Origin of the sequence: Pseudomonas sp. BAV 4579 (assembly GCF_009765395.1) — a bacterium.
Classification (GTDB): domain Bacteria; phylum Pseudomonadota; class Gammaproteobacteria; order Pseudomonadales; family Pseudomonadaceae; genus Chryseomonas; species Chryseomonas aestiva.
The window spans coordinates 1-42,001 of the sequence record NZ_WHOV01000101.1; the positions used below are offsets into that span (position 1 = coordinate 1).

At 66.6% G+C, this 42,001-nt stretch carries 31 protein-coding genes, 1 other RNA gene and 1 pseudogene; 20 read left to right on the forward strand and 13 right to left on the reverse strand.

Annotated elements, in window-relative coordinates:
• Positions 1–187 precede the first annotated feature (187 nt).
• From GSQ95_RS18660 to arfB, 3 genes are read left to right on the forward strand one after another with little or no spacing between them, the layout of a single operon-like run.
• On the forward strand, positions 188–1,141 hold the full coding sequence (locus GSQ95_RS18660) for a rhodanese-related sulfurtransferase (protein ID WP_158894105.1): 954 nt from the start codon (positions 188–190) through the stop codon (positions 1,139–1,141).
• Position 1,142: 1 nt separating this feature from the next.
• A complete protein-coding gene (locus GSQ95_RS18665; RefSeq protein WP_158894107.1) occupies positions 1,143–1,778 on the forward strand; it encodes a DsbA family protein in 636 nt (211 codons plus the stop codon).
• On the forward strand, positions 1,775–2,191 hold the full coding sequence (gene arfB / locus GSQ95_RS18670) for an alternative ribosome rescue aminoacyl-tRNA hydrolase ArfB (RefSeq protein WP_372240072.1): 417 nt from the start codon (positions 1,775–1,777) through the stop codon (positions 2,189–2,191). Before GSQ95_RS18665 ends, arfB begins: the two co-directional genes overlap by 4 nt.
• Before the next feature lie 13 nt (positions 2,192–2,204).
• On the opposite strand, the gene GSQ95_RS18675 is transcribed toward arfB, so the two are convergent.
• Both GSQ95_RS18675 and GSQ95_RS18680 read right to left on the reverse strand, forming a co-directional pair.
• Positions 2,205–3,050, reverse strand: a complete 846-nt coding sequence (locus GSQ95_RS18675; RefSeq protein ID WP_158894109.1) for a universal stress protein — start codon at positions 3,048–3,050, stop codon at positions 2,205–2,207.
• Positions 3,051–3,110: 60 nt separating this feature from the next.
• Positions 3,111–4,571: a SulP family inorganic anion transporter gene (locus GSQ95_RS18680; RefSeq protein ID WP_158894111.1), complete on the reverse strand. Its 1,461-nt coding sequence runs from the start codon at positions 4,569–4,571 to the stop codon at positions 3,111–3,113.
• A 494-nt stretch (positions 4,572–5,065) separates the two neighbouring features.
• On the opposite strand from GSQ95_RS18680, the gene fdnG reads away from it, so the two are divergent.
• The 7 genes from fdnG to GSQ95_RS18715 all read left to right on the forward strand — a co-directional run bounded on the left by fdnG (position 5,066) and on the right by GSQ95_RS18715 (position 18,832).
• Positions 5,066–8,146 (forward strand): formate dehydrogenase-N subunit alpha, encoded by a 3,081-nt coding sequence (gene fdnG / locus GSQ95_RS18685; RefSeq protein ID WP_158894113.1) that lies wholly within the window; start codon positions 5,066–5,068, stop codon positions 8,144–8,146.
• The gene (fdxH, locus tag GSQ95_RS18690) at positions 8,146–9,105 is read left to right on the forward strand and encodes a formate dehydrogenase subunit beta (RefSeq protein WP_133862816.1); all 960 of its coding nucleotides are present in this window, start codon (positions 8,146–8,148) and stop codon (positions 9,103–9,105) included. The genes fdnG and fdxH overlap by 1 nt, the downstream gene beginning before the upstream one ends.
• A gap of 46 nt (positions 9,106–9,151) precedes the next feature.
• On the forward strand, positions 9,152–9,775 hold the full coding sequence (locus GSQ95_RS18695) for a formate dehydrogenase subunit gamma (protein WP_133862815.1): 624 nt from the start codon (positions 9,152–9,154) through the stop codon (positions 9,773–9,775).
• Positions 9,776–9,941: 166 nt separating this feature from the next.
• The gene (gene fdhE / locus GSQ95_RS18700; RefSeq protein ID WP_158894115.1) at positions 9,942–10,859 is read left to right on the forward strand and encodes a formate dehydrogenase accessory protein FdhE; all 918 of its coding nucleotides are present in this window, start codon (positions 9,942–9,944) and stop codon (positions 10,857–10,859) included.
• Between the two features lie 494 nt (positions 10,860–11,353).
• Positions 11,354–13,615: a catalase/peroxidase HPI gene (gene katG, locus GSQ95_RS18705; RefSeq protein ID WP_158894117.1), complete on the forward strand. Its 2,262-nt coding sequence runs from the start codon at positions 11,354–11,356 to the stop codon at positions 13,613–13,615.
• Between the two features lie 230 nt (positions 13,616–13,845).
• Complete coding sequence (locus GSQ95_RS18710; protein ID WP_158894119.1) at positions 13,846–17,841, forward strand: Pls/PosA family non-ribosomal peptide synthetase; 3,996 nt, start codon at positions 13,846–13,848, stop codon at positions 17,839–17,841.
• A 67-nt stretch (positions 17,842–17,908) separates the two neighbouring features.
• The gene (locus tag GSQ95_RS18715; protein WP_158894121.1) at positions 17,909–18,832 is read left to right on the forward strand and encodes an SdiA-regulated domain-containing protein; all 924 of its coding nucleotides are present in this window, start codon (positions 17,909–17,911) and stop codon (positions 18,830–18,832) included.
• Here the strand turns inward: GSQ95_RS18715 and GSQ95_RS18720 are convergent, their stop codons facing one another.
• The 3 genes from GSQ95_RS18720 to GSQ95_RS18730 form a co-directional block, all read right to left on the reverse strand.
• Complete coding sequence (locus tag GSQ95_RS18720; protein ID WP_158894123.1) at positions 18,833–19,357, reverse strand: ankyrin repeat domain-containing protein; 525 nt, start codon at positions 19,355–19,357, stop codon at positions 18,833–18,835.
• Between the two features lie 123 nt (positions 19,358–19,480).
• A non-coding RNA gene (locus GSQ95_RS18725) (sX9 sRNA) lies at positions 19,481–19,555 on the reverse strand.
• A gap of 61 nt (positions 19,556–19,616) precedes the next feature.
• Complete coding sequence (locus GSQ95_RS18730; RefSeq protein ID WP_158894125.1) at positions 19,617–20,708, reverse strand: hypothetical protein; 1,092 nt, start codon at positions 20,706–20,708, stop codon at positions 19,617–19,619.
• 277 nt (positions 20,709–20,985) lie between these two features.
• Between GSQ95_RS18730 and selA the strand changes: the two genes are divergently transcribed.
• Positions 20,986–22,395 (forward strand): L-seryl-tRNA(Sec) selenium transferase, encoded by a 1,410-nt coding sequence (gene selA / locus GSQ95_RS18735; protein WP_158894127.1) that lies wholly within the window; start codon positions 20,986–20,988, stop codon positions 22,393–22,395.
• A gap of 185 nt (positions 22,396–22,580) precedes the next feature.
• Here the strand turns inward: selA and phnE are convergent, their stop codons facing one another.
• The 5 genes and pseudogenes from phnE to GSQ95_RS18755 form a co-directional block, all read right to left on the reverse strand.
• Positions 22,581–23,312 (reverse strand): phosphonate ABC transporter, permease protein PhnE, encoded by a 732-nt coding sequence (gene phnE, locus GSQ95_RS26610; RefSeq protein ID WP_256664646.1) that lies wholly within the window; start codon positions 23,310–23,312, stop codon positions 22,581–22,583.
• 51 nt (positions 23,313–23,363) lie between these two features.
• Positions 23,364–24,176, reverse strand: a pseudogene (locus GSQ95_RS26615) (PhnE/PtxC family ABC transporter permease); the annotation flags it as partial.
• On the reverse strand, positions 24,170–24,979 hold the full coding sequence (locus GSQ95_RS18745) for a phosphonate ABC transporter ATP-binding protein (RefSeq protein ID WP_158894131.1): 810 nt from the start codon (positions 24,977–24,979) through the stop codon (positions 24,170–24,172). The gene GSQ95_RS18745 and the pseudogene GSQ95_RS26615, both read right to left, overlap by 7 nt.
• Entirely contained in the window at positions 24,976–25,824 is an 849-nt protein-coding gene (locus GSQ95_RS18750) for a putative selenate ABC transporter substrate-binding protein (RefSeq protein WP_158894133.1), read from the reverse strand. Before GSQ95_RS18750 ends, GSQ95_RS18745 begins: the two co-directional genes overlap by 4 nt.
• A 198-nt stretch (positions 25,825–26,022) precedes the next feature.
• Positions 26,023–27,951: a transglycosylase SLT domain-containing protein gene (locus GSQ95_RS18755; protein WP_158894135.1), complete on the reverse strand. Its 1,929-nt coding sequence runs from the start codon at positions 27,949–27,951 to the stop codon at positions 26,023–26,025.
• A gap of 220 nt (positions 27,952–28,171) precedes the next feature.
• On the opposite strand from GSQ95_RS18755, the gene GSQ95_RS18760 reads away from it, so the two are divergent.
• Complete coding sequence (locus GSQ95_RS18760) at positions 28,172–30,088, forward strand: ATP-binding cassette domain-containing protein (RefSeq protein ID WP_158894137.1); 1,917 nt, start codon at positions 28,172–28,174, stop codon at positions 30,086–30,088.
• Positions 30,089–30,248: 160 nt separating this feature from the next.
• On the opposite strand, the gene GSQ95_RS18765 is transcribed toward GSQ95_RS18760, so the two are convergent.
• Positions 30,249–30,689, reverse strand: coding sequence for a universal stress protein (locus GSQ95_RS18765; protein WP_007162381.1), 441 nt, complete (start codon positions 30,687–30,689; stop codon positions 30,249–30,251).
• Between the two features lie 415 nt (positions 30,690–31,104).
• Between GSQ95_RS18765 and fadB the strand changes: the two genes are divergently transcribed.
• From fadB to GSQ95_RS18795, 6 genes are all read left to right on the forward strand, one after another.
• Complete coding sequence (fadB, locus tag GSQ95_RS18770) at positions 31,105–33,252, forward strand: fatty acid oxidation complex subunit alpha FadB (RefSeq protein ID WP_158894139.1); 2,148 nt, start codon at positions 31,105–31,107, stop codon at positions 33,250–33,252.
• A gap of 15 nt (positions 33,253–33,267) precedes the next feature.
• A complete protein-coding gene (gene fadA, locus GSQ95_RS18775) occupies positions 33,268–34,446 on the forward strand; it encodes an acetyl-CoA C-acyltransferase FadA (protein WP_158894141.1) in 1,179 nt (392 codons plus the stop codon).
• Between the two features lie 72 nt (positions 34,447–34,518).
• On the forward strand, positions 34,519–34,770 hold the full coding sequence (locus tag GSQ95_RS18780) for a DUF1653 domain-containing protein (protein WP_178083935.1): 252 nt from the start codon (positions 34,519–34,521) through the stop codon (positions 34,768–34,770).
• Positions 34,771–34,919: 149 nt separating this feature from the next.
• Positions 34,920–37,526 carry a type I DNA topoisomerase gene (gene topA / locus GSQ95_RS18785; RefSeq protein ID WP_158894143.1) on the forward strand — a complete coding sequence of 869 codons (2,607 nt, stop codon included), beginning with the start codon at positions 34,920–34,922 and terminating at the stop codon, positions 37,524–37,526.
• A 58-nt stretch (positions 37,527–37,584) separates the two neighbouring features.
• Positions 37,585–38,103 (forward strand): DUF6586 family protein, encoded by a 519-nt coding sequence (locus GSQ95_RS18790; RefSeq protein ID WP_158894155.1) that lies wholly within the window; start codon positions 37,585–37,587, stop codon positions 38,101–38,103.
• 130 nt (positions 38,104–38,233) lie between these two features.
• Entirely contained in the window at positions 38,234–38,470 is a 237-nt protein-coding gene (locus GSQ95_RS18795) for a hypothetical protein (RefSeq protein ID WP_158894145.1), read from the forward strand.
• A gap of 66 nt (positions 38,471–38,536) precedes the next feature.
• Here GSQ95_RS18795 and sulA read toward each other — a convergent pair whose 3' ends face one another.
• Together sulA and lexA are read right to left on the reverse strand one after the other, a co-directional pair.
• A complete protein-coding gene (gene sulA, locus GSQ95_RS18800) occupies positions 38,537–39,037 on the reverse strand; it encodes an SOS-induced cell division inhibitor SulA (protein ID WP_158894147.1) in 501 nt (166 codons plus the stop codon).
• Between the two features lie 181 nt (positions 39,038–39,218).
• Positions 39,219–39,830: a transcriptional repressor LexA gene (gene lexA / locus GSQ95_RS18805; protein WP_158894149.1), complete on the reverse strand. Its 612-nt coding sequence runs from the start codon at positions 39,828–39,830 to the stop codon at positions 39,219–39,221.
• Between the two features lie 234 nt (positions 39,831–40,064).
• Here lexA and GSQ95_RS18810 point away from each other — a divergent pair, with 234 nt between their 5' ends.
• Both GSQ95_RS18810 and nagZ read left to right on the forward strand, forming a co-directional pair.
• Positions 40,065–40,775: a TetR/AcrR family transcriptional regulator gene (locus GSQ95_RS18810; RefSeq protein ID WP_133862796.1), complete on the forward strand. Its 711-nt coding sequence runs from the start codon at positions 40,065–40,067 to the stop codon at positions 40,773–40,775.
• An 80-nt stretch (positions 40,776–40,855) separates the two neighbouring features.
• Entirely contained in the window at positions 40,856–41,848 is a 993-nt protein-coding gene (nagZ, locus tag GSQ95_RS18815; RefSeq protein WP_158894151.1) for a beta-N-acetylhexosaminidase, read from the forward strand.
• Positions 41,849–42,001: the final 153 nt, after the last annotated feature.

A 42,001-nucleotide genomic window follows, 5' to 3' on the forward strand; every position in this document is an offset into this window, starting at 1 on the left:
ACAAACAAGGCGAAAAGGGCTGAGGAAGCGGATCGGACTCGCGCTCGAGTTTACGAGAGGTAAATGAGCATTCCGACGGGGCCGGCCTTCCAGGACCTTTTCAACGCAGTTTGGCCGACGCGCAGCAGGTCGTGAACAGGTTCTAACCGGTCCGCCCTTTGCGAGGGCGACCCCTGGGAACCCGAAGATGACCGACAAGATTGTCGTGGCGGCCTTGTACAAGTTCGTCACCCTGGACGACTATGTCCAATTGCGTGAACCCCTGCTGCAGACCCTGCTGACCCATGACGTCAAGGGCACCCTGCTGCTGGCCGAGGAAGGCATCAACGGCACCGTCTCCGGCAGCCGCGAAGGCATCGATGCGGTACTAGCCTGGCTGCGCGCCGATGCGCGCCTGGTGGACATCGACCACAAGGAATCCTACTGCGCCGAGCAGCCCTTCTATCGCACCAAGGTCAAGCTGAAGAAGGAGATCGTCACCCTGGGCGTGCCCGGCGTCGATCCCAGCCGCCGCGTGGGTACCTATGTCGAGCCGCGGGACTGGAACGCCCTGGTGGACGATCCCGAGGTGCTGGTGATCGACACCCGCAACGACTACGAGGTGGGCATCGGCAGCTTCAAGGGTGCCATCGATCCCCAGACCAAGAGCTTTCGCGATTTCCCGGCCTATATCCGCGAGCACTTCGATCCGGCCCGGCACAGGAAGGTCGCCATGTTCTGCACCGGCGGCATCCGCTGCGAAAAGGCGTCGAGCTTCATGCTGCAGGAAGGCTTTCCCGAGGTCTTCCACCTCAAGGGCGGCATCCTCAAGTACCTCGAAGAGGTGCCGGCAGCGGAGTCGCGCTGGGAGGGCGAGTGCTTTGTCTTCGACAACCGGGTGACCGTGACCCACGACCTCGCCGAAGGGGTCTACGACCAGTGCCATGCCTGCCGCACGCCGGTCTCGCCGGAAGACATGCAGTCAGCGCATTACAGCCCCGGCATCAGTTGCCCGCACTGCTGGGATTCGCTGTCGGAAAAGACCCGCGCCGGTGCCCGCGAGCGGCAGAAGCAGATCGAGCTGGCGCGCCTGCGCAACGAACCCCATCCCATCGGCCGCGATCCGCGGCTGAACGCCATGCCAAACCCCGAGGAGGTCTAGGATGCCCGGTCGCCTGCTCTATGTGATGGACCCCATGTGCTCCTGGTGCTGGGGTTTCGCGCCGGTGGTCGAGCGCCTGGCCGAGCGGGCGGGCGCCCAGGGCATTCCCCTGCACCTGGTGGTGGGCGGCCTGCGTCGCGAGCGGGTGGCCCAGGACACCGCCAGCCGGGTGCGCACCCTGGCCTACTGGCAGGCGGTGCAGGAGACCACCGGCCAGCCCTTCGCCCTGGACCAGGGGCCGCCGGAAGGCCTGGTGTACGACACCGAGCCCGCCTGCCGTGCCCTGGTCGCCGCTCGCCAGCTCGACGAAGAGGCGGTCTGGCCACTGGCCAAGCGTATCCAGCGGGCCTTCTATGTCGAAGCCCGCGACGTCACCCAGCCGGCGCTGCTGGTGGAACTGGCCGAAGCCTGTGGCCTGCCGCGCATCGAATTCGCGCCGCTGTTCGACGACGAGTCGGCACATCAGGCGACCCAGGCCGACTTCGACTGGGCCTTGAATCTGGGTATCGCCGGCTTCCCCACGCTGCTGGCCGAGCGGGATGGTCAGCTGGCGCTGGTCACCAACGGCTACCAGCCGCTGGAGGAACTGGAACCGTTGCTGGACGCCTGGCTCAGCCGCGGCGCGCACCTGGCGTGAGTCTGGTCATCGATGAGCGTCTGACGCTGCCCGAGCAGGAAATCCAGCTCACCGCGGTTCGCGCCCAGGGTGCGGGTGGGCAGAACGTCAACAAGGTCTCCAGCGCCGTCCACCTGAGATTCGACATCCAGGCGTCGTCGCTGCCGGAAGCGCTCAAGGAGCGGCTGCTGACCCTGCGCGACGGGCGCATCAGCCGCGATGGCGTGGTGGTGATCAAGGCGCAGCAGTACCGCACCCAGGAGCAGAATCGCGCCGATGCCCTGGAGCGCCTGGCCACGCTGATCGCCACGGCCAATGTCCAGGAAAAGCCGCGGCGTCCGACCAAGCCCACCTATGGCTCCAAGCAGCGCCGCCTGGAAGGCAAGTCGCGCCGCAGCGGCCTCAAGGCCAGTCGCGGGCGGGTGGATTTCTAGGCGGCAGCCTGGGCTAACGCACCACGATCAGCGCGCTGCCGGCGGCTTCCAGCATGTTGCGGGTGTTGCTGCCCATGAAGAAGTGGCGCAGGCGGGAGTGGCCGAAGGCACCCATCACCACCAGCTCCAGGCCGTGCTGCTTGCGATAGCGCTCCAGGCCCAGTTCCACGTCGCCGTCGGTGATGGCGGTGGTGACCGTGCGGCCCCGGGCCCTGAGTTCCTCGGCGGCGCGGGCGAGGGCGGCGCGGCGTTCTTCGCGGTCGCGGCCGACGGTCACCAGGTGGCAGGCCAGGCCGTCGAACAGCCGGCAGGTGGCCACCCAGGTCACCGCCTTGCGCGCGCTGTTGCTGTCGTCGTAGGCCAGCAGCACGCCGCTGGGCTTGACGAACAGGTGGCCGGCCACCAGCAGCGGGCGATGCAGGAGGCGGATGGCGCTTTCCAGGTGGCGGCCGATCAGCCGCTTGGGTGGACTGTCCTCGCCCTGACGGCCCAGCACGATGAGGTCGAAATCCTCCTGCAGACTTTCCAGCGAACCTATCAGGTCACCGTGCTGCAGCACGGCCCCGGCGCAGCGCGCCTGTTGCTCCTCCACCCGCAGCTGGGCCGCATCGAGCAGCAGCCGACCCTGGTCTTCCGCCAGGGTGCCGCGCTGGGCATCCAGCGCCGCCAGCTCGGTCAGCAGGTGTTCCCGGTTGACCAGCAGGGGCGGCGTGGCCTGGCCCGGCCGCGGATAGCGGCGCTGATCCAGCACGTGCAGCAGGGTGAGCGGGGCATCCAGGGTGGTGCCGGCCCAGGCGGCGAAGTCGCAGACGGCGGCGCTGACGGCCGAGCCGTCGAGGCAGGCGAGGATCTTGGACATGGCCGCGGGTCTCCAGGAGCAGGACATTGCTGGGAGAGACCCGGGCGCGCCGTTGCGGGTTCAATCGCCGAGGGCGAGGTCGTCCGTCATGCCGCCGCGGCGCAGTAGCTGCTTGCAGCGTTGGGACAGGTGCAGCACCCGCACCCGCTTGCCGGCCTTGGCATAGCGTTCGTGCAGGGTGCGCAGCGCGGCCACGGCGGAGTAGTCGACGAAACTCAGGTGGCGGCAGTCCACCACGACCCTGGCGGGGTCGCCGGCCGGATCGAACTGGTTCAAGAAGGTGGCGGTGGAGGCGAAGAACAGGGTGCCGTGGACCTGGTACCTCTTGCTGCCGTCGGCCTCCAGGTGGCTGTCGGCGTAAAGGCGCCGGGCGTGCTGCCAGGCGAAGTTGAGCGCAGCCAGGACGATGCCGCAGAGTACCGCGGTGGCGAGGTCGGCGAAGACGGTGATCACGGTGACGGCAATGATCATCAGCATGTCGCTGCGCGGTACCCGGTGCAGCACCCGCAACGAGGCCCAGGCGAAGGTCTGTTGGGCGACCACGAACATGGTGCCGACCAGCGCCGCCAGCGGAATGCGCTCGATCAGTGGCGAGAGAAACAGCACGAACAGCAGCATCAGCGCGCCGGCGACCACCCCCGACAGTCGGCCACGGCCACCCGAGCTCAGGTTGATCATGGTCTGGCCGATCATGGCGCAACCGCCCATGCCGCCGAACAGCCCCGAGGCCAGGTTGGCCGCGCCGAGGGCCACGCACTCGCGATTGGGCAGGCCGCGACTCTCGGTGATCTCGTCGGTGAGATTCAGGGTCAGCAGGGTTTCCAGCAGGCCGACCAGGGCCATCAGCACTGCATAGGGCAGGATGATCTGCAGCGTTTCCAGGCTCCAGGGGATGTCGGGCAGCGCCAGGCGCGGCAGGCCGCCGGCGATATGGGCCATGTCACCCAGGGTACGGGTGGGCAGGTCGAGGAAATGCACCGCCAGCCCCACGCCGAGGATGGCGGCCAGGGCCGGCGGCACGGCGCGAGTCAGCCGCGGCAGCAGCCAGATGATGGCCATGGTCACGGCGGTCAGGCCGATCATCAGGTACAGCGGGGTACCGCTGAGCCAGGTGTTGCCCTGCTTGAAGTGTTCCAGCTGGGCCAGGGCGATGACGATGGCCAGGCCGTTGACGAACCCCAGCATGACCGGGTGCGGCACCATGCGGATCAGCTTGCCCAGACGCAAGAGGCCGAAGGCGATCATCAGCAGGCCGCCGAGCACCACCGTGGCCAGCAGGTACTGCACGCCGTGCTGCACCACCAGGGCGATGATGACCACCGCCATGGAGCCGGCGGCGCCGGAGACCATGCCGGGGCGGCCACCAAAGAGGGCGGTGAGGGCACAGATGAAGAAGGCGCCATAGAGACCCATCAACGGATTGAGATGGGCGACCAGGGCGAAGGCGATGCACTCGGGCACCAGCGCGAAGGACGTGGTGAGACCGGCCAGGATGTCGGCGCGGGGAGAGACACTTTTCATGGCGTATCCAGAACGGGCGACAGCACGGCGGGGCGCGATCGCGGAGAGACGACAGGTCAGCAAGACACGGGCATACGCCCCAGGGGCGGTTACCGGAGGAGGGGTGGTGCTATGGCGGCGTGGGCAGGCGCTTGGACATGGTCAAGGGGTCCGCAGGCATCGCGAGGAAAGTTAGCGAGCTTAGCATGACTTTCCGGCGCTGCCGAATGGACGGGATTGGCGGGCGGCTCTACGTGACGCCTCTTGCCCTGCTCCGGCCTTGCGCATCCGCTCGGTGAGCAGCGATTGGCCGGCGTCGATCCGCTGGTCACGGAGGGCGCACATCCGTGCTGAGCAGCTGGTCCGTTCGTCAGACCGCGGCGGATCAGGAGACAAAAGGCTGACTTCCATTGATCGGCGACAACAGCCAAACGCTCGATAAGACAGCAGGTTGGGTTACTCTCTGGGCAGGGTTCGGCCATGTACCGGACACAGCCTGAAGGAGGATAAGAATCGTGGATATGAACCGTCGGCAATTCTTCAAGGTCGCTGGAGTCGGCCTTGCGGGATCCAGCCTGGCGGCGTTAGGCATGGCTCCCACAGCCGCCTTTGCCGACCAGGTGCGCCATTTCAAACTGGCGCACACCGTGGAAACCCGCAACACCTGTCCCTATTGCTCGGTCGGCTGCGGCCTGATCATGTACAGCATGGGTGACCGGGCCAAGAACGTGGCCCAGAACATCATTCACATCGAGGGCGACGCCGACCATCCGGTCAACCGTGGCACCCTCTGCCCGAAAGGTGCCGGCCTGCTGGATTTCATCCACAGCCCCAATCGCCTCAAGTACCCGGAAGTCCGCAAGCCCGGCAGCAACGAGTGGACCCGCATCAGCTGGGACGAGGCGCTCGGGCGCATCGCCACCCTGATGAAGGAAGACCGCGACGCCAACTTCATCGCCACCAACGACCAGGGCCAGACGGTCAATCGCTGGTTGACCACGGGCTTCCTGGCCGCCTCGGCGTCCTCCAATGAAACCGGTTATCTGACGCAGAAGATCGCACGGAGTCTGGGCCTGCTGGCCTTCGACAACCAGGCGCGCGTTTGACACGGCCCGACGGTGGCAGGTCTTGCCCCGACGTTTGGCCGTGGTGCGATGACGAATCATTGGAGCGACATCAAGAACGCCAATCTCGTCCTCATCATGGGCGGCAATGCCGCTGAAGCCCATCCGTGCGGCTTCAAATGGGTCACCGAGGCCAAGGCGCACAACAACGCCCAGCTGATCGTGGTCGATCCGCGTTTCACCCGTTCCGCCTCGGTCGCCGACTATTACGCGCCGATCCGCACCGGCAGCGACATCGCCTTCCTCGGCGGGCTGATCAATTACCTGATCACCCACGACAAGATCCAGCAGGAGTACGTCCGCAACTACACCGACGCCGGCTTCCTGGTGAAGGAAGGCTTCACCTTCGAGGACGGCCTGTACAACGGCTATGACGCCGAGAAGCGCACCTACACCGACAAGGTGAACTGGGGCTATCAGATCGGCGACGACGGCTTCGTCAAGATCGATCCGACCCTGCAGGATCCGCGCTGCGTCTTCCAGCTGATGAAGCAGCATTACAGCCGCTACACCCTGGAAGTGGCCAGCCAGACCTGTGGCACGCCGACCGACGCGATCCAGAAGGTCTGGGCCGAAATCGCCGAGACCTCGGCGCCCGGTCGCGTCATGACCATCCTCTATGCCCTGGGCTGGACCCAGCACTCCATCGGGGCGCAGATCATCCGCTGCGGCGCCATGGTGCAGTTGCTGCTGGGCAACATCGGCCTGCCGGGTGGCGGCATGAACGCCCTGCGCGGTCACTCCAACATCCAGGGCCTCACCGACCTGGGCCTGCTGTCGATCCAGCTGCCCGGCTACCTGACCATCGGCGGCGACGGCGAGCAGGACTACAACGCCTTCATCGCCCGGCGCGCCAGCAAGCCGCTGCGTCCGGGGCAGATGAGCTACTGGCAGAACTACGGCAAGTTCCACGTCAGCCTGATGAAGGCCTGGTACGGCGACAAGGCCACCAAGGACAACGACTGGTGCTACCACTGGTTGCCCAAGGTCGACGTCACCGGTGCCGGCTACGACGTCCTGCGCTACTTCGACATGATGGGCAAGGGCCAGGTCAACGGCTATGTCTGCCAGGGCTTCAACCCCATCGCCGCCTTCCCCAACAAGGGCAAGATCCTGCGCGGCCTGTCCAAGCTCAAGTGGCTGGTGATCATGGACCCGCTGGCCACCGAGACCTCCGAGTTCTGGCGCAACCACGGCGATCACAACGATGTGAACACCGCCGAGATCCAGACCGAGGTGTTCCGCCTGCCCACCACCTGCTTCGCCGAGGAAGACGGTTCCCTGGTCAACTCCAGCCGCTGGCTGCAGTGGCACTTCAAGGGCGCCGAGGCACCCGGCGAAGGGCGCAGCGACATCGCCATCATGTCCGAGCTGTTCCTCAAGCTGCGCGAGGCCTATGCCAGGGACGGCGGGGCCTTCCCCGATCCGATCCTGGGGCTGTCCTGGCCCTACGCCAAGCCGGAGGAGCCGGCCCCCGAGGAGCTGGCCAAGGAGTACAACGGCTACGCGGTCACCGATGTGCTGGATGCCAAGGGCGCGGTCTCGGCCAAGGCCGGTCAGCAACTCGCCGGCTTCGGCCAGTTGATGGACGACGGCAGCACGGCGTCGGGTTGCTGGATCTTCTGCGGCGCCTGGACCGAGCAGGGCAACCAGATGGCGCGGCGCGACAACAGCGATCCCTTCCATATGGGGCAGACCCTGGGCTGGGCCTGGTCGTGGCCGAACAACAGACGCATCCTCTACAACCGCGCCTCCTCGGATCTCCAGGGCAAGCCCTGGGACCCGAGCAAGAAGCTGGTGTGGTGGAACGACAAGGCGCAGAAGTGGGGCGGCACCGACGTGCCCGACTTCAAGATCGACGCCAAGCCGGCCGACGGCATGAGTCCCTTCATCATGAACCCGGAAGGGGTGGCGCGTTTCTTCGCCCTGGACAAGATGGCCGAAGGGCCCTTCCCGGAGCACTACGAGCCATTCGAGACGCCCATCGGCGTCAACCCGCTGCATCCCAACAACCGCAAGGCGCTCAACAGCCCGGCGGCGCGGGTGCTCAAGGACGACTGGGCGGACTTCGGCGATCGCAAGGACTTCCCCTATGCGGCCACCACCTACCGTCTGACCGAGCACTTCCACTACTGGAGCAAGCACTGCCGCCTCAACGCCATCATCCAGCCGGAGCAGTTCGTCGAGATCGGCGAGGTGCTGGCCAAGCAGAAGGGCATCGCCGCGGGTGATCTCGTGCGCGTCACCTCCAAGCGCGGCCACATCGTCTGCAAGGCGGTGGTGACCAAGCGGATCCGTCCGCTGCAGGTCAACGGCGAGACGGTGCACCACGTCGGCATCCCCATCCACTGGGGTTTCTCCGGTGTGGCGCGGATGGGTTACCTGGCCAACACCCTGACCCCCTTCGTAGGTGACGGGAATACCCAGACGCCCGAGTTCAAGTCGTTCCTCGTCAACGTGGAGAAAGCGTGATGGCAAGCCAAGATATCTATGCCCGCTCCGCGACCACCACGGCCTATACGTCGGTGCGCACCCAGGCGGAAGTGGCCAAGCTGATCGATGTGTCCAAGTGCATCGGCTGCAAGGCCTGCCAGGTCGCCTGTTCCGAATGGAACGAGTTGCGCGACGAGGTGGGCCACACCCACGGCACCTACGACAACCCGGCGGACCTCACCGCGGACTCCTGGACGCTGATGCGTTTCACCGAGCACGAGGACGAGGCCGGCAAGCTGGAGTGGCTGATCCGCAAGGACGGTTGCATGCACTGCGCCGAGCCGGGTTGCCTGAAGGCCTGCCCAAGTCCGGGGGCCATCGTCAAGTACGCCAACGGCATCGTCGACTTCAACCAGGACCACTGCATCGGTTGCGGCTACTGCATCGCCGGTTGCCCCTTCGATATCCCGCGGATCTCGAAGAAGGACAACAAGGCCTACAAGTGCTCGCTGTGTTCGGACCGGGTCGGGGTCGGCCTGGAGCCGGCCTGCGTGAAGACCTGCCCGACCGGCGCCATCGTCTTCGGTACCAAGGACGCCATGAAGGAGCACGCCGCCGAGCGCATCGTCGATCTCAAGAGCCGCGGCTACGAGAACGCCGGTCTGTACGACCCGGTTGGGGTAGGGGGCACCCACGTCATGTACGTGCTGCACCATGCCGACCAGCCGCAGCTGTACAACCACCTGCCCAAGGACCCGACCATCAGCCCCACCGTGGGTCTGTGGAAGGGCTTCACCAAACCCCTGGCGCTGTTCGCCATGGGCGCGGCGGTGCTGGCCGGTTTCTTCCACTACGTGCGCGTCGGCCCCAACCGGACCGATGACGACGACGAAGTGGTCGAGGCGCCGCCCCGTCCCGAGGGCGATGCGCCCAGGGGCGAGGTCAAGCAGCTGAGTCCGTCCGTGCAGATCTTCGATCCGCACGACAAGCAGCCCTAGCAGGGGTACGCCCCCGGTTTGGCCGGGGGTGTCCTGGGAGATCGAGATGAAACCTGAAATCCAGCGTTACAACGCCAACGAGCGGACCAACCACTGGATCGTGGCGATCCTGTTCTTCATGGCCGGGCTGTCGGGACTGGCGCTGTTCCACCCCGCGCTGTTCCCGCTGTCGAACCTGTTCGGTGGCGGCACCTGGACGCGCATCCTGCATCCCTTCATGGGCGTGGCGATGTTCCTGTTCTTCGCCTTCCTGGTGATCCGCTTCTGGCGGCACAACAAGATCGGTCGCGAAGACGCCCAGTGGCTCAAGCAGATCAACGACGTGCTGAACAACCGCGAGGAAAAGCTGCCGCCGATCGACAAGTACAACCCCGGGCAGAAGATCCTGTTCTGGGTGCTGCTGGCCTGCATGCTGGTCCTGCTGGTCAGCGGCGTGGTCATCTGGCGCCAGTACTTCGCCCACCTGTTCCCCATCCCGGTGATCCGCCTGGGTGCCCTGGCCCACGCCGTCGCCGCCTTCGTGCTGGTGCTGTCGATCATCGTGCACATCTATGCTGGGATCTGGATCAAGGGCTCGGTAACCGCCATGATGACCGGCTGGGTCAGTCGCGCCTGGGCCAAGAAGCACCACTCGCTGTGGTACGAGAAGGTCACCCGCGAGAAGAAGTGAGCGGTCTCTATCGTTGGGCTTCGCTGCGCTCAACCCAGCCTACCGGATGGAGTACGCGGCATTTTGCCCCCCTCTCCCGCCGGGAGAGGGTAGCGGAGCCCGACACCCCAAGCCGCCCGCTATCCTGAATCCTCCATCTTCCACCGTTTTGCTAAGGAGCCCTGCCATGGCGGGCCAGATCCTCGAGCCCGGCGAAATCGAAGCCGCGGCCGTCAATCCCGATTTCATCCTGCTGCCCGGTGGCGAGCTGTTCGGCTATCGCGCCGACCGCCTGCGCCTGCTGGCCGCCGGCAATGCGCTGAATGACTACCTGCTGCTGATGGCCGACCTGTGCGAAGCCCAGCAAGGGGTCTTCGACCGTCTCGCCCCCCTGCCGCTGGACGAGGCGCGCAGCGCCCAGAGTCTGCAGCATGGTCTGCCACCCCTGGGTTACGACACCCTGGTTCGCGAGGGCGACTGGTTGCCCGCGCTGGATGCCCTGCTGGAGACCCTCACGCTCGCGCAGGCGCCAGTGCAGGCCGCCCTGGAAGAACTGCGCCAGGCCGATGCCGGCCAGCGCAAGGCCTGGGCCATCGCCCTGCTGGCCGGCAGCTACGAGCTGGTGCCGGCCGGCGTGGTGCCCTTTCTCGGCGCTGCCCTGCAGGTGGCCTGGACCCATTGGCTGCAGCGCAGTGACTTCAGCGCCCTGCGCGAACAGGGCAGCCAGACGGCCTGCCCCTGCTGCGGTGCGCCGCCCATGGCCGGCATCATCCATCACCTGGGCAAGGCCAATGGCCTGAGATACCTCACCTGCTCGCTGTGCGCCTGCGAGTGGCACTTCGTGCGGGTCAAGTGCAGCCACTGCGAGACCGGCAAGGGCCTGGGCTACTACTCCCTGAGCACCGACGACGCCAACGCCCAGAAGGCCCCGCTGCGCGCCGAGACCTGCGCCCACTGCAAGACCTATCTCAAGCATCTCTATCGCGACCATGACGCCCGCAGCGAACCCCTGTCCGCCGATCTCGCTAGTCTGGCGCTGGACGTGCGCCTGGCGGAAGAGGGCTACGAGCGCCACGCGCCCAACCTGCTGTTCGCCCCGGGCTAGACCGGGCACGGCGACCGCCCGGGGCAGGGTGGTCGCCGCTCCTTCTGTTTCCGCCTATGGCGGACTGCCTTGCCCCGGCCAGCGCCGACGCGCGCCCTCGATTCCGCTTCACTGAGCCAGGCCGCGCGAACCTCTGCAAAGCGGTCGCCAACGTTGCTTATCGCGCCAGGAATCGGCTGGCAGCTCCCTGTCACCCCGGGGTCATCTAGCAGAGTCAGTCTATCGAGGCGCACAAAACCTTCTATCACACCGGGCGGCGAAGCCGTCTAGTATGGAGTTTGCGCCGCTTCGTCGGTGTGCCCATCTGATGAGGGGATAACAATGACCGCAACGTCCGCTTCGCCCATGGTGGGGCTCTACCCGGAGCTGGCTCGACGCCGGCCCTGGCGCCTGTCAGGCCCCTAGGCCGACGCTACCGGAACCACGCCTTCTGCAGGCCGTGCTGCTGTCGCGGCTGACAACCGGATGAACAAGACCCTGAGGTAGCCAAGAAGATGTCGACCGAATCCAAGTGCCCGTTCAATCACGCCGCCGGCGGCGGTACCACCAACAAGGATTGGTGGCCGAACCAGCTCAATCTCAACTTCCTGCACCAGCATTCCTCGCTCTCCGATCCCATGGGCGAAGAGTTCGACTACGCCAGCGAATTCAAGAGCCTCGACCTCGAAGCGGTAAAGGCCGACCTGCGCGCCGTGATGACCGATTCCCAGGACTGGTGGCCGGCCGACTTCGGCCACTATGGCCCGCTGTTCGTGCGCATGGCCTGGCACAGCGCCGGTACCTATCGCGTCGGTGATGGCCGTGGCGGCGCCGGTCAGGGTCAGCAGCGCTTCGCGCCGCTCAACAGCTGGCCGGACAACGTCAGCCTGGACAAGGCGCGCCGGCTGATCTGGCCGGTCAAGCAGAAGTACGGCCGCAAGATCTCCTGGGCCGACCTCATCGTCCTCACCGGCAACGTCGCCCTGGAATCCATGGGCTTCAAGACCTTCGGCTTCTCCGGCGGTCGCCAGGACGTCTGGGAACCGGACGACGCGGTGTTCTGGGGTTCGGAAACCGTCTGGCTGGGTGGCGACGTCCGCTATGGCGCGCACAAGCAGATGGAGCAGCCCGGTGATGGCGTGCTGACCGCCCAGCCCGAGCAGCATCCGGTGGAGCATAGTCGCAACGACAATCCGCAGCGCACCCTGGAAAATCCCCTGGGCGCGGTGCAGATGGGCCTGATCTACGTCAACCCCGAAGGCCCGGACGGCAATCCCGATCCGGTGGCCTCGGCCCATGACATCCGCGAAACCTTTGGCCGCATGGCCATGAACGACGAGGAAACCGTCGCCCTGATCGCCGGCGGCCATGCCTTCGGCAAGACCCACGGCGCAGGCCCGGCGACCAACGTCGGCGCCGAGCCGGAAGCGGCCGACCTGGAACAGCAGGGCTTCGGCTGGCACAATAGCTACGGCACCGGCAAGGGCGCCGACACCATCACCAGCGGCCTCGAAGTGACCTGGACCTCCACGCCCACCCGCTGGAGCAACGAATACTTCGAGAACATGTTCAAGTTCGAGTGGGAGCTGTTCAAGAGTCCGGCCGGTGCCCACCAGTGGCGTCCGAAGGACGGCGCCGGTGCCAATGCCGTGCCCGATGCCCACGATCCCAGCAAGCGTCATCAGCCGACCATGCTGACCTCGGACCTGGCGCTGCGCTTCGATCCGGCCTACGAGAAGATCTCCCGTCGCTTCCTGGAAAACCCGGACCAGCTGGCCGACGCCTTCGCCCGTGCCTGGTTCAAGCTGACCCACAGGGACATGGGTCCCCTGGCTCGCTACCTGGGCCCGGAAACCCCGGCCGAAGAACTGCTGTGGCAGGACCCGCTGCCCAAGGCCGCAGGCGCGCCCCTGGGCGAGGCCGAGGTCAAGGCGCTAAAGGACAAGCTGGCCGCGTCCGGCCTGAGCGTGTCCGAACTGGTCGGCACCGCCTGGGCGGCTGCTTCCACCTTCCGCGGTTCCGACAAGCGCGGCGGGGCCAATGGCGGCCGTCTGCGCCTGGCGCCGCAAAAGGACTGGGAGGTCAACCAGCCGGCGCAACTGGCCAAGGTGCTGGGCGTGCTGGAAGGTATCCAGCGTGACTTTAATAGCCAGGGCAAGCAGGTCTCCATCGCCGACCTGATCGTGCTGGCCGGCAGTGTCGGGGTGGAAAAGGCCGCCCAGGCGGCGGGCCATTCGGTCAGCGTGCCCTTCACCCCGGGTCGCGTGGATGCCTCCCAGGAGCAGACCGATGTCCATTCCTTCGGGCACCTGGAGCCCTGGGCCGATGGCTTCCGCAACTACGTGGGCGGGGAATTCAAGGTCAAGCCGGAATTCCTGCTGGTGGACAAGGCGCACCTGCTGAACCTGACCGCGCCGGAACTGACGGTGTTGCTGGGCGGCCTGCGCGTGCTGGACATCAACGTGGGCGGCGCCAAGCATGGCGTCTTCACCCAGCGGCCGCAGACCCTGACCAACGACTTCTTCGTCAACCTGCTGGACATGGCCACCGAATGGAAGGCCACCGGTCCGGACAAGGCCACCTTCGAAGGTCGCGATCGCCAGACCGGTGCTCTGAAGTGGACCGGTACCCGGGTCGACCTGGTGTTCGGCTCCCACGCCCAGCTGCGGGCGCTGAGCGAGGTCTATGGCAGTGCCGACGCCCAGGAGAAATTCGTCAAGGACTTCGTCAAGGTCTGGACCAAGGTGATGGAGCTGGATCGTTTCGATCTGCGCTGATCACTGAGCGGTAACTGAAAACGCCTCCTTCGGGAGGCGTTTTTTTTGGCCTCGCCAGCGCACCGCCGTCCATCGCCGATCGATGGCGGATCGCTGGAAAGGCGCATTTCAGAGCGGTTCCGGCATCCGCGCGCTGCAGTCTTCCAACCCTTAAGCAAACCCTAAGCGCCCCTTAAGGAGCGCGTAACCCGGGAGATACACACTGCGCCAAACACCCAGAGGCTGTCCCCATGGAAGCGCTTGCCGAACTCTCCCTCAGTCTGGTCGAAGGCCCCATCCGCCTCGATCTGTGCCGCGATGAAGTCCTCGCCGATCTGTTCGAGGCCACTGCGGCGCGGGCGCCGGAGCGGCCCGCCCTGCTCGAAGGCGAGCGCAGCCTGAGCTACGGCGAACTGAACGCCTGGGCCGACCGCGCCGCGTCGCGGCTGCTGGCCGCCGGCGCCGGGCCTGGCCGCGTGGTCGGCCTCTGGCTGCCGCGCGGTATCGAGCTGCTGGTGATGCAGCTGGCCATCGCCAAGACCGGCGCCGCCTGGCTGCCCTGCGATGCCGAAACCCCGGCCGATCGCGTGGCCCTCTGCCTGGAAGATGCCCAGGCGGTGGGCGTGATCACTGGGGCGCCCTTCGCCGATCTGCTGGCGCGTCCCGGGCTTGGCTGCTGGACCCCCGACGAGCTGAGCGTCGGCCTGGCCCAGGGCGAGACCCTGCGCCGGCGTGGCCAGGTCTCTCCGGACCACCTGGCCTACCTGATCTACACCTCTGGCTCCACCGGCAAACCTAAGGGCATCGGCATCCGCCAGGACAGCATCTGTCACTTCCTGCGCAGCGAGAATTCGCTGCTCGGTATCGAGGCCGGCGATCGGGTCTACCAGGGTTTCTCGGTGGCCTTCGACATGTCCTTCGAAGAGATCTGGATCAGCTACCTGGTGGGCGCCACCCTCTGGCTGGCGCCGCGGGAGATAACCGCCGACCCCGAGGCCCTGGCCCGCGCCCTGACCGCCAATCGCATCAGCGTGCTGCACGTGGTGCCGACCCTGCTGGCGCTGCTGCCGGAAGACGTCCCCAGCCTGAGGCTGATCAACCTCGGCGGCGAAATGTGCCCCGAACCCCTGGTGGCGCGCTGGAGTCGGCCGCAGCGGCGGTTGTTCAACACCTATGGCCCGAGCGAGGCCACCGTCTCGGCGAGCCTGGCGCAACTGCAACCGGGCGAGCCGGTGACCATTGGCCGACCGCTGCCCAACTACAGCCTGCTGGTGGTGCACGCCGATGCCAGCCTGCCGCTGGCGCTGCTGCCGCGCGATCAGGTGGGCGAACTCTGCATCACCGGTCCGGGCGTGGCCGATGGCTACCTGGGGCGGCCGGAACTGACCGCCGAGAAATTCCTGGCCAATCCCTGGAGCACCGGCAGCCACGACCTCAAGCTCTATCGCACCGGCGATCTGGCGCGGGTCGACGAACATGGCCAGGTGCATTGCCTGGGCCGGGTCGACGACCAGGTGAAGATCCGCGGCTATCGGTTCGAGCTGGGCGAGATCGAAGCCACCCTGGCGCGGCAACCCGGCGTCGGGACCGTGGCCGTGGTGCTGCGCGAAGAGGGCGGCGTGGAGCAACTGGTGGCCTTCCTGGTCGGCGATGGCGGTCCGCTGCCGCGCAGCGACCTGCTGCGGACCGAGCTGGCCGGCTGCCTGCCGCTGTACATGGTGCCCAGTCGCTTCGAGTGGCTCGGCGAGATGCCGCGGCTGAACTCCGGCAAGATCGACCGCAAGCAACTGCGGGCCCGGCCCCTGGCCATTGCCGTGGTGGCGCCGATCGCCCCGGCCAGTGGCGCCCTGGGTGCGCTGCTGGCGGCCACCGCCGAACTCTTCCCTGGTCAGCCCCTGCACGCCGAGATGGATTTCTTCGACGACCTGGGCGGGCACTCGCTGTTCGTCGCCCGCCTGGTCTCGCGCCTGCGCCAGGACCCGCGCTATGCCAGCGCCACGGTCAAGGCGGTCTATGCCGGCCGCACCCTGGGCGCCATTGCCGACGCCCTGGAGGCGGATGCCGCCGAGGCGGGCACGGCGACGGCCACCGAGGCCTGGGCGCCGCCCAGCCGCTGGCGACGCTGGCGCTGTGGCCTCGCCCAGGCGGTGGCCCTGCCGCCGCTGCTGACCCTGCGCCTGGGCCGCTGGCTGGCGCCTTTTCTGGCCTTTCCGCTGCTGATCCATTCCGGTACCGCGCTGCCCCTGGCGATGCTGACCGCCCTGAGTCTGTTCGTCCTGGCCATCGGCCTGGAATTCGCCGTGGCCCTGCTGGGCAAGCGCCTCACCGGTCGCCTGCAGCCCGGTCGCTATCCGCTCTGGGGCCTGACCTACTACCGCTGGTGGCTGGGGGAGCGCTTTCTCGCCCTGGCGCCGGCCTACCTGCTCAGCGGTTCGCCCCTGGCCCGTGGCTGGCTACGGCTGCTGGGCGCCCAGGTCGGCGCCGAGGCCTTCGTCGGCACCCTGACCCTGCGCGTCCCCGAGTTGCTGACCCTGGGGCAGGGCGCCAGCCTGGGCAATGGCGTCAACTTCGAAAACGCCCGGGTGCTGCGCGGCGAACTGCTGCTCGGCGCCGTGACCCTGGGTCGCGAAGCCCAGGTCGGCTCCTATGCCATCCTCGAAGGCGACACCGCCCTCGGTGACGGAGCGCGCCTGCAGGCCCAATCCGCCCTGCGCAGCGGCCAGCGCATCCCGGCCGGACGCAACTGGGGCGGCGCGCCGGCCCATGACCAGGGCGCCGCCGGTGCCCGCGTCCTGCCGCCGGCTCCGGTATCCCGTGCCCAGCGTGCCGTGCTGAAAGGGCTCTATGCCCTCAGCGGCCTGGTGGTCTCGGTGCTGTTCTTCATGCCGCTGTTTCCCCTGGCGCTGCTGATCGACGAACTGGAAAGCTTCGGTGGCCTGCCCTGGTGGCACACCTCTTCGCTGCTGCTCGATGCCCTGCAATACGGCGTGCTGGCCCTGCCGCTGGGCGTGGTCAGCGTCGCCCTGACCCTGCTTGGCTGCGCCCTGGCACGGCGGTTGATCCTGCCGCGGCTGGAAGAAGGCCAGTGGTCGATCGACAGCCTCTTCTACTGGCGCAAGTGGCTGGCCAACCTGATCCAGGAGTCGGCGCTGCAGAGTCTGCAGGGCCTCTATGCCACCGTTTATTCGGCGCTCTGGTATCGCCTGCTGGGTGCCCGGGTCGGCCGTGATGCCGAGATTTCCACCGCCCAGGGTCCGGTCTCCTCGCTGCTGGAACTGGGCGCCGAGACCTTTATCGCCGATGCCGTGATGCTGGGTGACGAACAGGTGGCCCAGGGCTGGATGACCCTCAGACGCACCTCCATCGCCCGCCGCAGTTTCGTCGGCAACGGCGCCTATGTCGCCGACGGCTGCCACCTCCCCGAAGACGCCCTGATCGGTGTCCTGGGTCGGCTCGACGAAGGCGTGCCCCTGCGCCGGGGCGAAACCTGGCTCGGCTCGCCGGCGGTCCGGCTGCCGGCGCGGGAGACCCTGACCGGCTACCCGGAAAGCCTGACCTTTCGCCCGGCACCCTGGCGCCGGGTGGCGCGTGGCCTGATCGAGGCCCTGCGCATCGTGCTGCCCACCGGCTTCACCGTCGCCGCCGGCTGCGCCATCGCCGAAGCCCTGGTGCCGCTGTGGCAGGCCGGCGCCTGGCTGCAACTGCTCGGCGAGACCCTGCTGGCCGGCAGCACCTTCGCCCTGGCCAGCTTCCTGGTCGTGCTGGGGCTCAAGTGGCTGGTGGTCGGCCGTTATCGCCCGCGCTCGGCGCCCATGTGGACCTTTTTCGTCTGGCGCAGCGAGGCCATCACCAGCCTCTATGAAACCCTGGCGGTGCCCAATCTGCTCGGCACCCTGCGTGGCACGCCCTGGTTGCCGCTGGCGCTGCGCCTGCTCGGCGCCCGCCTGGGGCGCGGCACCTACCTGGATACCACCGACCTCACTGAATTCGACTGCGTGCGCCTCGGTGACCATGGCGAACTCAATGCCCTGGCCGGGCCCCAGACCCACCTGTTCGAAGACCGGGTGATGAAGGTCGGCGAAGTCGAGCTGGGAGCCGGGGTCAACCTGGGGCCGCGCAGCGTGGTGCTCTATGGCGCCCGTGTCGGTGACGACGTGGAACTGGGTCCGCTGTCGCTGGTGATGAAGGGCGAAACCCTGCCGGGTCGCTCGCGCTGGGAGGGGAATCCTGTTCAGCCCCGGCGCTAGGACTGTCATACAACCATAAAGACAGCCCTGGATACTCCGCCCCGTACAACAATGACGGGGCAAGGCGATGACGGCGTGGGTACGACGGATCAGGATCGGACGGACCGGCTGGCTGCTGGCCCTGGCGCTGCTGCTGGCACTGGGGGTGACCCAGGGCCTGCGCAGCAGCCATCTGGACAGTCAATTGCTGTTCTGGCTCGGCCAGCAGTGGCAGAGCGAACCCCGAACCTCTCTGGAGCTCGGTCGCTACCGGGTGGCGGTGGAAGCCAGGCCGGTGGCCGGCGTCACCGAGAATCTGTCCGACCTCAGCTATGACCCGGAGCGGGATCGCCTCTGGGCGGTGGTCAACAATCCGCCGGAGTTGCTGGCCCTGAGTCGGGACGGCGAGCTGCTGCAACGCCATCGCCTGGAGGGCTTCGACGACGTCGAAGGCGTGACCTATCTGGGAGACGACCGCCTGCTGCTGGCGGAAGAGGGCGCCAACGCCCTGACTCTGGTAGGCATCCCCGAGGGCGACGACGTCCTCCGCCGCAAGGACTATCGCAGCCTGACCCTGGATCTATTCCCCCGCGCCAACCAGGGCTTCGAGGGGCTGGACTACGACGCCGCCCGCGATCGTCTGTTCGTGGTCAAGGAGCACTCGCCGCGCAAGCTCTATGAAATCCGTGGCCTGCTCAGGAGCTTCGACGGCGACTTCGCCCTGCGCATCATCGATCGCCAGGCCTGGCTGGACCAGGCGCCCAGCACCGGTGACCTGTCCGCGGTCCATGTCGATCGCCGCACCGGCCACCTGCTGCTGCTCAGCGACGAGTCGCGGGTGCTGATCGAACTCGATGACCAGGGCCATACCCTGGATACCCGTTCCCTGGTGGCGCCCTTTGGTGGCCTGTCACGGCGGATCCGCCAGCCCGAAGGCGTCACCCTGGATACCGCCGGCAACCTCTATGTGGTCAGCGAACCCAACCTCTTCTATCGCTACCAGAACCGCTGATCAGACGCCGCCCAGCCGCTCCAGCACGGCGGGGGTATCCTTGGCGCCCATGGCGCGGGCCACGCTCAGCGCCGTGTTGCCGGCGGCGTCCCGGGCCTTGGGATCGGCGCCGCGGGCGACCAGCAATTCCACCATCTGCACGTGATTGAACATGGCCGCCATCATCAGCGCGGTCTTGCCGTCGGGCATGGCGCCCTCCACGGCGGCGCCGTGCTCCAGCAGCAGCTCGGCCATCGGCAGGTTGTTCTTGAAGGCCGCACCGGCCAGCGGCGACTGGCCCATGTCGTTGGCCAGATTCGCATCGGCCCGGTGCTCCAGCAGGACGCGACTGGCCTCCAGGTGGCCGTGGTAGCTGGCCAGCATCAGCAGGCTGTCGCCCTTGTGATTGCGCAGATTGGGCGTCAGCCCCTTCTCCAGCACCAGGGCCAGCACCTCGGCATTGCCGGTGCGCGCGAGGTTGAACACCTCGGTGGCGAATTCCTGGGCTTCTTCATCGGTCATGCGCTGGGGACCGTCTGCGGTCATGGTGCTCTCCTGGACTAAGGCGGGCGGGACCCTCGGGATCCCGGACGATAGGAGGGCAGACCCGAACGGCAGGGGGGAGTTCTCTCGCGGCGGCGAAACAAGGCCGCCGCGAAGACGTGAGTCGGTTATAAAACGTCGCGAGCGGTTGTCAGACAGGTGTGTGCGGCGCGCAGGAACCGGAGTATACGAGTAGTACATGAGGATTCCGAGCACCGCACGTGCCTGTATGGCGGACGCGCAGTAGTTTTATAAGCGGCTCTCAGCCGAAGGTTGCGTGGGTCTCGGCAAAGGCCTGCAACTCCGCCACGCTGTAGTTGCCGACCATCAGCACCGGGCCATGGGCGGTACCGATCTGCGCCGGCAGGGTATCGAGAAAACCCCCGGTAGGGGTCACCCCGAGGTTGGTGTATTCGGCGGCCGGCAGATGGAATTCGGCGATCAGGCGCGCCGCTTCGGCGATCCCGGCGGCCACGCTGACCGGATGCAGGGCGGCCCCAAGCGGATTGACCTGGCCACCGTTGTCGCCGCTGAACAGGTGGCCGACCTTGGCTGCCGCCTGGGTCAGGTCGTGCTGGTCGGCCTGGGCGCCGATCAGGAACAGCGAGCCGTAGTGCGGCAGGCTGCCGCCGCCCTCGGCCTGGCTGACGAAGCTGGGCGCGAAGGGCTGCTCGCCGCGGATGTCGGAGCTGTAGTTGGCCACCGGATCGCCGAGGGTGACCACATTGACGAAGTTGCCTCCGTGACCCGCCGCGTGCGCATCGCGGGGAATGCCCGAGGCCTCGAAGCTGATGCCGCCGAGACCGGTCTGCTGGGCGACGTAGGCCGCCGAGATGCCGCCCAGGGAGTGGCCAGTGACGAAGATGTCCTGGGTGCCATAGCCCTGCTTGGCCGCCGCCTCGATCACCTGGTGGGCGAAGTCCAGCGACTGGCGCTGGGCGCTGGAGACCTGCTGGCCGAGGATCTGCAGATCGCTCAGCAGGCCACCGGCGGTGGAGAGGGGATCGATCAGCAGATTCTCGCCGCGGGTCGTGCCGGCATAGCTGATGAGCACCTGGTTCTCGGCGGTGATCCAGGTATGGGCCGTGGCGCCGTTGAGCGAGTTGTGCAGCGTCAGCTGCTGGCCATCGACCAGGAACGGCCGCATGCCGTCGGGCGTGCCACCCAGTACGTACTCGCTGATGGCGCCGTTGAGGAATTCGCTGACGGTGGGGGTGCTGGCCGAGTGGGTCTGCGCCAGTGGCGTGGCTGCGGCGCTCTTCAGCGTGTGCAGGTAGGTGAAGTTGCCGAGGCTGACGATGTCGCTGTTGTCGAGCAGGCCATCGCTGGCCCAGAGGGAGGATTTCTTGGACATGACGGCACCTTTGTTATTGTCGTGAGGTGGACGTGGTGGCCAGGGCTTTCCACGCCAGGACCGCGGCAGGTGCCTGGGAAGAGCCCGCGAAACCATCCTAGGACGGGCTCCGGCACGCGGCAAACCGGGAACCCGGGGGTCATTTCCGGACGCCCCGGGTCCGGGTTCGGGCCACCCCACGCCGGGACGGGCCAGGTCTGCGGCAGCGCGGCGCGCCCTGGTCGACCCGCCGCGGGTTCGGGCTACACTGGGGGTCGACTCGACCCAAGAGGCTCCCATGACCGCCATCCGCCTGCCGTCCATCGACCGCCTGCTGCGCCATCCCGCTTCGCGTCCGCTGGAGGAGCGCCACGGTCGCGAGCTGGTCCTTGGCGGCTATCGTTCGCTGCTGGACGACCTGCGCGACGCCCTGAGGGCCGGTACCCTGACCGCGGTGGAGGTGGAGGAGGGCGTGCTGGCCGGTCGCCTGGGCGAGCGCCTGGCGTTGCACAGCCAGCCGCGGGTGCGGCGGGTGTTCAATCTCACCGGCACGGTGCTGCACACCAACCTGGGACGGGCGCTGCTGGCGGAAGAGGCGATCGCCGCGGTGACCGAGGCCGCGCGTCAGCCGATGAATCTGGAATTCGACCTGGCCACCGGCAAGCGCGGCGATCGCGACGACCTGGTCGCCGACCTGGTGCGCGAACTCACCGGCGCCGAGGCGGTGACCGTGGTCAACAACAACGCCGCAGCGGTCCTGCTGGCCCTGCATGCCATAGGCGCACGCAAGGAAGGGGTGCTGTCCCGCGGCGAGCTGATCGAGATCGGCGGTGCCTTCCGCATCCCCGACATCATGGCCCGCGCCGGGGTCAAGCTGGTGGAAGTGGGCACCACCAACCGCACCCATGCCCGCGACTACGAAGCCGCCATCGGCCCGCGTACCGCGCTGCTGATGCGCGTGCACACCAGCAACTACAGCGTCCAGGGCTTTACCGCCAGCGTGGCCACGGCGGAGCTGGCCGCCATTGCCCGCACCCACAACGTCCCCCTGCTGGAAGACCTGGGCAGCGGCACCCTGGTGGACCTGACCCGTTGGGGGCTGCCCGCCGAGCCCACGGTGCAGCAGGCGCTGCGCGATGGCGCGGACCTGGTGACCTTCAGTGGCGACAAGCTGCTCGGCGGACCCCAGTGCGGTCTCATCGTCGGTCGCCGCGACCTCATAGAGCGGATCAAGAAGAATCCGCTCAAGCGGGCGTTGCGGGTCGACAAGCTGACCCTGGCCGCCCTGGAAGCGACCCTGGCGCTCTATCGCGATCCGGATCGACTGGCCGAACGGCTCCCCAGCCTGCGCCTGCTATCCCGCCCGGCCGAGGCCATCACCACCCAGGCCGAGCGGCTGCTGCCGGCCTTCGCCGCCGTGCTGGGCGCGACCTATGCGGTCAGCGTGGAGCCGGCGCTGGGCATGATCGGCAGTGGCGCCCAGCCGGTGGCACGCCTGCCCGGGGCGGCGCTGTGCTGTCGCCCCCAGGTCAGCAAGCGCCTGCGTGGGCGCGCCCTGCGGCAGTTGGAAGAAGGCCTGCGCCAGCTACCCATTCCGGTGGTGGGACGCATCGACGCCGATGCGCTCTGGCTGGACCTGCGCCAGCTCGACGATGAAGCGGCCTTTCTCGCGCAATTGCCAGAGCTGCTGCTGCCGGAGATTCGCTAAGAGCCTGTTCAAAGGCTCGCGAGCTAGAGCCAAACAAGGCCTCGGCGGCCCCGCGAAAAGACCTGAGGAAGCGGACCGGGCTCGCGAACGAGTTTACGAGTAGTAAATGAGCATTCCGACCGGGCTGGCGACCCAGGGTCTTTTCAACGCCGTTTGGCCGACGCGCAGCAGCCTTTGAATAGGCTCTAACGAACGACCCAGCGCTGCCGGGCCCAATTGCTCAGCACATCCACGCCCAGCACCAGCACCAGCATGCCGAGGATCACGGTGGCGGCCTGGGCCTGCTGGAACAGGCTCAGGCTGAAGTACAGCTGCTGCCCCAGGCCGCCGGCACCGACGAAGCCGAGGATGCTGGCCATGCGGATGTTGTTTTCCCAGCGATAGAGCAGGTAGGCCAGCAACTGTGGCCAGACCGCCGGCAGGGTGCCGTAGAGAAAGGCCGCCAGCGCGCCACCACCGGCCAGGCGAATGGCCTCGGCGGGTGCCTTGGGGGTGTTTTCCAGGGCTTCGGCGAACAGCCGGCCGAGTACCCCGGCGGTGTGCAGGGCCAGGGCCAGGGTCCCGGCGTTGGGTCCCAGGCCGGCGGCCAGCACCATCAGCGCCGCCCAGACCAGTTCCGGCACGGCGCGCAGGGCATTGAGCAGCAGCCGCGCCAGCGCCAGGGCGCCCAGGCCCAGGCGACCGGCCGCCGGCAGCGCCAGCAGGATGCCGAGCAGCCCGGCGAGCAGGGTGCCCAGCGCCGACATGGCCAGGGTCTCCACGGCGCCGTGGGCCACGGCCGATAGCTGGGTAACGGAGAAGTCCGGCGTGAGAAAATCGGCCAGGAAGCTGCCCATCTGCGCCAGGGCGCGAACGCTCAGCAATTCGCCGAAGGCGGTGCCCAGGTAGCTGGCGGACGCCACCAGGGCGGCGCCCATCGCCAGCACGGTCAGAGCGCCGCGGCCCCGACCCTGACCGCGCTCCACTTGGCGCAGCAGGCGACTGAGCACATCGGCCAGCAGCACCAGCACCAGGAAGGTCAGCAGCAGGCTGGCCACCTCGCCACCGGCGAACATGCGCAGCGACAGGTCCACTTGCTGGCCGAGACCGCCGGCGCCGACGAAGCCCATTACCACCGAGGCGCGGATGGCGCATTCCCAGCGGTAGACGCTGTAGGAAATCATCTCGCCCGCGGCATTGGGCAGCACGCCATAGCCGAAGGCCTGCAGGCGACCGGCGCCCTGCAGCAGCAGGGCCCGCGCCGGGCGGGGATCGACCGATTCGAAGATCTCCGCATAGACCTTGCCCAGCATGCCGCCGTAGGTGATGGCGATGGCCAGTACCCCGGCGGTGGGACCCAGGCCCACGGCGCGGACGAACAGCAGCGCCCAGACGATCTCCGGCACGCTGCGCAAGACGATCAGCACCCCGCGGACCAGTCCGCGGAGCAGGCGCGGCAAGCGGCCTGGACGTCCGCCGCGGGGCAGGGCGGAGATTGACAGCACGCGGGTGGCGAGCAGGGCGGCGGGCAGGGCGATCAGCGCCGCCAGGGCCATGCCCAGGGTGGCGATGGCCAGGGTTTCCAGGGTGGCGCGCCCGAGCACGGCGAGAAAATCGGCGTCATGGGCGGGCGGCCAGAAGCCGGCGAGAAAGTTGCCCATGGTGCGGGCGTTGTCGCCGCTGAAGAGTCCGAAGAGATCGAACTCCGCCAGGCGCAGCGTCGGCCAGGCCAGCAGCAGGGCCAGCAGGGTGAGCAGCAGACGGGGCCGCGCGGCCGGGTCCTGGCGGGGCGAGGTCAGCATCGCGGCAGGTCGAGCGGCGTCTCGGCCGGGGCCGGTGCGGCGGGCGCCCCTGTGGCGCTCAGCCCCTCGTTGGCATAGAGCGCGGCGAGATCGGCCGCGGTGACGGCGCTCGCGGGTTTGTCCCACAGCAGCCGACCGGCCCGCAGACCGAGGATGCGTGGAAAGCGCTGCAGCGCCAGCTCCACATTGTGCAGGCTGGTGACCAGGGTGCTGCCCTGGCGCGCCGCGGCGTCGCTCAGCACCTCCAGGGTATGGCCGGCCAGCACCGGGTCCATGGCCGACACGGGTTCGTCGGCGAGCAGCAGCTGCGGCTGCTGATAGAGCGCCCGGGCGATGCCGATGCGCTGCAGCTGGCCACCGGACAGCTGATCGCAGGAAGAATAGAGGCGATCGGCCAGGTCCAGCGGCGCCAGGGCGGCGGCGGCGCCGTCACGATCCAGGGGATGCACCAGGCTGACCAGGCTGCGCGCCAGCGACCACTGGCCGAGGCGTCCGGCCAGTACCGCGGTGATGACGCGCTGGCGCGCCGGCAAGGGCGGCGCCTGGTGGATGAGGCCGATGCGGGCGCGCAACTGGCGCCGCGCCCGGTTGCCCAGGCTCCAGGGCTCCTGGCCGAGCAGCTCCAGCTGACCCGCGAGCGGTCGCAGCCCGGTGGCCAGCAGGCGCAACAGGCTGGTCTTGCCCGCCCCGGACGGGCCGATCAGCGCGACCTGCTCACCCTCTTGCAGGCTGAGGTCGAGATCGGCCAGGGCGGGCGAGCCGTCGGCGTGTACCAGCGTCACGCCCCTGAGGGCGAGACTCACTTGAGCAGGCCGGCTGCCAGGGCGGAAGCCTCGATGCTCTTGTAGTTGTCCGGCGAGGTCGGCACGAAGCGGCTGGCCGCCTGCAGGTCGAGGATCGCCTTGTCGGCCGGCTTGGCCGGATCCAGGTCGAGAAAGGCCTGCTTGATCTTGGCCGCCAGTTGCGGATCCAGACTGCCGCGCACCGTCCAGTTGTAGTCGTAGTAGGGCGGGGTGGTGGATATCACCCGGACCTTGCTGGTATCGACCTTGCCGGCGTCGACCAGCTTCTTCCACACCGAGGCGTTGAGCACGCCGGCATCGGCCTTGCCCGCGGCGACCCAGGCGACGGTGGCGTCATGGGCGCCGGAATAGGCCACCCGCGAGAAGAACTGCTCGGGAACGATGCCTTCCTGCTGCATGAAGTAGCGTGGCATCAGGCTGCCCGAGGTGGAAGAGACCGAACCGAAGGCGAAGGTCTTGCCCTTGAGGTCCTGCAGGGTCTTCACGGCCGGGTCGGCGGTGATGAACTTGCTGGTGAACTGCTGATCTTCTGCGCGCTGCACCAGGGGGATCATCGGCGCCTTGCGCTGCGCCTGGACGAAGGTGAAACCGCCGAACCAGGCCAGGTCCAGGCGATCCGAGGCCATGGCTTCCACCACGCCGGCATAGTCGGACACCGGGACGAATTTCACCGGCATGCCCAGACGCTGCTCCAGGTATTCACCCAGCGGCTTGAACTTGCGGATCAGCTCGGTGGGCGCCTCGTCGGGAATGGCCGAGACGCGCAATTCGGCGGCGGCGTGGGAGAGCAGGGACGTCAGGGACAGGGCCAGGCCTGCTGCCAGGGCCAGCGAACGCTTGAGCATGGGTTTCTCCGGTTCAATAGCGGAAAAAAAGGGGCTGCAGTATAGGGTGTGGCGCTGTTTTGCGCAGCCGTCACGAGGCCGAAGGCCTTGTGGGAGGCAGCTGTGGAATGACGCGACGGCTCTGGGCAGCGGTTATGCAGCGAACTCGACCCGGCGTGCGAGTCCGCTGCGGTGGTGTCAGGTCGGGCCGGCGAGCGCTCAGGTCTCGTCGAAGAAGCGCTCGTTCCAGTCCACCAGGGGTTGCGGCGCATTGAGCTTCTGGCCGTAGATCACCGCGTAGGCCAGCACGTTCTGCACGTATTGCCGCGTCTCGTCGAAGGGAATGGTTTCCACCCAGACGTCGAAAGCCAGGTGGCGAGCGCCCGTCAGCCAGCGCTTCACTCGCCCCGGGCCGGCGTTGTAGGCCGCCGAGGCCAGCACCCGGTTGCCGTTGAACTGGGCATGGACCATCGACAAATAGGCGGTGCCCAGCTGGATGTTCTTTTCCGGGGTCAGCGCCTGCTGTGGCGAGGCCAGGGGAATGGCGAACTTGCTGGCGGTATGACTGGCGGTGGCCGGCATCAGCTGCATCAGGCCCATGGCGCCCACGCCGGAGCGCGCATCGGCCATGAAGCCGCTTTCCTGGCGGGTGATGGCGAACACCCAGCTGCTGTGCAGACCGCGGGTCTGGGCCTCGCGCACGAAGCTCTCGCGATAGGCGATGGGGAAACGAATATCCAGGTCGTCCCAGTACTTGGCCAGGCTGATGGTGCGGATCGCCGGGAAATACCATTGCATGTCATAGGCCATGCGCGCCTGGGCCACCAGTTCGTCGCGGTTGAAGTGGCGGCTGACATAGAACCACTCGCGGCGGGCGTTGATCGGTTCGCCGCGGGCGATGAATTCCAGGGCGCGCTGCACGCCAGGGGTATTGCGCACCTTGCGCTTGAGGGCGTCGCTGAGCATCAGCGGCTTGTTGTTGAGCTGATAGGGCGCCTTGCTGCGGTCGGCGGCGAGAAAGCCGTAGTAGTCGCGCTCGCGACTGACCTCGGCGTATTCGCGATGCACTGCCGGACTCTGCGGCTGCATCAGCTCCAGGGTGCGGGCCCGCCAGTATTCCCAGCGATTGGCCTTGGCCAGACTCGGCGGAAAGCGTTCGATCAGGGCGTGGGCATCGCTCCAGCGACCCAGCCGCAGGAGCAGCCGGGCACGCCATTCGCTGACATCGTCGTCCCGCAGTTCGGGGTCATAGCGCTCCATCAGCGGCAGCGCGCGCGGATCGAAGTTCTTCGCCAGGGTCAGGCCGATCTGGCGGGCGATGGCGACCTTTTCATCGCGGGTGAAGGGCATGCGCTGGCTGTAGACGTCGAGCAGGCCCATGGCCTGTTCCGGGTCCTGGCGCGCCAGCTTGCGCAGGCCCAGGCCGACCACGTCGGCGAGGCTCTCGCTGGCCGGGGCGAAGGCCTGGACATTGGCGATCTGCTGCGGCTTCTGGGCCACGTCGATCAGCCGCTGGGCCTGGCCGGACAGCGTCGGCAACTGGGCGGAGAGGGTGCGCACCAGGCCGTATTCACCCTTGTCGGCGGCCAGCTTGGCGCGCTCCCAGACCCGCTCTTCGGTGAGCTGGCCGCGCGCTGCCCAGGCCTGGAACAGGCCATCGCAGGTGGTCGGTTGGGCCTTGCCCACCAGCCAGTACTTCTCCGCCAGCTTGAAGCCCTCGCTGGCATTGCCCTGGGCGATCAGGTACTGGCCGTGCAGGCAGTCCAGCTCGGTGAAGTTGAAGTCCGGCGAATAGTATTTCTCGAAGCGATTCCAGTCGCCGCGATCGGCGAGGCTGCGCAGCCAGCGCAGGCGCAGCCAGTTGGACTGCGGCAGATCGCCATGCTCGGCGAGAAAGCCCTCGATCTCGGCATCGCTGGCGCCGGGGACGCGCTTGATCAGCTCGTCGTAGGCCAGATAGGGCTCCAGCGGATAGGTGCGCAATTCGCCGCGATTGGCCAGGTAGACGCTGGCATCACCGCGGTCCAGCGCCGCCTTGGCCTGGTCGTAGAGTTGCCGCTGCTGCTCCAGGGGAGCGGCTTGCGAGGTGGTGGAGCCGATCAGGGGAGCGAGGAGCAGGGGCAGGATGACGAACAGGCGACCGCGCATGGGAATTCCGTAAAAGCTGGATGCGGAGGGGGCGGCGCGCCAGGCTCAGGGCAGGCGGCCGACCGTCACGGGGCAGTCTAGCTTACGTGCCGGCGGCAGGTGGCGAAAGCGTCGGCCATGGCCTGCCGTCGGGCGGTCCGGGCATTTCGCCGGCTCGCACCGACCGGCGCCGGGGCAGGCGTCTCTGCTAGACTGGCTGGCCTTTTTCGCGGAGAAACCCATGGCGCTGCTCAAGTTCACCAACGTATCCCTGGCCTTTGGCGTCACCCCCTTGCTGGACGGGGTGTCCTGGCAGATCGAACGGGGCGAGCGGGTATGCATCATCGGCCGCAACGGCACCGGCAAATCCAGCCTGCTGCGCATCGTCAAGGGCGAGCAGCAGGCCGACGATGGCGAGGTTTGGCGCGCCCCGGCGATCAAGATCGGCGAATTGCCGCAGGAATTGCCCCGGGCCGACGACCGCTCGGTGTTCGACGTGGTGGCCGCCGGCCTGGCCGGTGTCGGCGAATTGCTCGCCGAGTATCACCACCTGACCCAGGACACCAGCGGTGAACTGGACATGGAGCGGCTCATGCACGTCCAGCAGGAGATCGAGGCCCGCGATGGCTGGCGCCTGCAGCAACTGGTGGACAGTACCCTGAGCCGGCTGCAGCTGCCGGCGGAAAAGACCCTTGCCGAACTCTCCGGCGGCTGGCGGCGGCGCGTGCTGCTGGCCCAGGCACTGGTGGCCGAGCCGGATCTGCTGCTGCTCGACGAACCCACCAACCACCTGGACATCGGCGCCATCGCCTGGCTGGAAGACGCCCTGCGCGGCTATCCCGGCGCCGTGCTGTTCATCACCCACGACCGCGCCTTCCTGCAGGCCCTGGCCACCCGCATCCTCGAACTGGATCGCGGCAACCTGATCGACTGGCAGGGCGACTACGCCAGCTTCCTGGTGCACAAGGAGCAGCAACTGGCGGCGGAAGAGACCGCCAATGCCCTGTTCGACAAGCGCCTGGCCCAGGAAGAGGTGTGGATCCGCCAGGGCATCAAGGCCCGCCGTACCCGCAACGAAGGCCGGGTCCGCGCCCTCAAGGCCATGCGCAACGAGCGCAACGAGCGCCGTGAGCGCCAGGGCAAGGCCAACCTCCTGCTGGAGACGGCCGACAAGTCCGGCAAGCAGGTCATCCTCGCCGAGCACATGAGCTATGCCCATCCCGGTGGCGAACCCCTGATCCGTGACCTGACCCTGCTGATCCAGCGCGGCGATCGCATCGGTCTGCTCGGTCCCAACGGCTCCGGCAAGACCACCCTGCTCAAGCTGCTGCTGGGCGACCTGCAGCCGACCACCGGCAAGATCCAGTACGGCACCAAGCTGGAGATCGCCTACTTCGACCAGCTGCGCCTGCAACTGGAGCCGGAAAAGACGGTGATCGACAACCTCGCCGAGGGGCGCGAATTCATCACCATCAACGGCCAGGATCGCCATGTGCTGAGCTACCTGGGCGACTTCCTGTTCAGTCCCCAGCGGGCCCGTACCCCGGTCAAGGCGCTGTCTGGTGGCGAGCGCGCGCGCCTGCTGCTGGCCAAGCTGTTCAGCAAGCCGGCGAACCTGCTGGTACTGGACGAACCGACCAACGACCTCGACGTCGAGACCCTGGAACTGCTCGAAGAAGTGTTGCTGAGTTTCGAGGGCACCGTGCTGATGGTCAGTCACGACCGGGCCTTCCTCGATAACGTGGTGACCAGCACCCTGGTGTTCGAAGGGGAAGGGCGGGTACGGGAATACGTCGGTGGCTACCAGGACTGGCTGCGCCAGGGCGGCTCACCGCGCCTGCTCGGCGTGCAGACCCGTGAGGACGGCAAGACTGCGCCAGCGGCTGCCACGACCGAGCCCGCACCCGCTGCAGCACCCGTGGCCGCAGCAGCCGCGTTGGCCAGGCGCAAGCTCAGCTACAAGGAACAGCGTGAGCTGGACGCCCTGCCGGGCGCCATCGAAACTGCGGAAATCGAGCTGGAAGCCCTGCAGACCGCGATTGCCGATCCCGGCTTCTACCAGCTGCCGGGCGAAGTCACCCAGGCCAAGCTTGCGCGCATGGACGCGCTGCAGGCCGAGCTGGATCGCCTCATCGAGCGTTGGGCCGAACTGGAGTAATCCAGACCGGCCGCGGACTTGGAGCCCGTTCAAGGTCTCGCGAGCCAGAGCCAAACAAGGCGAAAGGACCTGAGGAAGCGGAATTTACAAATGTAAATGAGCATTCCGAAGGTCCTTTCAACGCCGTTTGGCCGACGCGCAGCAGACTTTGAACTGGCTCTTAGGCCTTGTCTTTCTTCAGGGCTACCGCCAGGGTATCGCAGGGCGCGCCGTGCAGCAGGTCGTTGGACGTCGAGCCCAGCAGCAGCGCCAGGCCGTGACGACCATGGCTGCCGACCACGATCAGGTCGCAGCCCTGCTCCTTGGCCATGCGGTGGATCTCCTGGCGCGGCTGCCCATAGGCCAGCACGCAATTGCCAGCCAACTCGGCGTACTGGGTGGTGAAGCCATCCAGCCGCTCGCGCGCCTGCTCGATCTGCTGCTGCTGCAGCGACGACAGATCCATGGGCACGTCACCGCCAAAGGCCATGGCCATGGGTTCGACCACGTGCACCAGCGATACCTTGCTGCCACAGCACTGACCCAGGGCCACGGCGCGACGGATCACCGGTTGGCAATCTTCGGTCAGGTCGACGGCAACCAATATGTGTTGGTAGGCCATACACATCTCTCCTTCATGATGGTGCGCCAGGCCGTACCGTGGCTGGCGCTCGATTCGCAGGCTTCAGGTGCTGGCCGGACAGAACCGGCTGTCGCTCGGCAACTGTTCAGGCAGACGCGTGCCCACTTGTAGTTTTGACTCCAGGAGTCGGGGATAGCTCCACGGCTATCTTGCACAGAAGCGCGTCAAGCTCAAGCGCTCACCACTCGAACCCCCGGCCACGCTTTCCCCTTGCGTCCCAATTGACAAGCGCCCGCTTTTGCCAGAAGGTTGTGCGAGCCGTTCAAACGGTTGTATGAATTTTCGCCCCGGCCCGGCCGGTGCCCTCCACAGAACAATATCGGGGCTGGCGATCTTCGGCTTCCATCCGAAGCCGCCGCCCGCCTTGCGACCAGGACTCAAGGGAGACCCGCTGATGATTTTCGAAGGCAAAGCCCTTTCGGTGCGCGACGTGGAGGACGGCATCGCCGAACTTCGCTTCGACCTCCAAGGCGAATCGGTCAACAAGTTCAGCGCCATCACCCTGCGTGAATTCCGCCAGGCCGTGGATGCCCTGAAAGCCCACGCCGGCCTGCGCGGCGTCATTGTTACCAGCGGCAAGGACGTCTTCATCGTCGGCGCTGACATCACCGAATTCGTCGAGATGTTCGGTCGGCCGACCGAAGAGTTGCAGGCCGGCATCGCCGAGATCAACCGCATCTTCAACGACTTCGAAGACCTGCCGGTGCCCACCGTGGCCGCCGTGGGCGGCATCGCCCTGGGTGGCGGTTGCGAGATGACCCTGGCCGCCGACTACCGGGTGCTGAGCAGCGCCGCGCGTATCGGCCTGCCGGAAGTCAAGCTGGGCATCTATCCGGGCTGGGGCGGCACCGTTCGCCTGCCGCGCCTGATCGGCAGCGACAACGCCATCGAGTGGATCGCCTCCGGCAAGGAAAACGACGCCGCCACCGCTCTCAAGGTCGGCGTGGCCGATGCCGTGGTCGCCCCCGAGCACCTGTTCGACGCCGCCCTGGACCTGGTTCGCCGCGCCGCCGCCGGCGAGCTGGACTACCGCGCCAAGCGCAAGCCCAAGCTGGAAAAGCTGCAGCTCAATGCCATCGAGGCCATGATGGCCTTCGAATCGGCCAAGGGCTTCGTCGCCAGTCAGGCCGGTCCGCACTATCCGGCGCCGCTGGAAGCCATCAAGGCCATCCAGAAGTCCGCCAACTACGGCCGCGACAAGGCGCTGGAAGTCGAAGGCGCCGGTTTCGCCAAGATGGCCCAGACCTCGGTCTCCGCCAGCCTGGTCGGCCTGTTCCTCAATGACCAGGCGCTCAAGCGCAAGGCCAAGGTGCTGGAGAAGCAGGCCGCGCCGGTCAAGCTGACCAGTGTGCTGGGCGCCGGCATCATGGGTGGCGGCATCGCCTACCAGTCCGCGCTCAAGGGCACCCCGATCCTGATGAAGGACATTCGCGACGAAGCCCTGGAGCTGGGGCTGAGCGAAGCCAGCAAGCTGCTCAACAAGCGCGTCGAGAAGGGCCGCCTGGAGCCGGCGAAGATGGCCGAGGCGCTCAATCGCATCCGGCCGACCCTGTCCTATGGCGATTTCAAGAGCGTCGACCTGGTGGTCGAGGCGGTGGTCGAGAATCCCAAGGTCAAGCAAGCCGTACTGGCGGAAGTGGAAGGCCAGGTGCGCGAAGATGCCATCCTCACCTCCAACACCTCCACCATCTCCATCAGCCTGCTGGCCCAGGCGCTCAAGCGTCCGGAAAACTTCTGCGGCATGCACTTCTTCAACCCGGTGCACATGATGCCCCTGGTCGAGGTGATCCGTGGCGAGAAGACCAGCGAAAGGGCCATCGCCACCACCGTGGCCTATGCCCGCCAGATGGGCAAGAACCCCATCGTGGTCAACGATTGCCCCGGCTTCCTGGTCAACCGCATCCTCTTCCCGTACTTCGGCGGCTTCGCCGCGCTGCTGGCCCAGGGCGCCGACTTCCAGCGCGTCGATCGGCTGATGGAAAAATTCGGCTGGCCTATGGGCCCGGCCTACCTGATGGACGTGGTCGGCATGGACACCGCCCACCACGCCCGCGACGTCATGGCCGAGGGCTTCCCCGAGCGCATGAAGGAAAGCCGGAAGACCGCGGTGGACGCCCTTTACGAAGCCCAGCGCTTCGGCCAGAAGAACGGCAAGGGCTTCTATGTCTACGAGACCGACAAGAAGGGCAAGCCGAAGAAGGTCGCCGACCCGGCCGTGGCCGAGGTACTGGCACCGGTCACCTACGAACAGCGTGAATTCACCGACGAGCAGATCGTCGAGCGGATGATGGTGCCGCTGTGCCTGGAAGCTGTGCGCTGCCTTGAAGACGGTATCGTCGACAGCGCCGCCGAAGCCGACATGGGCCTGATCTACGGCATCGGCTTCCCGCCCTTCCGGGGCGGTGCGCTGCGCTACATCGACAGCCTGGGCGTGGCCGAATTCGTCGCCATGGCCGACCAGTACGCCGACCTCGGGCCGTTGTACCACCCGACCCCCAAACTCCGCGAAATGGCCGCCGCTGGCCAACGCTTCTTCGGTTGAGCCTGGAGTAAAGAAATGAGTCTGAATCCGAGAGACGTCGTCATCGTCGACTTCGCCCGCACGCCCATGGGCCGTTCCAAGGGCGGCATGCACCGCAACACCCGCGCCGAGACCCTGTCGGCGCGGCTGATCGACGCGGTCCTCGACCGCAATCCCCAGGTCAATCCGGCCGAGGTGGAAGATGTGATCTGGGGCTGCGTCAACCAGACCCTGGAGCAGGGCTGGAACATCGCCCGCATGGCGTCGCTGCTGACCCGCATTCCCCACACCAGCGGCGCCCAGACGGTAAGCCGCCTGTGCGGCTCTTCCATGAGCGCCCTGCATACCGCCGCCCAGGCGATCCAGACCGGCAACGGCGACGTCTTCGTCGTCGGCGGGGTGGAGCACATGGGCCACGTCGGCATTATGCACGGCGTCGATCCGAATCCCCAGCTGTCGCTGCATGCCGCCAAGGCCTCCGGCATGATGGGCCTGACCGCCGAAATGCTCGGCAAGATGCACGGCATCACCCGCGAGGCGCAGGACCAGTTCGGCTACCGCTCGCACCAGCTGGCCTGGAAGGCCACCCAGGAAGGCAAATTCAAGGACGAGATCATTCCCCTGGAAGGTCACGACGAGAACGGCTTCCTCAAGGTCTTCAGCCAGGACGAGACCATCCGTCCGGAAACCACCCTCGAAGGTCTGGCTGCTTTGAAGCCGGCGTTCAACCCCAAGGGTGGTACCGTGACCGCCGGCACTTCCTCGCAGATCACCGACGGCGCCTCCTGCATGCTGGTCATGTCGGCCCAACGCGCTCAGGACCTGGGCCTGCAGCCGCTGGCCAGGATCCGCTCCATGGCCGTCGCCGGCGTGGATCCGGCGATCATGGGCTACGGTCCGGTCCCGGCCTCGCAGAAGGCGCTCAAGCGCGCCGGCCTGACCATCGCCGACATTGATTTCATCGAGCTCAACGAAGCCTTCGCCGCCCAGGCCCTGCCGGTACTGAAGGACCTCAAGGTGCTCGACAAGATGGAGGAAAAGGTCAATCTGCACGGGGGCGCCATCGCCCTGGGTCATCCCTTCGGTTGCTCTGGCGCCAGAATTTCAGGCACGCTGTTAAATGTCATGAAACAGAATGACGGCACCTTCGGCCTGGCCACCATGTGTGTGGGTCTCGGCCAGGGCATCACCACGGTGTTCGAACGCCTGCGCTGATCCGCCGCAGCGTGCGTCATCCGACCGGGGCGCCCCCAGGGCTGCCCCGGTTTTCTTTTTTCGAGGTGGAACATGGCATTGCAGACGGGACTCTACCGGCACTACAAGGGTCAGCAGTATCGGGTGCTGGGTCTGGCCCGGCATTCCGAGACCGAAGAAGAGCTGGTCATCTATCAGGCGTTGTATGGTGAATATGGTCTCTGGGCGCGGCCCCTGAGCATGTTTCGCCAGAGCGTCCAGGTGGATGGCGAGCAGGTGCCGCGCTTCGCGCTGATCAGCGTCGAAGCCGATCCCTTGGGTCTGGATGCCACGCCGCAGCCTTGACCTTGCCGACATCGCCACTATATATAGCGGTGCCGCGTTGGCCGACCGCCCCCGGCGCACCAGACTGAAATCGTTCTGGTCCTCCATCCGCCGTTCCGGCGCTCGCCTTTCGCTCGCTCACCGCCTTCAAGCAGGAATCTGACTCTCCCATGGGTAAATCGCTGGTCATCGTGGAATCCCCGGCCAAGGCCAAGACCATCAACAAGTACCTGGGTAACCAGTACGTGGTGAAGTCGAGCATCGGCCACATCCGCGACCTTCCCACCAGCGGCGCCGGCACCGCCAAGGAGCCCGCCGCCAAGACGCGCAAGACCGCCGCCGAGGCGCCCGCGCTGTCACCCAAGGAAAAGGCCCGGCGCCAGCTGTTCGCCCGCATGGGTGTCGATCCGGAGCATGGCTGGAAGGCGCACTACGAGATCCTGCCCGGTAAGGAAAAGGTGATCGAAGAGCTGCGCCGGCTGGCCAAGGACGCTGACACCGTCTATCTCGCAACCGACTTGGACCGCGAAGGGGAGGCCATCGCCTGGCACCTGCGGGAAGCCATCGGCGGCGACGACTCGCGGTACAAGCGTGTGGTCTTCAACGAGATCACCAAGAAGGCCATCCAGGAGGCCTTCTCCCGGCCGGGCGAGCTGGACATCAATCGCGTCAATGCCCAGCAGGCGCGCCGCTTCCTTGACCGCGTGGTCGGCTACATGGTCTCGCCGCTGCTGTGGTCGAAGATCGCCCGCGGTCTGTCCGCTGGTCGAGTGCAGTCGGTGGCGGTCAAGCTGGTGGTGGAGCGTGAGCGCGAGATCCGTGCCTTCGTCCCCGAGGAATACTGGGAAATCCACGCCGACCTGGCCACGCCGAAAAAGGCTCAGGTGCGCTTCGAAGTGGTGCGCGAGAAGGGTGAAGCCTTCAAGCCGCTGAACGAAGCCCAGGCCAAGGCCGCCCTGACCAAGCTGGAGAAGGCTGCCTATCGCATCGCCAAACGCGAAGACAAGCCGACCAGCAGCCGGCCCTCGGCACCCTTCATCACTTCCACCCTGCAGCAGGCCGCGAGCAATCGCCTGGGCTTCGGGGTGAAGAAGACCATGATGATGGCTCAGCGTCTCTATGAGGCCGGCTACATTACCTACATGCGTACCGACTCGACCAACCTGTCGGGCGATGCCATCGCCATGGCCCGCGGCTACATCGAGAGCGAATTCGGCAAGCAGTACCTGCCGGAAAAAGCCAATGTCTACGGCAGCCGCGAAGGTGCCCAGGAAGCGCACGAGGCCATCCGTCCGTCCGACATCAACGTCAAGCCCAACAGCCTGTCGGGCATGGAGCGTGATGCCGAGCGCCTGTACGAACTGATCTGGCGTCAATTCCTGGCCTGCCAGATGCCGCCGGCCGAATACCTGTCCACCACCGTGACTGCCGCGGCGGGTGACTTCGAGCTGCGTGCCCGTGGCCGCATCCTCAAGTTCGACGGCTATACCCGGGTCCTGCCGCAGCAGAGCAAGCCGGGCGACGATGACGTACTGCCCGAAATGAAGCAGGGCGAGGACCTCGGCCTAGTCAAGCTCGATCCGAGCCAGCACTTCACCAAGCCGCCGGCCCGCTTCTCCGAAGCCAGCCTGGTCAAGGAGCTGGAGAAGCGCGGCATCGGCCGGCCGTCGACCTATGCTGCCATCATTTCCACCATCCAGGATCGCGGCTACGTGACGGTGCACAATCGCCGGTTCTATGCCGAGAAGATGGGCGACATCGTTACCGACCGGTTGAACGAAAGCTTCGCCAACCTGATGGACTTCAGCTTCACCGCCAACATGGAAGGCAATCTGGACAACGTCGCCCAGGGCGAACGGGACTGGAAGAATCTGCTCGACGAATTCTATGGGGATTTCAAGCAGAAGCTGGAATACGCCGAAGCGGGCGAGAAGGGCATGCGCGCCAACCAGCCGACCCTGACGGACATTCCCTGCCAGCTCTGCGGCCGGCCAATGATGATCCGTACCGCCTCCACTGGCGTCTTCCTGGGCTGCTCCGGTTACGCCCTGCCGCCCAAGGAACGCTGCAAGGCCACCATCAACCTGGTGCCGGGCGACGAGATCGCCGAAGACGACGAGGGCGAATCCGAGTCCCTGGTCCTGCGCGGCAAGCATCGCTGCCCGATCTGCAGCACCGCGATGGACGCCTATCTGATCGACGAGCACCGCAAGCTGCACGTCTGCGGCAACAACCCGGACTGCCCGGGCTACGAGATCGAGGAGGGCAGCTATCGCATCAAGGGCTACGAAGGCCCGTCGCTGGAATGCGACAAGTGCGGCAGCGAGATGCAGCTCAAGACCGGCCGCTTCGGCAAGTTCTTCGGCTGTACCAACCCGGCCTGCAAGAACACCCGCAAGCTGCTCAAGAACGGTGAGCCGGCGCCGCCGAAGATGGACGCCGTGCCCATGCCTGAGCTGCGTTGCGAAAAGGTCGACGACACCTATGTGTTGCGTGATGGCGCTTCGGGCCTGTTCCTGGCGGCCAGCGGCTTCCCGAAGAATCGCGAAACCCGTGCGCCGTTGGTCAGCGAACTGCTGCCCCATCGCGACGAGATCGATCCCAAGTACCATTATCTGCTCAGTGCCCCGGTGAAGGATGGCGAGGGTCGCCCGGCGGTGATCCGCTTCAGCCGCAAGACCAAGGAGCAGTACGTGCAGACCGAGGTCGAGGGCAAGCCCACCGGCTGGAAGGCCTTCTACGACGGCAAGAAGTGGCAGGTGGAAGAGAAGCGCTAGGGCCTCTGGCTCCGGCGCGAGACAGGTGGTCGGCGTGAGTCGACCCGAGGAGAAGGGCATGGCCAACGAGCGTTACACCCGCACCAACCAGAAGCTCTATTTCGCCGGTCTGGGCCTGGACAGCTGGCGCTCGGCTCAGGCGGCGCCTTCCGCGCAAAGCCAAGGCCGCATCATGGCCGAGCGCGAGGCCTGCCTGTTTCACCTGCATGGCGCCCTGCTGGGCCTCTGTCAGGAAGTGGCGGGTTTCTACCGTCATCCCACCCTGGAGGCCACGTCGCTCGCCGTCCTGCTCTCACCCGAAGCCCTGAACGAGGCGCCCAGTCCGGAAATGGGTGAGCTGGTGGAGCTGGCTGGCAACCCGGAAACCTGGCTGGCGCGGCTGATCGCCGAATACCAGCGGTTGCTGCAGCCGCCCCAGGCGCCACGACGGCCCAAGCAGGACCCGACGCTGGCCTTGATCGAGGCAGTCAGCCTTGAGCCGGCGGAGCCGGAACTGGGTCTTGAAGAAGTGGACGCCTGGCGCGAAAGCCTCAAGCAGACGGCGCTCAGGTTCCGTGGTGCCATGACCGAGTGGTAGACCTGTTCCACCAGCAACTCATCCGAGGCCATCAGGATGCTGGCCTTGCAGACCGTCGAAAAAGGCTCAGGCAAGTCAGCCTCTCAGACCCCATGCTGTTACACTATCCGCTTAGCTGTGGAGATACTGAATGACTACTGCCTACCTGGAAATCGTTGAACTCTCCGATGGTCGCATCGTGTTGCGCCGTACGGACGACGAGGAAGCCCTCGTTACCCTTGAGTTTTCCAGCGATGCCAAGGATTTCCTGCATGGACAGCAGATAGAGGTGGCCAAGGCCATGTTCAATCTGGGCGTGCAGATGGCGGGTCGCCTGGCCGAAGGCGACAGCCTCCAGCGTGATGATCAACCGCGCGTCCTGCACTGATACTTCTCTCGATCTGGCATTCCACACTGGAATGCCGCCACTACAGGCCATGTTGGCGCCTGCTTCCTAAGCGAACCTGACGTTCAGACTCTGGCTGTTGCCCTGAGCCGCGGCGCGTGCCAGTTGCTGCTTGCCCGCATCGCTCAGGTCGTGCAGCCAGCTGATCACCGTATGACTCTGCCCCTTGCGCAACACCTCGCAGGCCAGTTGCAGGGTCTTGGCAGCGCTCGGCGTCTGCAGCAGCAGCACGCGCTCTGGATTCAGATGGGTACTGCGCAGCCAGGCGTTGCTGAGCAGCGACGGCGGCGTGACCAGGGTCAGCCAGCGGGCATCGTCCTTGTCGCTCAGTTGTCGCAGGATGGGTGCGAGCAGTTGCAAGCACTGCTCCTGGCTACCGTGCAGAGACATCTCGCTGAAGGTGTCCGGCAGCGGGGCGGCCGGCAGCTCCCGTGCCGGCCTGCCGGGCTTGGGCAGAAAGGCGGTCAGCTCCTGCAGCAGGAGCTCGGGTGCCAGATCCAGCTCTTGAACGGACGAGCGCGGTGCATCGAACATCAGGGGAAATTGCATGGCGACCTCCTGGAGGCGACTCGATCAAATCCACTTGAGATCATGTACCACGGATACATGACGTCACTGTGCTCAGCCTGGTCTTGAACGCTTTCCGGAGCGCGAACAGATATCCCCGATCAAGACTTCGGCGTAAGGCAAAAGGCGTGATAACGGCTGGCCCGAGGGCCAGCCTTAGACGTTAGCGGCGGATGACGCCAACGCTTAACCCTTCGATGGCGAATTCCTGGGTGGAAAGATCGACTTCGATAGGGGCGAACTCGGGATTCTCTGCCAGCAGAGTGACCTGGTTGCCCGAGCGCTTGAATCTCTTCACGGTCACCTCGTCGCCTACCCGGGCCACGACGATCTGGCCATTATGCACCTCACGGGTCACATGGACGGCCAGGAGGTCGCCATCGAGGATGCCGACGTCTCTCATGCTCATGCCCTTGACCCTGAGCAGGTAGTCGGCACGGGGCTGGAAGAAAGCCGGATTGATAGCGCAGTTCTCTTCGACGTTCTGTTCGGCCAGGATGGGCGCGCCCGCGGCAACCCGACCAATGACCGGCAGACTCTCGTCGGCTTTGCGCGTGGCATCCAGACCCGGGATGCGGATGCCCCGGGAGGCGCCCGGCGTCATCTCGATGGCGCCCTTGCGTGCCAGGGCCTTGAGGTGCTCCTCGGCCGCATTCGGCGATTTGAAACCAAGCTCCTGCGCGATCTCCGCGCGGGTAGGCGGAAAGCCATTGGCTTCGAGGCAACGCTTGATGAAGGCCAGGATCTCGGCTTGTCGCGGTGTCAGTTTCAGCATGATGCACGTCGCGTCGTCTAATGATGCTGTGATTATATACAGTAACTCCGGGTGGTAGGCAAGGCCGCCGGCCATGCCTTCGGACGACAGGCCGGATTCACCGCAATCTGCCTCCCGGCGTGGATCGCCGGGCCTTTCACGCCTTTCTAGAGAGCCCTCGGGTCCAGCTCGCGATTGACTTGGATTCCGTTTGAAACATATGTTTCAAACGGAATTCATCTATCGGGGAAGGTCATGGCGCAGTCGGATACCGTGGAGCGCATTCTGGATGCGGCCGAGCAGCTGTTCGCCGAGCGCGGCTTTGCCGAAACCTCGTTGCGACTCATCACCACGCGCGCCGGGGTCAACCTGGCGGCGGTCAACTATCACTTCGGCTCGAAGAAGGCGCTGATCCAGGCGGTGTTCTCGCGCTTCCTCGATCCCTTCTGCTTCAACCTGGAGCGGGACCTCGATCAGTGGCAGCCTAAGCATGGCGAGGACGTGAGCCTGGAGGCGCTGTTGAATCTGCTGGTGGATCACTCCCTGGCCATCAAGCCGCGGCATGGCAATGACCTCTCGGTGTTCATGCGTCTGCTGGGCCTGGCCTTCAGCCAGAGCCAGGGCCACCTGCGCAAGTACCTGGAGCAGACCTACGGCCGTGCCTTCCGCCGCTTCCTGCTGCTGGTGAATCGAGCCGTGCCCGAGATCCCGCCGCTGGAGCTGTTCTGGCGCGCCCACTTCATGCTGGGCGCGGCGGTGTTCAGCATGTCCGGGATCAAGGCGCTGCGGGCGATCGGCGAAAACGACTTCGGCGTAGATACCCATACCGATCAAGTGTTGCGACTGATGGTGCCCTTCCTCGCCAGCGGGATGCGCGCGCCCACGGCGATGCACGCGCCGGAGCTGGCCCAGGCGCAGTATCGGCCACGGCGGCCGGTGGTCGCGGAGACGGCCGAGAGCTACTAGGCTGCGAGGCCGGCGGTGCCTGGGGTAAGCTTGCGTCCCTTTCACGGCGCCGTGCGCCGGAGCATTCGGACGAGGTACCCATGCAAGGCTCCCTGATGGTCGATATCGCTGGCACCTGGCTCACCGCCGAGGATCGCCAGCTGCTGCGCCAGCCGGAGGTGGGCGGACTGATCCTGTTCGCCCGCAACATCGAAACCCCGGGGCAGGTACGGGAGCTGTGCCGCGCCATTCGCGCGGTGCGGCCGGAGCTGTTGCTGGCCGTGGACCAGGAAGGCGGTCGCGTGCAGCGTCTGCGCCGCGACGTGGTGCGGCTGCCGGCCATGGGTCAGCTGGGCGGGCGCGCGGACAGCGCGGAACTGGCCCGCCTCTGCGGCTGGCTGATGGCGACCGAGATCCTGGCAGTGGGGCTGGACTTCAGTTTCGCCCCGGTGCTGGACATCGACCATGGACGCAGCCAGGTCATCGGCGCCCGTTCCTTCGGCAGTGCCGACCAGGTGATCGAGCTGGGTAGCGCCTTTATCGCCGGCATGGGCGACGCCGGTATGGCCGCCACCGGCAAGCACTTCCCCGGCCATGGCTGGGCCGAAGCCGACTCCCACTATGCCATTCCCACCGACGAGCGCGATCTGGACACCCTGCTGCGCACCGACCTGCGCTCGTTCCAGGCTCTCTTGCCGAGCCTGGGCGCGGTGATGCCTGCTCACGTCATCTATCCTGCAGTGGATCCCCAGCCGGCCGGCTTTTCCCGCCGTTGGCTGCAGGACATCCTGCGCGGCGAGCTGGATTACCAGGGCGTGATCTTCAGCGACGACCTGTCGATGGCGGGTGCCCACGTCGCGGGGGATGCCGGCCAGCGCGTCGAGGCGGCGCTCTCCGCCGGCTGCGACATGGGGCTGGTGTGCAATGACCGTGCAGCGGCCGAGCTGGCCCTGATCCGGGTGCAGCAGCTGGGCGTCTCGCCCGCGCCACGCTTGGCCAGCATGAGAGCCCGCCGCCTGGTGGATCTCGATTACCGCCAGCAACCGCAGTGGAGTCTTGCCCTGCGGCGGCTGCGCCAGGCTGAACTCATCTAAGAGTCTATTCAAAGCCTGCTGCGCATCGGCCAAACCACGTTAAAAATGCCCTGGATCGCCAGCCCGGTCGGAATGCTCATTTACCATACGTAAACTCCACTTCCTCAGGCATTTTCGCCTTGTTTGTCTCTAGCTCGCGAGCCTTTGAACAGG

Excerpts from the sequence above, each read along its gene's own strand:
- GSQ95_RS18660 (WP_158894105.1), top strand. The coding sequence starts at position 188 with ATGACCGACAAGATTGTCGTGGCGGCCTTGTACAAGTTCGTCACCCTG.
- GSQ95_RS18665 (WP_158894107.1), top strand. The coding sequence starts at position 1,143 with ATGCCCGGTCGCCTGCTCTATGTGATGGACCCCATGTGCTCCTGGTGC.
- GSQ95_RS18675 (WP_158894109.1), bottom strand. The coding sequence starts at position 3,050 with ATGTCCAAGATCCTCGCCTGCCTCGACGGCTCGGCCGTCAGCGCCGCC.
- GSQ95_RS18680 (WP_158894111.1), bottom strand. The coding sequence starts at position 4,571 with ATGAAAAGTGTCTCTCCCCGCGCCGACATCCTGGCCGGTCTCACCACG.
- fdxH (WP_133862816.1), top strand. The coding sequence starts at position 8,146 with ATGGCAAGCCAAGATATCTATGCCCGCTCCGCGACCACCACGGCCTAT.
- GSQ95_RS18695 (WP_133862815.1), top strand. The coding sequence starts at position 9,152 with ATGAAACCTGAAATCCAGCGTTACAACGCCAACGAGCGGACCAACCAC.
- fdhE (WP_158894115.1), top strand. The coding sequence starts at position 9,942 with ATGGCGGGCCAGATCCTCGAGCCCGGCGAAATCGAAGCCGCGGCCGTC.
- katG (WP_158894117.1), top strand. The coding sequence starts at position 11,354 with ATGTCGACCGAATCCAAGTGCCCGTTCAATCACGCCGCCGGCGGCGGT.
- GSQ95_RS18710 (WP_158894119.1), top strand. The coding sequence starts at position 13,846 with ATGGAAGCGCTTGCCGAACTCTCCCTCAGTCTGGTCGAAGGCCCCATC.
- GSQ95_RS18715 (WP_158894121.1), top strand. The coding sequence starts at position 17,909 with ATGACGGCGTGGGTACGACGGATCAGGATCGGACGGACCGGCTGGCTG.
- GSQ95_RS18720 (WP_158894123.1), bottom strand. The coding sequence starts at position 19,357 with ATGACCGCAGACGGTCCCCAGCGCATGACCGATGAAGAAGCCCAGGAA.
- GSQ95_RS18730 (WP_158894125.1), bottom strand. The coding sequence starts at position 20,708 with ATGTCCAAGAAATCCTCCCTCTGGGCCAGCGATGGCCTGCTCGACAAC.
- selA (WP_158894127.1), top strand. The coding sequence starts at position 20,986 with ATGACCGCCATCCGCCTGCCGTCCATCGACCGCCTGCTGCGCCATCCC.
- phnE (WP_256664646.1), bottom strand. The coding sequence starts at position 23,312 with ATGGGCGCCGCCCTGGTGGCGTCCGCCAGCTACCTGGGCACCGCCTTC.
- GSQ95_RS18750 (WP_158894133.1), bottom strand. The coding sequence starts at position 25,824 with ATGCTCAAGCGTTCGCTGGCCCTGGCAGCAGGCCTGGCCCTGTCCCTG.
- GSQ95_RS18755 (WP_158894135.1), bottom strand. The coding sequence starts at position 27,951 with ATGCGCGGTCGCCTGTTCGTCATCCTGCCCCTGCTCCTCGCTCCCCTG.
- GSQ95_RS18760 (WP_158894137.1), top strand. The coding sequence starts at position 28,172 with ATGGCGCTGCTCAAGTTCACCAACGTATCCCTGGCCTTTGGCGTCACC.
- GSQ95_RS18765 (WP_007162381.1), bottom strand. The coding sequence starts at position 30,689 with ATGGCCTACCAACACATATTGGTTGCCGTCGACCTGACCGAAGATTGC.
- fadB (WP_158894139.1), top strand. The coding sequence starts at position 31,105 with ATGATTTTCGAAGGCAAAGCCCTTTCGGTGCGCGACGTGGAGGACGGC.
- fadA (WP_158894141.1), top strand. The coding sequence starts at position 33,268 with ATGAGTCTGAATCCGAGAGACGTCGTCATCGTCGACTTCGCCCGCACG.
- GSQ95_RS18780 (WP_178083935.1), top strand. The coding sequence starts at position 34,519 with ATGGCATTGCAGACGGGACTCTACCGGCACTACAAGGGTCAGCAGTAT.
- topA (WP_158894143.1), top strand. The coding sequence starts at position 34,920 with ATGGGTAAATCGCTGGTCATCGTGGAATCCCCGGCCAAGGCCAAGACC.
- GSQ95_RS18790 (WP_158894155.1), top strand. The coding sequence starts at position 37,585 with ATGGCCAACGAGCGTTACACCCGCACCAACCAGAAGCTCTATTTCGCC.
- GSQ95_RS18795 (WP_158894145.1), top strand. The coding sequence starts at position 38,234 with ATGACTACTGCCTACCTGGAAATCGTTGAACTCTCCGATGGTCGCATC.
- sulA (WP_158894147.1), bottom strand. The coding sequence starts at position 39,037 with ATGCAATTTCCCCTGATGTTCGATGCACCGCGCTCGTCCGTTCAAGAG.
- lexA (WP_158894149.1), bottom strand. The coding sequence starts at position 39,830 with ATGCTGAAACTGACACCGCGACAAGCCGAGATCCTGGCCTTCATCAAG.
- GSQ95_RS18810 (WP_133862796.1), top strand. The coding sequence starts at position 40,065 with ATGGCGCAGTCGGATACCGTGGAGCGCATTCTGGATGCGGCCGAGCAG.
- nagZ (WP_158894151.1), top strand. The coding sequence starts at position 40,856 with ATGCAAGGCTCCCTGATGGTCGATATCGCTGGCACCTGGCTCACCGCC.